At 40.9% G+C, this 55,208-nt stretch carries 71 protein-coding genes and 2 riboswitches (1 of these 73 cut by a window edge); of the genes, 19 read left to right on the top strand and 52 right to left on the bottom strand.

Annotated features, from left to right (window positions below):
* Positions 1-44 precede the first annotated feature (44 nt).
* The 21 genes from ACSVDJ_RS14675 to ACSVDJ_RS14775 all read right to left on the bottom strand — a co-directional run bounded on the left by ACSVDJ_RS14675 (position 45) and on the right by ACSVDJ_RS14775 (position 10,263).
* A complete protein-coding gene (locus ACSVDJ_RS14675; RefSeq protein WP_439166754.1) occupies positions 45-239 on the bottom strand; it encodes a hypothetical protein in 195 nt (64 codons plus the stop codon).
* A 68-nt stretch (positions 240-307) separates the two neighbouring features.
* The gene (locus tag ACSVDJ_RS14680; protein WP_439166756.1) at positions 308-481 is read right to left on the bottom strand and encodes a hypothetical protein; all 174 of its coding nucleotides are present in this window, start codon (positions 479-481) and stop codon (positions 308-310) included.
* A 41-nt stretch (positions 482-522) separates the two neighbouring features.
* Complete coding sequence (locus ACSVDJ_RS14685) at positions 523-681, bottom strand: hypothetical protein (protein ID WP_439166758.1); 159 nt, start codon at positions 679-681, stop codon at positions 523-525.
* A 49-nt stretch (positions 682-730) separates the two neighbouring features.
* On the bottom strand, positions 731-925 hold the full coding sequence (locus ACSVDJ_RS14690; protein ID WP_439166760.1) for a hypothetical protein: 195 nt from the start codon (positions 923-925) through the stop codon (positions 731-733).
* A gap of 37 nt (positions 926-962) precedes the next feature.
* Entirely contained in the window at positions 963-1,238 is a 276-nt protein-coding gene (locus tag ACSVDJ_RS14695) for a YosH family protein (RefSeq protein WP_439166762.1), read from the bottom strand.
* A gap of 447 nt (positions 1,239-1,685) precedes the next feature.
* Positions 1,686-2,075, bottom strand: a complete 390-nt coding sequence (locus tag ACSVDJ_RS14700) for a YopX family phage-derived protein (RefSeq protein WP_439166765.1) — start codon at positions 2,073-2,075, stop codon at positions 1,686-1,688.
* Between the two features lie 150 nt (positions 2,076-2,225).
* Positions 2,226-2,537, bottom strand: coding sequence for a sugar ABC transporter (locus ACSVDJ_RS14705; protein ID WP_439166767.1), 312 nt, complete (start codon positions 2,535-2,537; stop codon positions 2,226-2,228).
* 122 nt (positions 2,538-2,659) lie between these two features.
* The gene (locus ACSVDJ_RS14710; RefSeq protein ID WP_439166769.1) at positions 2,660-3,133 is read right to left on the bottom strand and encodes a RusA family crossover junction endodeoxyribonuclease; all 474 of its coding nucleotides are present in this window, start codon (positions 3,131-3,133) and stop codon (positions 2,660-2,662) included.
* Entirely contained in the window at positions 3,102-3,260 is a 159-nt protein-coding gene (locus ACSVDJ_RS14715) for a DUF6011 domain-containing protein (RefSeq protein ID WP_439166771.1), read from the bottom strand. Before ACSVDJ_RS14715 ends, ACSVDJ_RS14710 begins: the two co-directional genes overlap by 32 nt.
* Before the next feature lie 191 nt (positions 3,261-3,451).
* The gene (locus ACSVDJ_RS14720; RefSeq protein WP_439166773.1) at positions 3,452-3,736 is read right to left on the bottom strand and encodes a nucleoside triphosphate pyrophosphohydrolase family protein; all 285 of its coding nucleotides are present in this window, start codon (positions 3,734-3,736) and stop codon (positions 3,452-3,454) included.
* Positions 3,737-3,923: 187 nt separating this feature from the next.
* Positions 3,924-4,586 (bottom strand): ATP-binding protein, encoded by a 663-nt coding sequence (locus ACSVDJ_RS14725; RefSeq protein WP_439166775.1) that lies wholly within the window; start codon positions 4,584-4,586, stop codon positions 3,924-3,926.
* Positions 4,587-4,692: 106 nt separating this feature from the next.
* Positions 4,693-5,769, bottom strand: a complete 1,077-nt coding sequence (locus tag ACSVDJ_RS14730; protein WP_439166777.1) for a hypothetical protein — start codon at positions 5,767-5,769, stop codon at positions 4,693-4,695.
* Positions 5,770-5,956: 187 nt separating this feature from the next.
* On the bottom strand, positions 5,957-6,793 hold the full coding sequence (locus tag ACSVDJ_RS14735; RefSeq protein ID WP_518619180.1) for an exodeoxyribonuclease X C-terminal domain-containing protein: 837 nt from the start codon (positions 6,791-6,793) through the stop codon (positions 5,957-5,959).
* A 1-nt stretch (position 6,794) separates the two neighbouring features.
* Complete coding sequence (locus ACSVDJ_RS14740; protein ID WP_439166781.1) at positions 6,795-6,995, bottom strand: hypothetical protein; 201 nt, start codon at positions 6,993-6,995, stop codon at positions 6,795-6,797.
* Positions 6,996-7,136: 141 nt separating this feature from the next.
* Entirely contained in the window at positions 7,137-7,325 is a 189-nt protein-coding gene (locus tag ACSVDJ_RS14745; RefSeq protein WP_439166783.1) for a hypothetical protein, read from the bottom strand.
* 184 nt (positions 7,326-7,509) lie between these two features.
* Positions 7,510-7,662 (bottom strand): hypothetical protein, encoded by a 153-nt coding sequence (locus ACSVDJ_RS14750; RefSeq protein ID WP_439166785.1) that lies wholly within the window; start codon positions 7,660-7,662, stop codon positions 7,510-7,512.
* Positions 7,663-7,699: 37 nt separating this feature from the next.
* Positions 7,700-8,227, bottom strand: coding sequence for a hypothetical protein (locus ACSVDJ_RS14755; RefSeq protein WP_518619183.1), 528 nt, complete (start codon positions 8,225-8,227; stop codon positions 7,700-7,702).
* A 192-nt stretch (positions 8,228-8,419) separates the two neighbouring features.
* Positions 8,420-8,719 (bottom strand): group-specific protein, encoded by a 300-nt coding sequence (locus ACSVDJ_RS14760; RefSeq protein ID WP_439166789.1) that lies wholly within the window; start codon positions 8,717-8,719, stop codon positions 8,420-8,422.
* Positions 8,719-9,522, bottom strand: coding sequence for a phage antirepressor KilAC domain-containing protein (locus ACSVDJ_RS14765; protein ID WP_439166791.1), 804 nt, complete (start codon positions 9,520-9,522; stop codon positions 8,719-8,721). The genes ACSVDJ_RS14760 and ACSVDJ_RS14765 overlap by 1 nt, the downstream gene beginning before the upstream one ends.
* Before the next feature lie 193 nt (positions 9,523-9,715).
* Entirely contained in the window at positions 9,716-9,988 is a 273-nt protein-coding gene (locus tag ACSVDJ_RS14770; protein WP_439166794.1) for a helix-turn-helix transcriptional regulator, read from the bottom strand.
* A gap of 11 nt (positions 9,989-9,999) precedes the next feature.
* On the bottom strand, positions 10,000-10,263 hold the full coding sequence (locus ACSVDJ_RS14775) for a helix-turn-helix transcriptional regulator (protein ID WP_439166796.1): 264 nt from the start codon (positions 10,261-10,263) through the stop codon (positions 10,000-10,002).
* A gap of 133 nt (positions 10,264-10,396) precedes the next feature.
* On the opposite strand from ACSVDJ_RS14775, the gene ACSVDJ_RS14780 reads away from it, so the two are divergent.
* The 5 genes from ACSVDJ_RS14780 (at position 10,397) to ACSVDJ_RS14800 (ending at position 13,742) form a co-directional block, all read left to right on the top strand.
* Positions 10,397-10,852, top strand: a complete 456-nt coding sequence (locus ACSVDJ_RS14780) for a helix-turn-helix domain-containing protein (RefSeq protein WP_518619187.1) — start codon at positions 10,397-10,399, stop codon at positions 10,850-10,852.
* Positions 10,853-10,872: 20 nt separating this feature from the next.
* Positions 10,873-11,322 (top strand): ImmA/IrrE family metallo-endopeptidase, encoded by a 450-nt coding sequence (locus ACSVDJ_RS14785; protein WP_439166798.1) that lies wholly within the window; start codon positions 10,873-10,875, stop codon positions 11,320-11,322.
* A gap of 112 nt (positions 11,323-11,434) precedes the next feature.
* A complete protein-coding gene (locus ACSVDJ_RS14790; RefSeq protein ID WP_439166800.1) occupies positions 11,435-12,064 on the top strand; it encodes a DUF3862 domain-containing protein in 630 nt (209 codons plus the stop codon).
* Between the two features lie 21 nt (positions 12,065-12,085).
* Positions 12,086-12,412, top strand: a complete 327-nt coding sequence (locus ACSVDJ_RS14795) for a TM2 domain-containing protein (protein WP_439166802.1) — start codon at positions 12,086-12,088, stop codon at positions 12,410-12,412.
* A 127-nt stretch (positions 12,413-12,539) separates the two neighbouring features.
* Positions 12,540-13,742, top strand: a complete 1,203-nt coding sequence (locus tag ACSVDJ_RS14800) for a tyrosine-type recombinase/integrase (protein ID WP_439166804.1) — start codon at positions 12,540-12,542, stop codon at positions 13,740-13,742.
* 45 nt (positions 13,743-13,787) lie between these two features.
* On the opposite strand, the gene sufB is transcribed toward ACSVDJ_RS14800, so the two are convergent.
* The 5 genes from sufB to sufC are packed head-to-tail and all read right to left on the bottom strand — an operon-like array spanning position 13,788 to position 18,994.
* Positions 13,788-15,185, bottom strand: coding sequence for a Fe-S cluster assembly protein SufB (gene sufB, locus ACSVDJ_RS14805; RefSeq protein ID WP_439166806.1), 1,398 nt, complete (start codon positions 15,183-15,185; stop codon positions 13,788-13,790).
* Between the two features lie 27 nt (positions 15,186-15,212).
* The gene (gene sufU / locus ACSVDJ_RS14810; protein WP_439166808.1) at positions 15,213-15,647 is read right to left on the bottom strand and encodes a Fe-S cluster assembly sulfur transfer protein SufU; all 435 of its coding nucleotides are present in this window, start codon (positions 15,645-15,647) and stop codon (positions 15,213-15,215) included.
* Positions 15,637-16,866: a cysteine desulfurase gene (locus tag ACSVDJ_RS14815; protein WP_439166810.1), complete on the bottom strand. Its 1,230-nt coding sequence runs from the start codon at positions 16,864-16,866 to the stop codon at positions 15,637-15,639. Before ACSVDJ_RS14815 ends, sufU begins: the two co-directional genes overlap by 11 nt.
* Positions 16,866-18,176 (bottom strand): Fe-S cluster assembly protein SufD, encoded by a 1,311-nt coding sequence (gene sufD, locus ACSVDJ_RS14820; protein ID WP_439166812.1) that lies wholly within the window; start codon positions 18,174-18,176, stop codon positions 16,866-16,868. Before sufD ends, ACSVDJ_RS14815 begins: the two co-directional genes overlap by 1 nt.
* Positions 18,177-18,214: 38 nt before the next feature.
* Positions 18,215-18,994 (bottom strand): Fe-S cluster assembly ATPase SufC, encoded by a 780-nt coding sequence (gene sufC, locus ACSVDJ_RS14825; RefSeq protein WP_439166814.1) that lies wholly within the window; start codon positions 18,992-18,994, stop codon positions 18,215-18,217.
* Positions 18,995-19,343: 349 nt separating this feature from the next.
* Positions 19,344-19,525: riboswitch (cobalamin riboswitch) on the top strand.
* 170 nt (positions 19,526-19,695) lie between these two features.
* On the opposite strand from sufC, the gene ACSVDJ_RS14830 reads away from it, so the two are divergent.
* The 3 genes from ACSVDJ_RS14830 to ACSVDJ_RS14840 are packed head-to-tail and all read left to right on the top strand — an operon-like array spanning position 19,696 to position 23,359.
* On the top strand, positions 19,696-21,918 hold the full coding sequence (locus ACSVDJ_RS14830) for a ribonucleoside-diphosphate reductase subunit alpha (RefSeq protein ID WP_439166816.1): 2,223 nt from the start codon (positions 19,696-19,698) through the stop codon (positions 21,916-21,918).
* Positions 21,906-22,334 (top strand): flavodoxin, encoded by a 429-nt coding sequence (locus tag ACSVDJ_RS14835; protein WP_439166818.1) that lies wholly within the window; start codon positions 21,906-21,908, stop codon positions 22,332-22,334. Before ACSVDJ_RS14830 ends, ACSVDJ_RS14835 begins: the two co-directional genes overlap by 13 nt.
* Complete coding sequence (locus ACSVDJ_RS14840; protein WP_439166820.1) at positions 22,298-23,359, top strand: ribonucleotide-diphosphate reductase subunit beta; 1,062 nt, start codon at positions 22,298-22,300, stop codon at positions 23,357-23,359. The genes ACSVDJ_RS14835 and ACSVDJ_RS14840 overlap by 37 nt, the downstream gene beginning before the upstream one ends.
* A 170-nt stretch (positions 23,360-23,529) precedes the next feature.
* Here ACSVDJ_RS14840 and ACSVDJ_RS14845 read toward each other — a convergent pair whose 3' ends face one another.
* From ACSVDJ_RS14845 to ACSVDJ_RS14900, 12 genes are all read right to left on the bottom strand, one after another.
* Positions 23,530-23,727, bottom strand: coding sequence for a YuzK family famiily protein (locus ACSVDJ_RS14845; protein ID WP_518619199.1), 198 nt, complete (start codon positions 23,725-23,727; stop codon positions 23,530-23,532).
* Between the two features lie 411 nt (positions 23,728-24,138).
* Positions 24,139-24,975 carry a MetQ/NlpA family ABC transporter substrate-binding protein gene (locus ACSVDJ_RS14850; protein WP_439166824.1) on the bottom strand — a complete coding sequence of 279 codons (837 nt, stop codon included), beginning with the start codon at positions 24,973-24,975 and terminating at the stop codon, positions 24,139-24,141.
* Positions 24,976-24,990: 15 nt separating this feature from the next.
* Positions 24,991-25,659 (bottom strand): methionine ABC transporter permease, encoded by a 669-nt coding sequence (locus ACSVDJ_RS14855; protein WP_439166826.1) that lies wholly within the window; start codon positions 25,657-25,659, stop codon positions 24,991-24,993.
* The gene (locus ACSVDJ_RS14860) at positions 25,652-26,671 is read right to left on the bottom strand and encodes a methionine ABC transporter ATP-binding protein (protein WP_439166828.1); all 1,020 of its coding nucleotides are present in this window, start codon (positions 26,669-26,671) and stop codon (positions 25,652-25,654) included. Before ACSVDJ_RS14860 ends, ACSVDJ_RS14855 begins: the two co-directional genes overlap by 8 nt.
* 77 nt (positions 26,672-26,748) lie before the next feature.
* A riboswitch (SAM riboswitch) is annotated at positions 26,749-26,860 on the bottom strand.
* 131 nt (positions 26,861-26,991) lie between these two features.
* Positions 26,992-27,324 (bottom strand): hypothetical protein, encoded by a 333-nt coding sequence (locus ACSVDJ_RS14865; RefSeq protein ID WP_439166830.1) that lies wholly within the window; start codon positions 27,322-27,324, stop codon positions 26,992-26,994.
* A gap of 122 nt (positions 27,325-27,446) precedes the next feature.
* Positions 27,447-27,743 (bottom strand): thioredoxin family protein, encoded by a 297-nt coding sequence (locus ACSVDJ_RS14870; RefSeq protein WP_439166832.1) that lies wholly within the window; start codon positions 27,741-27,743, stop codon positions 27,447-27,449.
* A 2-nt stretch (positions 27,744-27,745) separates the two neighbouring features.
* Entirely contained in the window at positions 27,746-28,096 is a 351-nt protein-coding gene (locus ACSVDJ_RS14875; RefSeq protein ID WP_439166900.1) for a toprim domain-containing protein, read from the bottom strand.
* Positions 28,097-28,180: 84 nt separating this feature from the next.
* The gene (gene gcvH / locus ACSVDJ_RS14880) at positions 28,181-28,564 is read right to left on the bottom strand and encodes a glycine cleavage system protein GcvH (RefSeq protein WP_439166834.1); all 384 of its coding nucleotides are present in this window, start codon (positions 28,562-28,564) and stop codon (positions 28,181-28,183) included.
* A 71-nt stretch (positions 28,565-28,635) separates the two neighbouring features.
* Positions 28,636-28,998, bottom strand: coding sequence for an arsenate reductase family protein (locus ACSVDJ_RS14885; protein ID WP_439166903.1), 363 nt, complete (start codon positions 28,996-28,998; stop codon positions 28,636-28,638).
* A gap of 136 nt (positions 28,999-29,134) precedes the next feature.
* Complete coding sequence (locus tag ACSVDJ_RS14890; protein ID WP_439166836.1) at positions 29,135-30,922, bottom strand: acyl-CoA dehydrogenase FadE; 1,788 nt, start codon at positions 30,920-30,922, stop codon at positions 29,135-29,137.
* 24 nt (positions 30,923-30,946) lie between these two features.
* Positions 30,947-32,122, bottom strand: a complete 1,176-nt coding sequence (locus tag ACSVDJ_RS14895) for an acetyl-CoA C-acetyltransferase (protein WP_439166838.1) — start codon at positions 32,120-32,122, stop codon at positions 30,947-30,949.
* Positions 32,123-32,143: 21 nt separating this feature from the next.
* Positions 32,144-34,516, bottom strand: coding sequence for a 3-hydroxyacyl-CoA dehydrogenase/enoyl-CoA hydratase family protein (locus tag ACSVDJ_RS14900; protein WP_439166841.1), 2,373 nt, complete (start codon positions 34,514-34,516; stop codon positions 32,144-32,146).
* Between the two features lie 620 nt (positions 34,517-35,136).
* Here ACSVDJ_RS14900 and ACSVDJ_RS14905 point away from each other — a divergent pair.
* Positions 35,137-35,280 (top strand): hypothetical protein, encoded by a 144-nt coding sequence (locus ACSVDJ_RS14905; RefSeq protein WP_439166843.1) that lies wholly within the window; start codon positions 35,137-35,139, stop codon positions 35,278-35,280.
* A gap of 161 nt (positions 35,281-35,441) precedes the next feature.
* Here ACSVDJ_RS14905 and ACSVDJ_RS14910 read toward each other — a convergent pair whose 3' ends face one another.
* The 4 genes from ACSVDJ_RS14910 to ACSVDJ_RS14925 all read right to left on the bottom strand — a co-directional run bounded on the left by ACSVDJ_RS14910 (position 35,442) and on the right by ACSVDJ_RS14925 (position 39,365).
* A complete protein-coding gene (locus tag ACSVDJ_RS14910; RefSeq protein WP_439166845.1) occupies positions 35,442-36,158 on the bottom strand; it encodes a LutC/YkgG family protein in 717 nt (238 codons plus the stop codon).
* Positions 36,158-37,591 carry a LutB/LldF family L-lactate oxidation iron-sulfur protein gene (locus ACSVDJ_RS14915; protein WP_439166847.1) on the bottom strand — a complete coding sequence of 478 codons (1,434 nt, stop codon included), beginning with the start codon at positions 37,589-37,591 and terminating at the stop codon, positions 36,158-36,160. Before ACSVDJ_RS14915 ends, ACSVDJ_RS14910 begins: the two co-directional genes overlap by 1 nt.
* A 48-nt stretch (positions 37,592-37,639) precedes the next feature.
* Positions 37,640-38,356, bottom strand: coding sequence for a lactate utilization iron-sulfur protein LutA (gene lutA, locus ACSVDJ_RS14920; protein WP_439166849.1), 717 nt, complete (start codon positions 38,354-38,356; stop codon positions 37,640-37,642).
* A gap of 247 nt (positions 38,357-38,603) precedes the next feature.
* A complete protein-coding gene (locus ACSVDJ_RS14925; RefSeq protein WP_439166851.1) occupies positions 38,604-39,365 on the bottom strand; it encodes a FadR/GntR family transcriptional regulator in 762 nt (253 codons plus the stop codon).
* A gap of 265 nt (positions 39,366-39,630) precedes the next feature.
* On the opposite strand from ACSVDJ_RS14925, the gene ACSVDJ_RS14930 reads away from it, so the two are divergent.
* The 5 genes from ACSVDJ_RS14930 (at position 39,631) to ACSVDJ_RS14950 (ending at position 42,229) form a co-directional block, all read left to right on the top strand.
* Positions 39,631-41,301: an L-lactate permease gene (locus ACSVDJ_RS14930; RefSeq protein WP_439166853.1), complete on the top strand. Its 1,671-nt coding sequence runs from the start codon at positions 39,631-39,633 to the stop codon at positions 41,299-41,301.
* 184 nt (positions 41,302-41,485) lie between these two features.
* A complete protein-coding gene (locus ACSVDJ_RS14935) occupies positions 41,486-41,626 on the top strand; it encodes a hypothetical protein (RefSeq protein ID WP_439166855.1) in 141 nt (46 codons plus the stop codon).
* A gap of 10 nt (positions 41,627-41,636) precedes the next feature.
* Positions 41,637-41,777 carry a hypothetical protein gene (locus tag ACSVDJ_RS14940; protein ID WP_439166856.1) on the top strand — a complete coding sequence of 47 codons (141 nt, stop codon included), beginning with the start codon at positions 41,637-41,639 and terminating at the stop codon, positions 41,775-41,777.
* A gap of 10 nt (positions 41,778-41,787) precedes the next feature.
* A complete protein-coding gene (locus tag ACSVDJ_RS14945) occupies positions 41,788-41,928 on the top strand; it encodes a hypothetical protein (protein WP_439166858.1) in 141 nt (46 codons plus the stop codon).
* A gap of 10 nt (positions 41,929-41,938) precedes the next feature.
* On the top strand, positions 41,939-42,229 hold the full coding sequence (locus tag ACSVDJ_RS14950) for a hypothetical protein (protein ID WP_439166859.1): 291 nt from the start codon (positions 41,939-41,941) through the stop codon (positions 42,227-42,229).
* Between the two features lie 147 nt (positions 42,230-42,376).
* On the opposite strand, the gene ACSVDJ_RS14955 is transcribed toward ACSVDJ_RS14950, so the two are convergent.
* A complete protein-coding gene (locus ACSVDJ_RS14955) occupies positions 42,377-43,021 on the bottom strand; it encodes a TetR/AcrR family transcriptional regulator (protein WP_439166861.1) in 645 nt (214 codons plus the stop codon).
* A gap of 76 nt (positions 43,022-43,097) precedes the next feature.
* Here ACSVDJ_RS14955 and ACSVDJ_RS14960 point away from each other — a divergent pair, with 76 nt between their 5' ends.
* A complete protein-coding gene (locus ACSVDJ_RS14960) occupies positions 43,098-44,114 on the top strand; it encodes a helix-turn-helix domain-containing protein (protein ID WP_518619211.1) in 1,017 nt (338 codons plus the stop codon).
* A gap of 96 nt (positions 44,115-44,210) precedes the next feature.
* On the opposite strand, the gene ACSVDJ_RS14965 is transcribed toward ACSVDJ_RS14960, so the two are convergent.
* The 5 genes from ACSVDJ_RS14965 to ACSVDJ_RS14985 all read right to left on the bottom strand — a co-directional run bounded on the left by ACSVDJ_RS14965 (position 44,211) and on the right by ACSVDJ_RS14985 (position 50,260).
* The gene (locus ACSVDJ_RS14965) at positions 44,211-44,972 is read right to left on the bottom strand and encodes an ABC transporter ATP-binding protein (RefSeq protein WP_439166864.1); all 762 of its coding nucleotides are present in this window, start codon (positions 44,970-44,972) and stop codon (positions 44,211-44,213) included.
* Position 44,973: 1 nt separating this feature from the next.
* Entirely contained in the window at positions 44,974-46,062 is a 1,089-nt protein-coding gene (locus tag ACSVDJ_RS14970; RefSeq protein WP_439166866.1) for a FecCD family ABC transporter permease, read from the bottom strand.
* Between the two features lie 5 nt (positions 46,063-46,067).
* Positions 46,068-47,102, bottom strand: coding sequence for an ABC transporter substrate-binding protein (locus ACSVDJ_RS14975; protein ID WP_439166868.1), 1,035 nt, complete (start codon positions 47,100-47,102; stop codon positions 46,068-46,070).
* A 34-nt stretch (positions 47,103-47,136) separates the two neighbouring features.
* Positions 47,137-48,573: an MFS transporter gene (locus ACSVDJ_RS14980; protein ID WP_439166870.1), complete on the bottom strand. Its 1,437-nt coding sequence runs from the start codon at positions 48,571-48,573 to the stop codon at positions 47,137-47,139.
* A 547-nt stretch (positions 48,574-49,120) separates the two neighbouring features.
* Positions 49,121-50,260, bottom strand: coding sequence for a polysaccharide deacetylase family protein (locus ACSVDJ_RS14985; protein WP_439166872.1), 1,140 nt, complete (start codon positions 50,258-50,260; stop codon positions 49,121-49,123).
* 171 nt (positions 50,261-50,431) lie between these two features.
* On the opposite strand from ACSVDJ_RS14985, the gene ACSVDJ_RS14990 reads away from it, so the two are divergent.
* The 4 genes from ACSVDJ_RS14990 to ACSVDJ_RS15005 all read left to right on the top strand — a co-directional run bounded on the left by ACSVDJ_RS14990 (position 50,432) and on the right by ACSVDJ_RS15005 (position 51,529).
* Positions 50,432-50,647, top strand: coding sequence for a DUF1659 domain-containing protein (locus tag ACSVDJ_RS14990; RefSeq protein ID WP_439166874.1), 216 nt, complete (start codon positions 50,432-50,434; stop codon positions 50,645-50,647).
* Positions 50,648-50,661: 14 nt separating this feature from the next.
* Positions 50,662-50,880, top strand: a complete 219-nt coding sequence (locus tag ACSVDJ_RS14995; protein ID WP_439166875.1) for a DUF2922 domain-containing protein — start codon at positions 50,662-50,664, stop codon at positions 50,878-50,880.
* Positions 50,881-50,961: 81 nt separating this feature from the next.
* Entirely contained in the window at positions 50,962-51,102 is a 141-nt protein-coding gene (locus ACSVDJ_RS15000; RefSeq protein WP_439166876.1) for a YvrJ family protein, read from the top strand.
* Between the two features lie 235 nt (positions 51,103-51,337).
* Positions 51,338-51,529: a hypothetical protein gene (locus tag ACSVDJ_RS15005; RefSeq protein ID WP_439166878.1), complete on the top strand. Its 192-nt coding sequence runs from the start codon at positions 51,338-51,340 to the stop codon at positions 51,527-51,529.
* A gap of 12 nt (positions 51,530-51,541) precedes the next feature.
* Here the strand turns inward: ACSVDJ_RS15005 and ACSVDJ_RS15010 are convergent, their stop codons facing one another.
* From ACSVDJ_RS15010 to tnpB, 4 genes are all read right to left on the bottom strand, one after another.
* Positions 51,542-53,014, bottom strand: coding sequence for a potassium/proton antiporter (locus tag ACSVDJ_RS15010; protein WP_439166879.1), 1,473 nt, complete (start codon positions 53,012-53,014; stop codon positions 51,542-51,544).
* Positions 53,015-53,159: 145 nt separating this feature from the next.
* Positions 53,160-54,215, bottom strand: a complete 1,056-nt coding sequence (locus ACSVDJ_RS15015) for a hypothetical protein (protein ID WP_439166880.1) — start codon at positions 54,213-54,215, stop codon at positions 53,160-53,162.
* Positions 54,216-54,335: 120 nt separating this feature from the next.
* Complete coding sequence (locus ACSVDJ_RS15020) at positions 54,336-54,554, bottom strand: hypothetical protein (protein ID WP_439166881.1); 219 nt, start codon at positions 54,552-54,554, stop codon at positions 54,336-54,338.
* Between the two features lie 159 nt (positions 54,555-54,713).
* Positions 54,714-55,208, bottom strand: the 3' end of a protein-coding gene (tnpB, locus tag ACSVDJ_RS15025; RefSeq protein WP_439166882.1) for an IS200/IS605 family element RNA-guided endonuclease TnpB. Its footprint extends 606 nt past the window's final position; 495 of the gene's 1,101 nt are visible here — the last part of the coding sequence; its start codon lies beyond the right edge, outside the window — the gene reads right to left on this strand; its stop codon occupies positions 54,714-54,716.

Raw genomic sequence — 55,208 nt, forward strand, 5'->3', positions numbered from 1 at the left:
TCCCTCATTTCTACGTGCCGTATTTTCATCGAATTACATCTTAATTATTTAAAGACTTCAAAAGCATCATATTCTCCTGGATAAACTCTGTACGACCTTTTCAGTTTGTTGCTGTACAACTCAACATAACCGCCTTCACCGTTGTCCACTGATGCTGTTACCTGTACCTTCTCACCGTTGTCAAAAGCATCTTCACCGCAATATATTTTTTTCGCGTCTGTTATCAAAGCCTTAATCATTTGTTATTCCCCCTTTAATTTGCTATATAGTTTGCGTCTGGAACGCTGGTTCATCAACGTAATGCACACTACTTTTTATTTGCAAACCACAACATTCTTTCTAAATCCTGTTTAGGAATAGGCATTACAAAACTATCCTCACCATGCTTGAAAGCAACCCTTATCTCGCCTTTTTCGTTAGGGTGTATATCATAAGTGAAGTTGTTAATTAGCTTCAAATTTGTATAATCAATCTCATTCATTTTCCCATCCTCCTTCTGCCGCTTTATCAACGAAATGTCTATTAATCTTCTAATTTAAAGTCGCTTTCATTAAGAACATATGCTTCTACATAACAATCACAATTATGGCATGACCAGTCACCGCCATTAGGTAGTGCGTTAATAACATTTTCTCTAACTCTTTCACCACATCTTGGGCAGAAGTTAATTAGTAAATCCATATCTATATCCTCCTTTTGTCTATCTCGTTTTCATCAAGATACGCCCTAATTACTTAAAGACTTCAAAAGCATCATATTCTCCGGGATAAACTCTGTACGACCTTTTCAGCTTGTTGCTATACAACTCAACATAACCACCTTCGCCATTGTCCACTGACGCTGTTACCTGCACCTTCTCGCCATTGTCAAAAGCATCTTCACCGCAATATATTTTTTTCACGTCTGTTATCAAAGCCTTAATCACTTGTTATTCCTCCTTTAATTTGCTACGTTTTTTGCGTCTAAAGTAATGAGCCGTCCATCAATAGGATTTCAGTTTCATCTGATTCTAAAGTTTCTAAAGTTTCATCTAAGGTGATTAACTCGCCATCTTCACCTTTTGACCTAGCGAATTTCGCAACCGCATAATATTTTGGAACTAAGTTACATTCCTCTAATAACGATTCAAAATCATCTTCAACGCCAGCAACAACCTCTATATATTTCTTAACGGCTTCCTCTCCATGTTTAGCCTTTATTAGTGCGTAATAAGGATCAGCAAACTCAAAATATTTCATTTTTTATCCCTCCATTTTTTATTGCGTATTATGCGTCTAATACGTAGTATCATCAATAATCTTCTTGATATGGATCGCAATTCTTACATACTCTCAGACTATATGGCTTGTCCCTTTTATCTGGAGCTCCATAAAAATAACGATATTTATAACCTCGTAGAATGGGTTTCCCACAATCATCACAATCATAATTTTTTCGTGCGGTTTGAACTTTCCGTTTAATAATTAAACTCATTTCTTCATCTTCCTAACCTTTCTCCCAGCTACAAATGCTCCAACCACCACCGCACAGCTGGTTATGATCAGCACAAGCGATTCAACCGTTGTGATTACCGTCATCATTCTCCCTCCTCAATAGCTTCCATCAACATTTGGCAGCAAGGGCAAAGCTTCATCGGTATGATCTCCGCCCGAAGTTCTGATACATCACAGCCTTTGCAGACGTACTCAATCACCTTGGATCAACTCTGGGTTATCAAAACGATTGCCGATCACTTCATTTTCATTAACTTCGCTCCACAATAATTCAGAATGGTTAACCAAATTATCTATCACCCAGCAACCTTCTAATTGCCTAACTACACCTATAAACCCTCCGTGATCTACTGAACGCATATCGTTAAACTCTTGATAAACGATGTCTCCCTCGAAAATAGGCGCTTCTTTTTTACCCTTACCCCCCGTGAATTGCCCAACAGTTTCAGCATCAACCGAATGAATGATTTGATTTTCATCATAGATACAAGTGGCCCCTTGAGGTGTTGCTTGTATCAAAGAGCCGTACACCCATTCACCAGTGACTACTGAGCGGCCACGAAACTTAATCTCTCTACTCATTCCGCATCCTCCTTATCTCTCAATCTTCCAACCTTTCCGTAACCGAGCGTTGAGCTCGTGTCTCTGTAGCCATTCATATAACCAGACGGGCTGCCCTTCCTCTCGACGAAAGAGCAGGTAATAGCCCGGCTTGCGTTTGGTTTTCCGCATCTATATCACCTCGAATAGCGACATTTGCTCAAAGTTAGTTGGCTCTTCAACAAGTTCAACCAGCTGCTCCTCTATATCTTCAATCAGCTTGAAATCAGCAAACCAGTGTAAAGGGTAGCGCCCTTGGAACTCTTTCAACTCTTTGTCAGCATAAAAATTTGTGTTTTTTTGATTATCCGGCTTAATGTAATACTGTTTTAATTCCTTTCCTCTATAGCCTTTTCGTCTCCATATCAACTGAGCACTGTAAACCTTTCCTGCTTCGAGATCAGGGAGATCAAGCTTCGGCTCAGGAGGCCACTCATCGATCAACTGAAACCTTTTCTTGTGAAAGCACCCCATATGTGCCGACTGTCTCTGAAATCTGGAAACGTAATAATGATTGTTTCCATTAGGAAAGAGATACACCGTTTCAGGAAAGGACGATGCTAGCTCTAGATCGATGCAGGTTCCTTGTAACACTCTTCCTCGCCACCTTCCTTAGCTTTCAACTGTTTTATCACCACATTAATCCCTGGATATTCTCCGTACACCTTCTCGGCGATCACCTTGGCAACTTGGTTATCATCAGTCCAAGCAAACTTATTAAGAGAGTCGAAGACCCCTTTGACTAGATTGTCTGCATCAGGCTTTTTAACGTGATATTGACCGACCGCTTCCCGCTTCTTTTTCATACTCCAGCTTTCGGGGATCGGCATAATGAACAGAATATTTACTTGCAAGGCGCCAGCTGAGTAAAATTCACCGTTGATCTGCTGCTTAGTTAACCACTGGAGATGCGCTTTATACGCAAGATACCGTTTAGCGCTGTCTGATACATACTTCCCTCGTTTGGTCATCCTTACAGCGCCCATCGGCTCTACAGGAAAAAATAGATTAATCATTTTCAACACCTGCCAAGTAATCATCTATTGATGTCTGCCCTTCTGGCGGCTCGTTCTCAAGATCCTTTATCTTTGTTTCACACACCGGACCGATTCCTTTTGCGATACTTTCTTTGCTTTTGAGCGACCGGTTACATACTGGACAATTCATGTTTCATATCACCTTTCTTCGCGGCGGAAACTCCATCAACACTGCCACACCATAACCATGTTCTTTGACCTCACTAGCACGCTTCCACCCACGTTCTTCATGTGCTTCGATGTTTCGGACTAACTTGTACTCATTCAGCGCATAAACCAATTTCCGAAGCGTTACAGGTGTCTGCGCTTTCCATCCTTTTCTCATGATTTCTCACACTCGCTTCGTAATGTTCGATCAAGGTATTCAATAAATTGAACTGCTACAGCGGCAACCTGTACTGCTTCAGCTCTCATATTTTCATAGCCACCTTTTTTACGAGCATCTGCGCCATTATCGAAGATGGTTTCATTTACGGCTTCACACAACTCCCCAAACTCTTCACCAAGAATACTGATCCATGCAGCAGGATGATGATTTTGCTCTCCCCACTTTTCGTTTTGGCGTTTTCGTTCCTCCAAAACATTTATAAGAACCTCTGGAAGCATCAGCTTACGTCCTTTCTGTAGAGACGCTTAACTTCAGCAAATCGCTTCCGAAACTCTTCATGATTCTTTTCCCAGACCTCGCTTGGTAATGGTCCACAATTCGGGCACGCACTTTTAAAGTCTCCGAATCCAATATGTTCAGCAACCACATGGCTACCCTCGCATAACTTACACATTCTCTCTCCCCCTATTCGAGTAACAAACCTAGTAAGCTTTCATTTTCTTGCTTGGCGAGCTTACTGCGAATCTTTTCTTCCGGCATATGAACTGGATAAGTCATTTTTTCGATGCGGCTACTGATCCGACCCTGCGGATATTTGTCATCCAGCTCGTCAATGCTAAGGTTGCTTGTGAAGATCGTGATTTTCTGATGTTGCAGGCGGAAATCTAAAATGCGAGTAAAGGTTTCTTCCACCCAATCGGTTACTTTCTCGACACCGATATCATCAAGGATCAACACGTCCACTTTTTTAACAGAGTCGATAATATCTGATGATTTGACGGTTGATTCATCCGAGAACGTTTTTTTGATTTCTCCAATCAAATCAGCTGTTGAAGAGTAGTAAATACTCAGTGGACTCTCTCGTGAATCCTGTGTTTTTAGCAAAGCATTTAGAATACTCGCAGCCAGTCGTGTCTTTCCGCTCCCCTTGATCGAACTGTACAAGTAAAGCCCTTTGCCTTGCTCTTTCATCAAGTCGAACTTTTTCACGAAATTGCCAGCAATTCGCTTTGCTTTGGCTGCACGCAACCTCGACTCTTCCCGCTCATAAATGTTGATGTCGAACGACTGGATCGTTGTCTTCTTAAACTCATCTGGCATCTGAGCGGCTGAAAGCTTCCGTTCCAAAGCCTTAACCTCCCGACATTTACACTTTTCCATGAACTCACGATTTTTTTCGTGGTCCCTGATCCAGATAAGGCCAGTTCCATCACATTGGTGATAAGGGCATTCGTCAGAAATCGAACTCAGTGTCTCGTATCTCCCCGAGAAGACCTTTTTCTCTAGCGATTTGTTCGAGTCTTTCAGCTTCTGCGCTAGTGCTGGATTGTTCTGCTCCAACCGCTGTAGCAAGTTGTCCATCAATTGCATTTGGAACCGCTCCTTTCTTGTTTTTCAAGATCATTAACCCGCGTCTAGCTTCATGCTCCTTTGTATTTCGAAGGATGCCTAATGTATACTGCTCGCGTTTATCATCATGCTGCTCAACGTGCTTCCATAGCGCGTAATGAATTTGATTAACGCTGTATTTACTCATTTTCTCGATGTTCTTAACTAGTATGTTCGCTGAAATATTACAGGTCTGCCGAGTAAGTCGAATGCAGTCATAGTAAGCTACTAGTATTTTTTTAGAAGTACCCTCTGGCAAAGCGTTGGTTCGCAAAGCGAAATCAACAAAGATTTCAATATCGTCAACGGAAGTCAAATTCATGCTTTTCACGTTTGCTTCGGCGATATATTCTTTTAATGTTTTATTGATGTTACTAATGCTGTTTATAAATGCTGTTATAGTATGTGGAATCTCATGAGGTTTCTCTTGTGAGTTCTCATGCGGATTCTCTTGTGGATTTTGATTTTTAGACATGTCTTCCTCCTTACTCTCACAAGGGTTTGCCGCTTCTTCCTCATGTGGATTCTCTTGCGTTTCCTCATGTGGCTCCTCATGCGGATTCTCTTGTGGATTTTTCGACTCTTTTTTAGCTTTTTCTTTCTGGTAAGTTCCAAGCGATTGAAACTCTTTATAGTGACAGATGGTAATGAGTACGCCTCTCTTTTGAGGTAATGTTTCCATCTGGATGTAACCTAAAGTTTTCAGTCGATCTAAAGCTCCCTTGATCACGTCCCTAGACCATCCAGTTTCTTTCGCTAAGTTTGTTAGTACGATGATCGTTTGACCAACCTCGCAACGAGCTGATGCCGTATAATTAGCCTCCTCTATCAACATTTGATAGAGCATCTTATCTTTTAAACTCTTAAACTGCAGTCGGGGCTGGATAACGAACCCCGATGATGCTTGTATTGCTTTTTCCAACCCCGATCATCTCCTTACAACTTTCTTTCGCATAAGACATAGCCCTTTACAACCTTTAAAATTATTCGATCTGAATAGCTGGTACTCATATACCTTTTAATATTTTGTAAATACTCCGCGTTACTAGAAGCCTCATCTTTACACCAACCTGGAATCACAACTCGATAAGGAACATTTTTATTGAGCATCACATATCAAACGGAAGGTCATCATCTTTGATATGAATAGGATCACCTTCAAGCGGATTGTCGTATGGCTGCTTGGTTGATTCTTTCGGCTTATCTTCCGCTGTATTCCCTTTTGGTTCTTGTTGCCGGCTTTGTTGCGATGATTGTTCTACAGCGGCAAACATCGTTTCAATTGCCTTTTTGATCACCGCATCTGTTCGATCTTGGCCAACTAACCAGGTGAGATATGATTTATCAGAGCGGTATATCTCTCCAAGTGTCTTCCCTTTGAACTTTCCGAATGTTAACTTGATAGCTCCAGCATCATGTGAAGTCATTGTTTCTATCTGTTCTGTCTGCAAATAATCTTGTAAATCATCCTCCATCTCGCCACCGAAAATATCTGATAAACTTGCAATAGTTAACGTCGCGTCGATCTGAGCACGTTTCTTAGCCATCTTCAGACAAGTGTTTGCAACAGAGTAAGAGTCCTGATTCTTATACTTTTTTTCTCGAGTATTGCAATGGCCAAGACCTTCAGTAATTTTCATATCATTCTTGTAAATCCGGCAGCACACAGTAAAAGCAAAAAATCCCTTATCATAGTCCTGGATGCGCTCTGTCACTTCATATTCACTAGTAACACCAAAGAGCATTTGAATTTTTTCGGCCCCTGGCTTGAGCAACGTCGGTTTTGTTGTGCCAGGTATAACACCGAAATCACGGTTAGTTTTTAAAGTACTTTTGACAACTAATTGCAGTTGATTGATTTTGTCTAACGTGGCTTGCACTGCATGTACATCCATGGAATCAATTAGAGAAAGAGTCGTATTTTGATTGGTTGATAGTGGGTCCATCTCAACTCACCCCTTTCTGCAACACATACACATTGATTAATGCTTCATACTGATTAGCCAGACTCACAAGGTCCTCATGCGTGCCATTGTGAGCCACAACATGAGTCAGGCCGATGTAAGCCATGTCTAAGGCGTGTTTATTCTGTAAGCTTGGACTGATCCGCTTCGCATCACGAAAAGCAGTCTCTAAACGAATGTTCAATTTTCTTCACTCCCGATTTACCGCTACTGTAAAATGTGTTACAATAGCAGTAACCAATATTATTTCGAAACGTTTGACTCCTGCTGCCAACAGGGGTCTTTTATTTCGTGATAGAATGCCTCGTACACGATACTTCTCCTTTCACCAAAACAAATTTAAGTTACGAAAATAATCAAATGTACCGTCACGCCTCATATTTTTAATAGCGTTTAGAATAGAACTAGGGTTAGCCTCTAATTGAAGAGCCACTGGACCTATTCCATCGCATTCAGCATACTTAGCGATGTATTCCAGATCAGATACAGTTAAAAACCTAACTTTACCTGCCATAGTTTTCACCTTCTTCCTGATGGTTCAATGTCCATCTTCAGCAACCCAAGCAAGAAAACAGGGGGAAGAAAAACTCACTTAGGTTACTGAAGATAGGCACCGTAGTGCCCACCATAAAAATGTGGTATAATGAATTTGTTAAACGACTAATTAAATTTTTGACTTGCGGTGAGCTAATGTGGGGTTAGCTTGCCGCTTTTTCTTTTAGTGCGAAATATCTTTTCTGTGCTTCAAAATCCTGATTTAGTAACACATGAGCATTTTCTCTCAACTCTTTGCTTATTTCTCTAACCTCAGATACCTTCATCAACCTACTTGCTGATAAAACGAAATTCACGCCTGATTACCTCCCATCGCTTGTTCTATGAATTTGTTCATGCTTTCCACCCTCTCGCTCTAGCTTCAAAGAACTGCTCTTTTCGTATTTCTTCAAATTGAGTGACAGAGTGAATGATGACATGATCAGAAATAGCTTCTGTAATCCAGTTGCGATGCAATGTATCTTTACACAACCCCCAATTTTCTTCCATAGAGCCGATTACACACTCAGACGACTGTTGAACATCAAGAATTTCTTCTGAAAGGTTCAAAATGCTCCGTTCATCATGTTCGCTAAATGGACGCCCTGGTCTTCGATTACGACTTATATCCTTTAAAGCTTTAGCTGCTTCAATTGCTCTTTTAGCTTGACGGATAAAGTTATTTAACTGATCTGGAACAGATAACAATAACCTCGGGTCTGTTGGAGGAAGCGTCATCCCGTATATATGATTAATCTGCTTAAGCGCTGTTTGATCATTCACGATATTGCACCATTCAACAGCTAAATCGTAAGGGACTTGAGACGTCCCTTCTTCCATTCTTGTTAATCTATCTACAGTTATTCCCAACGCTTTAGCCATATATCGTTTTGTTCGTCGTTCCTCTTGACAAGATCGCTCCCTCGCAATTCGCAAGATATCCCCTATCGCAGACGGTGAATACAATCTAGTTTTTGAAAAAGTGTTCGCCACTTTGTTCGCCTCCATTTATTGAATTTTCAAAGGTACAATGAATCTATAAAACTAGTAATTTAAAGAATAAAAAATGGACTATTAACTAACTTCTTTAGATAAATTACTTTTGAATTTGTAACTATTTTCTTCGGCCCATTTGACTAAAAATGCTCGACATTCTTTCGCTGGAAAGTACCATTTGTTTCCTGTGTTAAATTTAGGGAAACGAGGATCATGAAAAAACATATCTTGTATGGTATTCCAGCTCATGTTTGTTTGACGTTTAAGCTCTTTTGTATCCCAGAATGTAACGTTGTGATCGATTTGATCTAAACGCTTTTTGATCTCTTCTAGATACAGTTTTTTTAACTCCTTTTGATCGACTTGGATTTGAATCATTACGACACCACCTTTTTTTCTTTTAGAAGGAGTTCAGCGATTTTTACTTGTCCCTTGCCAGTGATTAAAGTGGTTAATCGCTCGACGTCGCCTTCTGTTCGACTGACGATCGTTGGCCTTACTTCAAACCAACCTTGCTGAATATAAATTTGCTTAGGGTTGTTATGTTCTCGGCCACCTTTCATCAAATAGCCGTTGTCACGCAACCAATCAAACATTTTGTTACGACCGATTTTCAATCCATGTTGGTCGTACAGCATTTTCGCAAAAGCACCAACGCTAATTGCACCGTTTGAGTTTGAAACGATTTTCCCGAAAGTTGTATAAGGTTGATCCTGTTTTATTTGTTCTTCCAGCATTAACTTTTCGCGTCGGTTTCGCTCAATTGTTTTATGAGCTACCAACAAGGCTTTTGCCATAATAGAGGCATCATCGTCATGTTCATCTGTCATGATATATCCGCCATTTTTACGAATAGACGGTAATACTTCTGATGTGACCCAACGTTTAAATTTCTTGGCTGCTTCTTTGATTTCTAAATTGTTACCTTGTCTAGCCGCGCCAAAGATTAAGCTATATAAACCTGATTCGTTGATGTACTTTTTCTTTTGAGTACCACTGTTTGTAAGGGTGTCATGGACCATTACATCCTCAAGATCTACATGTGTGTTAATAGCAGCTCTTGGATTTGAAAAACTAAGTGAAGTTGCCGCTTCGCTTGCTCCAAACCACTCGACACCATTAACAATCATTACTGGTAGCTCACCAAACATTGAATGATTAAAGATTTGCAATTGATTCATGTGTATCGCCTCCTAACATCTATTATAAAATTTCACTTTTTCCAATTTTGACACTTACAACTTTTCATATTGTTTCAGTTTTGTTGGTGTTTCGAAAAAATGAATTAATATCTTTTCGTATCATTTCAATCTCTTTCAATATTTTTCGTTAAATTGGAAAAATCCCAAGAGGTATAGGTCAAGACCTATTTTTTTAGTAATTAGGAAACAATATTTCATAAGGTAAACTAAAAAGCTTTTGAAGTCCCAAGGAAACCTCTAAACTCGGTTTCTGCCTTCCATTTTCTAAATGAGATATAGTTGAAACGGAAACGGAAATTACATTAGCTACATCAGCCTGGCTCATACCACGTTTCTTACGTTCGAAAATAAGTCGATCAAGCTTTGCGCTTTTGACATTGCATAACTCTTGGCTGGATGTTTTGACTTTCTTTTTGGAACGTGACTTCCGCTTTTGAAGTGGCATGTGATCACCTCCTAGATGGCTTGTTTTGAGTCACTCTTTAATTTGCGACTTTTACCACAACACACTTCGTGAAGTTTATCTTCAAAAAAAATTTCTTGAACAGTTTTTTTATAATATTTAGCTATTCTAACCTTTATGTCATCACGAGGAACACGCTTTCCAGTTTCATACATAGCTAAAGCACTTTCGCTAACATCGATTTCAGTTGAAACTTCGGATCGTGTTTTATTACCTCTAAGGCTTACTAGCTTTTTTGCGATTAATTCTTTATTCATCTTCTTCACCACCTTTACATTTCGTGTTGCTATAACTAAATAATACACAACACATTTCGTGAAGTCAAGACGTTTCGTGAAGTTTATTTTAATACATCACATTTCGTGATATTATGAATTTAAGGTGATGCAAATGACAAGTTTTGGAGAAAGACTCAGATTACTTAGAAAAAAATATAAGCTGTCCCAAAAAGCTTTTGGCGCTAAATTAGGTTTAGCGGAAAGTACAATCAGTATGTATGAGAGAAACGAAAGACAACCCGACTATAACACGTTGGAACAAATAGCTCGGTTCTTTGAAGTATCTACTGATTACCTGTTAACAGGTAAAGAACAAAAAAATGATTACCCTACTTCTAGTTTTTCGAAGTTAACAGAAAAAGACGAAAAAGACATCGCAAAACGAATGGCGAAAATGAAGAGGGATTTAATAGAGGCGAGCCCTGACGGTGATGGATTAAACTACATGGGTGAACCAATGAGCCCAGAAGCAATTGAATCTTTATTAGAAGCTTTAGAGCATGCAGAACGCATAGCTACCCTTGCGAATAAGAAATATATCCCAAAAAAGTATAGAGATGAGGATTAAACTTTAAGGGAGAGAATTGCATGTCACGGATCAAACGCGAAGTCAAACAACTAACTAAGAAATATAAGACAAATAACCCTTATGAAATTGCCGCAGCCAAGAATATTTATGTCATTGAGCGGGATCTTCATGAAAGCATTTATGGTTTTTATAAATACATCCGAAAGAATAAGTTTATCTTTATCAACTCGAATATCCAGCAGACATTGAAACCTTTTACTTGCGCACATGAACTAGGACACTCTGAGATGCACCCTAGAGTAAACACCCCTTTTTTAAAAGCTAATACTTTATTTACTATTGATAAAATCGAAGTAGAAGCTAATAAGTTTGCAGTAGAGCTTCTGCTTCCAGATGAGGAACTATATCAATATCAGCATACTAACCTATCTATCCATGAAATTAGCGAACTGTATGGAATACCAAGAGACTTGGCTCATCTGAAAAGTTTGGGCCAAAAAATTTTTTAATCATATAGTGGTACTATTTTCATGATCTGTATGGATTACTCATAAAAGTAACTAGTTTATAGATGAGTTTTGCTCATTTATACATATATTTTCTTGTAGAGGAGAGTAAAAAATGAAAAAACATTGGATGTTTGGAAGTGCTCTATTAACAGCAGGTCTACTGCTTGGTGGATGCGGAAGTACAGAAAGTGACACTCCAGCAGAGCAACCAGGAGAAACGACAACAACTGAAACAGATGCAGCAAAAACAACAGAAGCTCCAAAAGAAGAAACTAACAAACTAACAAAAGAAAAGTTCGATCAGATCAAAGATGGTATGACCTACGAAGAAGTTGTTAAAATCGTTGGATCGGAAGGTAAATTAATGTCTGAAACGGGTGATCCCGGAACTGAATTCCACACTCAAATGTACGAATTCGAAACAGATGGGGCATTCACAGGTGCTAACATGACATTCCAAGGCGGAAAATTAATGAACAAAACACAAATTGGCCTTGGAGGAGATTCAGATGCAACGATTTCTTTAAAAGAGTTCGAGCAAATACAAAACGGTATGACTTATGAAGAAATAGCTAAAATCATCGGTGGCGAGGGCGAGAAGCAATCCGAAACAGGCGAAGCTGGAACTGATCTTCATACAGTCATCTATAGTTACAGTGGCGAAGGTGGAATTGGGGCAAACGCTAACTTTACGTTTCAAGGTGGAAAATTAATGAATAAAGCTCAGTTTGGACTTGAATAAAGAATTTAGGAGGATATTTATATGAGTAACAATATGTTGTTAAAAAGAGATTTAACAGCTGAACAGTTAGCAATTGTACACAGTGAGTTAGAGAAGAAAAAGAAAAGCAATATTGTTATGTATGTTTTGTGGTGGTTTACTGGAATAGTTGGAGGTCATAGATATTACTTAGGTGATATAGGATATGCTATCGGCATGACACTAACATTCGGTGGTTTGGGAATTTGGGCACTTTTTGATGTGTTCTTTATAGGAAAACGGTTAGAAAAGAAAACAGAACAATTAGAAACAGATATTATAAAAAGCGTTCTAGTCTATAACAAAAGAGCAGCCAAAACAATACAGTAAGTGTTTTAGCATTTATTTAATAAATTATATACTACTTTATTTTAACTTTGAAAAGCCCTCTTCTGGGCTTTTCTTTCACGATAAAAACGAACGTATATTCTATTGATTATGCTAAGGAGGGATAATAGTGGCTACCTTTAGACAGTTAAAAAGCGGAAGATGGCAAGCTCGTGTTTCGCAAGATGGGCACGAGTTTAGTATCGGAACATTTCGAACTAAAAAAGAAGCCATGTTAGAAGCTGGTAAGGTTGAAGAGAAAATATATTATGGCCATACTCTTGCTGATAAAAATAAGTTGTTTGGTGAAGTGGCCAAAGAATGGCTACATGTACAAAAGCGAGAAGATTTAAAAGAATCGACATTTATCCAGTATGACTCTGTTTTAAAAAATCATATTCTCCCTTATTTTGAACAGAAAAAAATATTCCGGATCAAAAGAATTGATATAAAACGATGGAGCAACATGTATGCTGAAATGGTAAATCCAGATGGATCAGAAAAATACTCTTATGGATCTCGTCTGCGTTACTTATCTATATTAAAAAGTATATTTCACTACGCAACGAATGATCTTGAAATTTTAGAGAAAGATCCTTCTATCAAATTAAGAGTACCAAGAAAAGATAAGGCTCGTGAAGAAGATATCATCAAATACTATTCATTAGATGAATTGAATCAGTTGCTGGATTATATGAAAGATTACAAACCTATGCGTTTTAAAGAATACAACTTTTACTATGTTTTATTTTATTTATTAAGTCGTACTGGATTAAGAATTAGTGAGTCTTTAGCTCTTACGTGGGATGATGTCATAGGTGACATATTGATAGTTAATAAACAAACAAGCAGAGATGACAATAATCGTGTGAATATCACTTCACCAAAAAACTTATCAAGTAACCGTAAAATAAAAATGGATGGTGATCTCGTTAAAGTCTTAAAGAAATTTAAGATCCGCCAAAAAGAAATGGAGTGGCAAGATCCTCGATTCAAAAAGAATGAAGACAATATTATTTTTCAAAATGGATTAGGTGAGTACCTTACACCATCTGTCATTAGAGAAATGCTCCAAAAATATTGTAAAGCTGCCGGAGTAGACTATAAAGGTTTACATGTCTTCAGACATACTCATGCGGTCATCCTTTTAGAAAGTGGAGCCAGTTTGAAATATGTATCTCAGCGGCTTGGACATCAAACCATAAAAACAACAGCCGATACGTATCTCGATATCACCGATAAAATAGAAGAAGACGAACTCAATAAGTTCGCCTCTTACACCCAAAAGAAATCTGAATCGGCACAAAATCGGCACGACTCCAATTCTATATAATAAAAACCGTGGTATAAACCCTATTATACCACGGTTTTTTCAACATTATCCGATTGATCCTTCCATTTCGAACTTAATCAAACGGTTCATTTCAACCGCGTATTCCATTGGAAGTTCTTTTGTGAATGGCTCGATGAAGCCCATGACGATCATTTCTGTTGCTTCTTCTTCAGAAACGCCGCGGCTCATCAAGTAGAATAGTTGCTCTTCAGATACTTTTGAAACTTTTGCTTCGTGCTCTAAAGAGATGTTGTCGTTTAAGATTTCGTTGTATGGAATCGTATCCGATGTGGATTGGTTATCCATAATTAACGTGTCGCACTCGATGTTGGAGCGAGCGCCTTCTGCTTTGCGTCCGAAGTGAACGATACCGCGGTACGTTACTTTTCCGCCTTGTTTGGCGATCGATTTAGATACGATCGTTGAAGATGTGTTCGGTGCAAGGTGAATCATTTTTGCTCCGGCATCTTGGTGTTGGCCTTTACCAGCGATCGCGATGGAAAGGGTTAAACCACGAGCACCTTCGCCTTTTAGAATAACGGCTGGGTATTTCATCGTTAATTTCGAGCCGATGTTTCCGTCGATCCATTCCATCGTTGCGTTTGCTTCACAAACAGCACGCTTCGTTACTAGGTTGTAAACGTTGTTCGCCCAGTTTTGGATCGTTGTGTAACGGCAGTAGGCATCTTTGTTAATGTAGATTTCTACAACCGCACTGTGAAGGGAGTTCGTTGTGTAGACAGGTGCTGTACAGCCTTCTACGTAGTGTACGCTTGCGCCTTCGTCGACGATGATTAGCGTACGCTCGAACTGACCCATGTTTTCAGAGTTGATGCGGAAGTACGCTTGTAATGGCGTATCTACTTTCACACCTGGTGGTACGTAGATGAATGATCCACCTGACCATACCGCTGAGTTTAACGCTGCGAATTTATTGTCTGTTGGAGGGATGACTTTTGCCCAGTATTTACGGAAGATGTCTTCGTTTTCTTTTAACGCTGAATCCGTATCTTTGAAGACGATACCTAAATCTTCTAAGTCTTCCTTCATGTTGTGGTAAACAACCTCTGATTCATACTGTGCAGATACACCCGCAAGATATTTTTGTTCCGCTTCTGGGATACCAAGCTTGTCAAATGTTTGTTTGATTTCTTCTGGTACTTCATCCCAAGAACGCTCGGATTTCTCTGATGGCTTCACGTAGTAAGTGATTTCATCAAAGCTTAATGCCGAAAGGTCGCCGCCCCATTGTGGCATCGCCATTTCGTAAAAATGATCGAGTGATTTTAAGCGGAAGTCTAACATCCATTGTGGTTCGTCTTTTAATTTAGAGATTTCTTCCACGATTTCACGTGTTAATCCACGCTCTGAACGGTAAACAGATACGTCTTTATCTTTAAAACCGTATTTGTAATCCCCGATTTCTGGCATTTTCTTTGCCATGTTATATTCCTCCTGTCGTCATTATGATTATTCGTTCTCGTTCAATCCTTTTTCCATCGCTTTCCACGCTAACGTCGCACATTTAATACGAGCCGGGAACTTGGAAACGCCCTGTAAAGCTTCGATATCGCCAAGATCGATGTCATCTGGATAGTCATTGCCTTGCATCATATCGGAAAAGATTTGTGAAAGCTTTAAAGCTGTGTCAATATCTTTTCCTTTGACTGCTTGCGTCATCATCGAAGCGGAAGCCATGGAGATCGAACACCCTTCTCCATCGAACTTCGCCGCTGTTACTTTGCCGTCTTCTACATTCAATGTTAAATGAATGCGATCGCCACAAGTCGGATTATTCATATCGATCGTTAAGCTGCCGTCTTCAATCTGACCTTTGTTGCGCGGATTTTTATAATGATCCATAATCACTTGGCGGTACAGCTGATCTAAATTATTAAAAGACATCGCTGAAATACTCCTTTGTTTTGAGAAGCCCTGCAACAAGCTTATCAATATCTTCCTCTGTGTTATACAGGTAGAAGCTTGCTCTTGCTGTAGCGGAAACATCTAGCCATTTCATTAGTGGCTGTGCACAATGATGGCCTGCACGAACAGCAATTCCTTCTGCATCTAACACCGTTGCCACATCATGAGGATGAACGTCGTCTAAGTTGAACGTGACAAGTCCTGCACGTTGTTCACCAGACATTGGTCCGTAAATTTGCATCCCAGGAATGGTGCTCATTTTCTCAAGTGCATAGGCCGCTAAGCGATGCTCATAGCGCTCGATTTCATCCAGTCCAATTTCTTGGAGAAAATCAATCGCCGCGCCAAGACCGATTGCCCCAGCGATGATCGGAGTTCCGCCTTCAAATTTCCACGGAAGCTCTTTCCACGTTGATTCTTGTAAACCAACGAAGTCGATCATTTCGCCGCCGAATTCCACAGGCTCCATGTGATCAAGTAATTGCTTTTTACCGTACAACACGCCAATACCAGTCGGTGCACACATTTTATGACCAGAGAAAGCAAGGAAATCACAGTCGAGATCCTGTACATCAATCTTCATATGTGGCGCCGATTGAGCACCATCTACGACCATGACCGCCCCGTGCTGATGAGCGATTTCGGCAATTTCCTTCACTGGGTTGATCGTACCAAGGACGTTCGATACCATCATGACAGATACAATCTTTGTCTTATCGGTAATCGTTGCCTTCGCATCTTCTACTAAGATCGTTCCATCGGCTTGAAGCGGAATATATTTTAGCGTCGCACCTTTTTCCTTTGCTAGCTGCTGCCAAGGAATGATGTTGCTGTGGTGCTCCATGTATGTGATGACGATTTCGTCGCCTTCTTTTACGTTTGCACGTCCGTAGCTCGCCGCCACCGTATTGATCGATGTCGTCGTGCCACGGGTAAAAATAATTTCCTCACGCGCCGCCGCGTTAATGAATTTACGCACTTTGTCGCGCGCTCCTTCATACGAGTCCGTTGCACGTGTACCGAGTGTATGCACACCGCGGTGAACGTTCGAGTTATCCTCACGATAATATTTATTCAATGCCTCAATCACTTGCACTGGCTTTTGTGAAGTGGCCGAACTGTCTAAATAAACGAGCGGATATCCATTGACTTCTTGGTCAAGAATCGGAAAGTATTTTTTAATTTCCTTCGCGTTCATTAGCGAACTTTCCTTTCAATCACTTCAGTCAATTGCTGTTTAACTCCTTCGATCGGAAGTTTATCAACAACTGGCGCTAAAAATCCGTGAATGATTAAACGTTCTGCTTCTTGACGAGAAATTCCGCGGCTCATTAAGTAATACAATTGCATCGGATCTACGCGTCCCACTGATGCTGCGTGACCTGCTGTTACATCATCTTCATCAATCAGAAGAATTGGGTTCGCGTCTCCACGTGCTTTTTCACTAAGCATTAATACGCGTGATTCTTGCTCTGCGTTTGATTTAGAAGCGCCATGCTCGATTTTTCCGATACCGTTGAAAATCGATTTCGCTTCGTCTTTCATAACGCCATGTTTTAAAATATAGCCTTCTGTGTTTTTGCCGAAGTGAACGACTTTCGTTGTGAAGTTTTGTGATTGCTTGCCGCGACCGACAACAACTGTTTTCGTATCAGCAAATGAACCCGCACCGATTAAGTTCGTGACGTTTTCTGATACCGTATCACCATCGTTCATTAGACCAAGTGCCCAATCAATGCGAGCATCGCGGTCAGTTACTCCACGACGGTTCACATATGTTGTTACACCGCTATTTAAATGATCTACCGCTCCGTACACCACTTTCGCATTTGGCCCAGCGATCACTTCTGTCACGATATTCGCAACAGCATTTTCTGTTTCCACTGTGGATATATAGTTTTCCACGTAAGTGACAACACTGTTATCTTCTGCCACGACTAATACGTGGTTGAAAAGCGCCGCATCCGCATGGTCATGCACATATACCGCTTGAATCGGTTCTTTCACTTCAACATTTTTCGGAACGTATAGGAAAGTTCCTCCGTTCATTAATGCTGCGTGTAAAGCCGTTAATTTATGCTCATCGACTTTGACCGCTTCTGTCATGAAGTATTTTTCTACAAGCTCGCTATGCTCTTTCACCGCTGTATGAATATCGGTAAAGATGACACCTTGCGCCTTTAATTCTTCCGATACAGATAAGAAAGCAGCCGTTTGGTTGCGTTGAATGTAAAGGTTTTTGTCTGCTTGCTCGATATCAATTAATGATTTCACTTCTTCAGGAAGCTCTTCTAAAGAAGCAAACCCTTCACTTGTCACTTCATGAGCCGCAAATTGCGTGAAGTTCCATTTATCGATTTTTGTTTTTTCCGCTACTGGTAACGGTAGTACATCTATTTTATCAAGAGCCGCTAAACGCAAGTCAGTTAGCCACTGAGCGTCGCCTTTTTGCGCTGAAAATGAGCGAACGTACTCTTGATCTACTGGTAAATTTGTTTCTACAGTCATGTTCATCCTCCTAGTGATCAGCTTTCGTAAAATGGCTCTTATTGATTCACTGTTTCGTCTTCGATTCCAAGCTCTTGCTTAATCCAGTCATATCCTTCTGCTTCTAAGCGTTGTGCAAGCTCAGGTCCACCTGATTTCACGATACGACCTTGCATCATAACATGTACTTTATCAGGAGTGATGTAGTTCAAAAGACGTTGATAGTGAGTGATCATTAGGCATCCGAACTCATTGCTACGCATGTCATTAATTCCTTTAGAAACGACTTTTAATGCATCGATATCTAAACCAGAATCGATTTCATCAAGGATCGCAATTTTTGGCTCGATCATCATTAATTGCAAAATTTCGTTACGCTTTTTCTCTCCACCAGAGAAGCCTTCGTTTAAGTAACGTTGCGCCATATCTTGATCCATTTCAAGGAAGTCCATTTTTTCGTCCATTTTACGGATGAATTTCATTAAAGAAATTTCATCACCCTCTTCACGGCGGCTATTGATCGCAGAACGTAAGAAGTCGGCATTTGTTACACCTGTAATTTCGCTTGGATATTGCATCGCAAGAAATAGGCCGGCACGAGCGCGCTCGTCTACTTCCATTTCTAATACGTCTTCACCGTCAAGTTCAATGCTACCTTTTGTCACTTCATATTTCGGATGACCCATGATTGCGGAAGATAATGTTGATTTACCTGTTCCGTTTGGTCCCATAATCGCGTGGAATTCTCCACCTTTTATCTCAAGGTTTACACCCTTTAAAATCTCTTTACCCTCAATTGCTACGTGTAAATCTTTCATTACTAATGTAGAAGCTGTCATATCTATACCTCCGTCGTTATTGAAAATGTTATTGAATTATTGTCATTCTCAATTTATTCTCATTACAATCTTATAACAAATTAAAAGTATATTCAACCAATCTAAAAGAATTGCTGAGATATTTGATTATACCAAAAATTTTACTGCATCATATAATATTCTCTCCTAAAAATACCTAAAAAATAACTAACAGGAATCCACTGTTTTTGTTTGTCAATATGTTGACCACTCATCTTACTTATGTAAAATAAAAGAAGGAAAAAAATCAGTTTGTACACCTATAAATAAAATTGCCTATTTACGATTTAGACACAACATGTTAGGGTAGTATGAGTACAAAAACACAATATATAGTATAACGATGTCGTGGTACCGTAACGGTTTAATAGGGAATCCAACAAATGGAGCTGTCCCCGCAACTGTACGCGCTGACGACCGTCTTGAAGAACCACTGTAGCACTTTTTGCTGCGGGAAGGCAGGCGGAAGGAGGAAGCGTAAGCCAGTAGACCTGCCACTCATCGTCAAGCGACACGTTCTTCGGGGATTGAGAAGTTGGAAGCGAGTGAATTGACCACATGCAAGTATAGCATATTCTTTCGCTTGTTTCCTAGATTAAATTCAATCATTCAGACGAACCCCGATGTGGATCGTCTTTTTATTTTGCAGTTAAGAAGAACAAGCGAGAGAGAGGTTTAAGTATATGACAATTGTAAGTGAAAAATTAAATGAGGAAGCAATCTTAGCATCACTGAAAAAGGAGTTTGGAACAGAGCAAATAGCACTGTTAGAAAAAGCGAGCGAAAAATGGCGTGAACGTCATCCAGATGAAACCGTAAAGGCGTGGACGACGGCGATGATTTTAGAAGCATTAAGTTGCATAGATGAAGCCGCTCCTCATTGGACATATATCGCAGCTCGTCTCTATTTGCACGAAGTATACGACACACAACAAGCTCTTCGTGGTATGGCACCGTATTCAAATTTTGATCAACATGTGGAGAAATTGGTGGAGCAAGGTCTTTATACGCCAATGCTCATCGAAAAATATGAACGATCCGAACTACAAGAGATCGGTCAATTGATCGTGCCAGAACGTGATCAACTCTTTACATATATCGGGTTGAAAACGTTGATGGATCGCTATGTCGCAGTCGATTTCAATAATCAACCAGTAGAATTACCACAGGAACGTTGGCTCGTGATCGCGATGACGTTGATGCAAGATGAGCAAGTACAACGAGTGGAAAAAATTGCAGAAGCGTATTGGGCGATGAGTCAGCTTTATATGACAGTGGCAACACCAACACTTGCCAACGCTGGGAAGCCACATGGACAACTATCCAGCTGCTTTATTGATACGGTTGATGATTCTTTACAAGGAATTTATAACAGCAACACCGATGTTGCCAACTTGTCGAAGTACGGTGGCGGTATCGGTGTATACATGGGGAAAGTACGTGCTAGAGGCTCTTCCATTCGTGGATTTAAAGGGGCATCAAGTGGTGTTCTTCCGTGGATTAAACAATTGAATAATACAGCGGTCAGTGTCGACCAACTCGGTCAGCGTCAAGGAGCGATTGCGGTTTATTTAGATGTTTGGCATCAAGATATTCTTACCTTCCTCGATTTAAAGTTAAACAACGGAGACGAGCGTTTGCGAGCTCATGATATTTTTACAGGGGTCTGCTTGCCAGATTTATTTATGGAACAAGTAGAACAACGAGGAGATTGGCATTTATTTGACCCACATGAAGTGCGTACGGTGATGGGTTACTCGCTTGAAGATTTTTACGATGAAACGCGTGGCAATGGTTCTTTCCGTGAAAAATATGAAGAATGTGTCCAACATCCATCTTTAACGAGAAAAACAGTGCCAGCGATCGAAGTGATGAAACGGATTATGAAGAGCCAGTTAGAAACAGGAACACCGTTTATGTTTTATCGGGATGAAGCAAACCGCGCAAACCCGAATAAACATGAAGGTATGATTTATTCTAGCAATCTTTGTACGGAAATTATGCAAAATATGAGCCCAACTGCCTTTGAGTCAGTGACATTAGAAAATGATCTCGTCGTGACACGTTCAAAACCGGGCGATTTTGTCGTGTGTAATTTGTCATCTGTCAACCTTGGACGGGCAGTTCCAGCGGGTGTATTAGAACGTCTCATTCCGATTCAAGTTCGAATGCTTGATAACGTAATTGATTTAAACAAAATTCCAGTTGTTCAAGCAGAGCGTACGAATCGTCGCTATCGCGGTATTGGGCTTGGAACGTTCGGATGGCATCATTTGCTTGCATTAGAGAACATTCAATGGGAATCAGAAGAAGCGGTAAATTATGCCGATAAACTTTATGAAAAAGTAGCATTTTTAACGATTAAATCTTCCATGGAGTTAGCGAAAGAAAAAGAGGCCTATCCATTGTTTGAAGGATCAGATTGGCACACAGGTTACTATTTTGAACAAAAAGGCTATCAATCCGAGCAATGGCTTGCATTGAAAAAAGAAGTGGCTACAAACGGTATGCGCAACGGCTACGTCATGGCGGTTGCACCAAATAGCTCCACATCAGTTATTGCAGGCTCAACAGCTTCTATTGATCCGATTTTTAAACCTTTTTATCACGAAGAGAAAAAAGATTATAAATTACCAGTTGTTGCACCAGATTTAAATCATCGAACGTATGATGTTTACCGACACTCTGCTTACATTGTCGATCAGCGTTGGTCAATTAAACAAAATGCAGCACGCCAACACCATATCGATCAAGCTGTGTCGTTTAACCTTTACGTACCGAACAATATTCGTGCTTCCGTGTTACTCGACCTCCATATTCAAGTATGGAAATCTAACATAAAAACAACATACTATATGCGTTCGACAGCGTCTGATATAGAGGAGTGCGAGTGGTGTCATTCTTAATTGCCTATGCATCATGGAGTGGCAATACCGAGGAAGTGGCGGAATTGATTGCGGAACAATTACAAAATCAGCAGTTTGATGTCACGCTCTATCAAATCGGAACCGACCCCGTTCCAAATGTCCGGGCATTCGATGCCTTATTTCTCGGTTCGTTTACATGGGATCGGGGTTCGACGCCAGATAGCGTCAAAGATTTCGTTGCAGAAGTCGGTTATAAACCGCAACATGTCTACGTTTTTGGCACAGGGGATACACAATTCGGTGGCGATGAATTGTTTTGTCATGCAGCGGTAAAGCTTGCTCGCTTTTATGAATCCCGTTATGAGCCGTTAAAAATTGAACAAAGTCCTCGTGGGCAACAAGAGAAGAAAGTATTGGAATGGACGAAAGGAGTGACTCAACATTGGAAAAATTAAAACGGGTGAAAGTTTTACATCCAGCAAGTCCGAATAAGGCAACAGCTCTTTTTGGTGGTGAAGCGAGCGGAATTTTAAATTGGAACGACCTCGCTTACCCTCAGTTTTATACGTTGCGTCAACGGATTCGTTCGCTTTTTTGGACAGCAAACGAAGTCGATATGACACAAGATGTAAAGCAATTTTCAACTTTATCACAAACGGAACAAGACGCGTATTTAAAAATTATCGGGTTACTCGCAACATTAGATGGACCTCAAACCGTCATCGCAATGAAAATTGCTGATTTCGCAACAGATCCATCGATAAAGTCGATAATGGCGACGATCGCTGACCAAGAAAGTGAGCATAATCATAGTTATGCGTACGTCCTGTCGTCTGTTACGACGCTCGATAAACAATTAGCGTCGTTTGAAATGGGACGTCAAGATGAAGTATTGAAGAAGCGTAATGAACGAATTGTCGATGTTTACAATGAGTTTGCCGCCAATCCGACGATGGAGACGGTTTTAAAAGCGATGGTCTATACGACATTGTTAGAAGGGCTATTCTTTTACAGTGGGTTTGCGTTCTTTTACAATTTAGCACGCCATCAAAAAATGGTCGGTACGTCGACGATGATTTCTTACATTAATCGAGATGAATTACAACACGGGAAAGCGATTAGCGATATTTTTAGAGCGACGCTTGCTGAAAATCCAGCTTATAATACCGAGCAATTTACGGAGTGGATTTACGATCAATTCCGTCATTCTGTCGAACAAGAAATTATATGGAGTCGTTATGTACTCGGTAATATCGATGGTATTGACCTCGAAGAAATGGATGGTTATATAAAATACCGTGCGAATAAAATGCTTAGAATGCTCGGATTAAGTGAGATTTATGATGAATTCACAGAAAATCCAATGAAGTGGATTCGCGCGTATGTCGACAATTTTGATGATACAAAAACGGATTTCTTTGAACAAACATCTCGTCAATATGTGAAAACAAGTGATTTAAACGGTTTTGATGATTTGTAAAAATGAAAGGAGCCTCCAGAAAGTCAGTTTTCACTGATTTTCTGGAGGCTTCTTTAACTTTACGAGCGGCTTCTTTAACCTTACAAGCGATTTCTTCGACTTTCTTGGACACCCCTTTTAATTTTGAAGCACGAAAAAAACCAGCAGTAATGCACTGGTTTTTCTCATTATTATGATAAATGATTGATAAATCGACGGCTAACAGCTGCTACCATGCGCCGACTATTGACATAGTCTTCTTCGCGCTGGCGTTCCACATTCATCCTCACTTCATGATTTTGACTGTACACCTCGTATCCGACTCCATGTGCTCCATGCATCGCCTTCTCCATACCTTCTGTGTACGTTAAATTCAGTGAGTTAAACAAATTAATAGGGAATCATTCCTTTCCTTTTTTTAACTTGCACTATCTATGTTAACAATCATTGGCTTTTTCCACAAAAAGCATATAGCCTGCTCTCATCGCCTCTCACTAGCTCTCCACTACTGACATCCGGATCACTCCCCTTATTCTTAAAATTCTTACTATATCCTTTCATATCCTCCCGCTAATGTTGCTAGCTTATCGCCCTTTTAATATGTGATGAGCACGAGCGGTTTATACGAGATTTTTAAGCAGACAAAGAGCCGATCGGGCGTGATTGGCCTATAATTGGGCGCTTTCCTCTTATTATTGGGCGCGATTCGAACAAAATTGGGCGGCAACAACCAATCATCGGGCGCAGAGCCCACAAAAAAAGCTTGCCGCTCCATAATCAAGCGACAAGCTTCTTTCTATTTATTCGTTTACTGGCACGATCGCGCCTTTCCATTCGTTCATAATAAAGTCTTGAATTTCTTGTGAATGTAACGCGTCGATCAACGCTTTAATTTTTTCATTCTCTTCATCTCCGCTGCGCACAGCTACGATGTTCACGTATGGAGAATCGTTTGATTCAATAACAATCGGATCTTTCAACGGATCTAACCCTGAATCAATCGCGAAGTTAGAATTAATTACTACGATGTCACCTTCTCCATTATTAAATGCTTGTGGAAGGAAAGCAGGTTCATAGTTATATTCAAATTGTAAGTCCTTTTTATTTTCGCTAACGTCTTCAAGTGTCGCATCCGTTTTATTAATACCATCTTTCAGCTTAATGAGACCTTCTTTTTCTAACAGGCTTAACACACGACCATGGTCAGCTACAGAGCTGCTCATTAACACTTTTGCCCCTTTAGATAGTTCATCTAAGCTTTTATATTTTTTCGAGTACACACCGATTGGCTCGATATGAATACCACCTGCGTTTTCAAACTTGTAACCATGCTCTTTCTTTTGTAACTCTAAAAACGGAATATGCTGATAGTAGTTCGCATCTAATTCGCCTTCATCTAACGCTTTGTTTGGCAATATATAGTCATTGAATGTTTCAATTTCTAGCTCATAGCCTTTTGCTTCTAATAACGGCTTAGCTTCTTCTAAAATGATCGCATGCGGAACGTTAGATGCCCCAACAACCAATTTCTTGTTTTCTTCTGATTTACCTTCTTCTTTTTTCTCTTCTGAACCGCCGCATGCTGCGAGGGCTAATACCACCAATGATGTAAGTAAAGCAAATAACCACTTTTTCATTCTATTTCCTCCTCATTATCTTTTATCTAATTTCTTAGTGAACAAGTCACCAATGAATTGAATCGCAAATACGATGAGTACAATAATGACGGTTGCCACGAACGTCACGTCGCTTTGACTGCGTTGGAAGCCGTCTAAAAAGGCTAAGTTTCCAAGCCCACCAGCCCCAATGGCACCTGCCATCGCTGTGTAGCCAACTAAGACGATCGCCGTGACCGTAATACCAGAAACTAAGGCTGGCATCGACTCTGGCAACAACACTTTAAAAATAATGGTGCTCGTTTTCGCCCCCATCGAGCGGGCCGCTTCAATGACCCCTTTATCAATCTCTCTTAGCCCAATCTCAACAATCCGAGCATAAAACGGGGATGCCCCAATAATTAAAGCAGGTAATGCTGCATCTTCACCAATCATCGTCCCAACAAGCACTTTCGTAAACGGAATTAATAAAATGATTAAAATAATAAACGGAATCGACCGAAACACGTTCACGTACGTAGCAACAATCACATGCACCGCTTTATTTTCTAATATTTGACCCTTCGATGTTAAAAATAAGAGTAAACCTAGTAAAATACCAAGAATAAAAGTCGCAACAACTGAAATTCCCGTCATATAAAGCGTTTCACCAGTTGCTCCCCAAATTTTATCCCACTTCACATTTGGTAACCATTGCTCAAGCATGGGTGATCACCTCCGAACTCACTTGATGTTGATCTAAGTAGGCAACTGCTCGGCTCACTTCTTCTTCCGCACCCGTTAAGTGAACAAAGAGCGAGCCATAAGCGCCCTCTTGCGTTTGCGACACGTTTCCTTGAACGATATTAACAGATATTTGAAAATTGCGAATTAACTCGGTAATAATCGGCTGTTCAGCGGATTCGCCAATAAAGCTCAACTTAATCACTTTCCCTTTTTGTTCAAGTAAATGCGCAATCGTCTCTCTCGACTCCTCTGTCCCCGTCACTTGCTGAACAAATCGCTTCGTAATCGGCTGCTTCGGATGCTTAAACACATCGAGCACCTGTCCTAATTCCACGACATTTCCTGCTTCCATCACAGCCACGCGATGACAAATTTTGCGGATAACATGCATTTCGTGAGTAATTAACACTATCGTTAACCCGAGTCGCTCATTAATATCTACTAGCAAGTCCAAAATCGAATCCGTCGTTTGCGGATCAAGTGCGGACGTCGCTTCATCGCATAAAAGCACTTTCGGATTGTTCGCTAATGCTCTCGCAATCCCGACACGCTGTTTCTGACCACCGCTTAGCTGAGAAGGATAAGCCTCTTCACGACCTTCCAGCCCAACTAGCTGAATCAGTTCATCGACGCGCTCTTTTCGTTTTTCTTTCGGAACACCAGCAATTTCAAGTGGAAAGGCGATATTTTCCCGAACCGTTCTCGACCAAAGCAAGTTAAAATGCTGAAAAATCATGCTAATCTCTTGGCGTGCTTGTCTCAGTTCCGCTCCTCGAATATTTGATACTTTACGACCAGCGACAACGACCGACCCTTCAGAAGGAGATTCAAGCCCATTCAGCATGCGGATTAGCGTACTCTTTCCCGCTCCACTGTAACCGATGATGCCAAAGATTTCTCCTTGATCTATGTTTAAATTAATGTCATCTACCGCTGTCACTGTGCCACTCTTCGTTGCAAAAATCTTTTTCACATTTGCAATTGAAATCATATGGCTTCACTCTCCCTTTAAAATAAAAAACCTTTCTGCCGCAATGAGCAGAAAGGGATAAGTTGTTAAGGTCCTTTCTCTCATCTACCAAAGCAATCGCTTTGTGTGAATTGGCACCTTTTCAACAAATCATTGTTGAAGGTTGCCGGGCTTCGTCGGGCACAATCCCTCCACCTCTCTTGATAAGAGTTTCGCTATTCAATTAATTGTTGAGACTGATTGTATCATCTTAGTTTGAAAATTGTCAATAAGAAAAATATTTTTTATTATCTCGTGCGGATGGCTCCAGTCCATACGCCGTTGAACAGCGCCTTCCGCTTTTAATCATACGCCCGACAAAGCCAGAGGAGGGATTCGAACCAGAGTTGCAGTCGATAAAGGCCTGATAGGTCCACTTTGCCCATGCGATGGTACAGAAAAAGGCGTTGTTCTCCCGCCAAACAGTGAGCCATGTTGCCTTTTTTGGCACTCACTTTTAACTGCCACGGCTGAAAGTCTTCGTTGGAAAAAGCAATGCCTTCTTTGCTAATCGTCAACAACCAATGTTCATGTTCATCTTCTAACAGCACACCAACAGGTTCAACTGGTAGCATTGAATGGAGATGCGCTCTTTCTTGACATGCCTCTTGAATCATCGAAAGTTGCTTATGCAATCCGCCCGCCTCCTCTAATTGCTTTATGATTACTTATTTCAAAAAAAAGGGCGGAAAATCCTTTAAGAATTGCTCGACAATATCTTCGCCAAAAAACCTGCCAAAACGATGGCAGGTTGTCGTTAATACTGATTTAATTTTTCATAAATATGCGGAACAGACTGAAACGCATAAATCTTTTCCATCAGCTGACCTTTATGAAAAATAAGTAAGCACGGAACACTTTCAATGCTATAGGTTTCGGCAAAATCCTCGTAATAATTTAAATTGATCCGAGCCCATTCGTAAGCTGTTCCTACTTTTTCTACGACATCGAGCATTTTCGAAGCGAGCTGGCACGTCCCACACATGGGAGCGTAGGCGTAAATCGCTACTTTCGGCTGTTGCTCGATCATCGCTAACAATTGTTCTGGCTGCATGTTTATCCACCTTTTTGCAAAAACTTACTGTGCACATCGATGTTGGCACTTAATAGGATCGTAGCTAAATGTCGATAAGGAGCAGTCGCCACTTCTTTATACACTCGATCAATATATAAATGATGAGCTTCTGGCAGCTCGCGAATAAATAGCTTTCGCAGCTTTTCCCCTGCTTTGTCGGCATCTACTAAAATATACACATCTCGACCATCAAGCTCATCGATCATTTCATCTAACTTGCTCACACCAATCGTACCATTTGTGCAAATGATTTCAACTGGCTCTTTCACGATTTCTTGTACTCTTCTTTTATCAGAAGTGCCTTCAACAACAATCGTTTTCTCCACAAACATCGTCATCACCCTTCGCCTCGATGATCAGTCTGTCTATTTTTAAAGAAAAGCACCTCCATCACGTGGAAGTGCTCTCGTTCGTCATTAGTCTTCTTTCACCATTTCCTCATATTGCTCAGCCGTCATTAAGCCGTCTACTTGAGAAGCATCGGATACTTCAACAACGACCATCCAAGCTTTTTCATAAGGAGATTCATTCACTAGCTCTGGGCTGTCGTCTAAATCTTCGTTCACTTCAACGACTTTTCCGCTAATAGGTGCGTATAATTCGGAAACTGTTTTAACAGATTCTACGCTACCGAACGGCTCGTTTGCTTTAATTTCATCCCCTACAGATGGAAGCTCAACAAATACGATATCGCCTAGTTCAGACTGTGCAAACTCAGTGATGCCGATGCGAACTTGTTCTCCTTCTGTTTTTATCCACTCATGCTCTTTAGAATAACGTAATTCCTTTGGTGCGTTCATACCTATCCCTCCATTACGTGATTTCAATTAAACTTTACCTATTTTACAAGAACAAAGCAAGAAACTTCTTTCTATTGTTTTGCCCAGTTCATTTCAAAATTGTCTTCCTTGAAACCGACAGTCACTTTCTGTCCATCTGTCGTGAGTGGACGTTTCATTAACATGCCGTCAGAAGCTAAAAGGGTCAGCAATTCGTCTTCCGTAGCCGTTTTGACTTTGTCTTTTAACCCAAGCTCGCGATACTTCTGACCGCTCGTGTTAAAAAACTTCTTCAATTCTAAGCCGCTTTTTTCATATAAATCTTTTAATTCCTCTTTAGAAGGAGGCTGTTCTACAATATGTACTGCTTGAAATTCGATGTTGCGCTCTTCTAACCATTTTTTCGCATTGCGGCACGTTCCGCATTTCGGATACCAATAAAATGTCAACGTCATTCCTTCGTCGACCTCCATTCTAAATAACTTATACCCTTTATAACAAATAACTTCGCTGTTTGCCACATAAAACCCTCTTTTGTAGGTTCGAACGTCAAACGAAACACACCCGCCACTTGAGCGGGTGCTAGCTAAATTAAATGACGTATTTTTCAGCGCTAATTAATTTTTCAGCCGCTTCACGTTTTTTCGTGATGATATTGACTGGTGTGTAGCGTGTTAATTTGCGTAAAACCGATAGCATCATCCGGAGGTTGTCGCCTTCTTCTACAGCGACCAATGTTTCTTTCGCGTGTGCTTCGATTTCATCGAACGCTTCTTGGCAGAAAATTTGCGTGTACAATAATTTTTGTTTGCTCTTCTCTTCTCCTACATTGGCGATCGCTTTTTCTGTGCGCAGAACTGCTGATTCCATCGCATAGACTAAATTAACGATATCCGCTAAATTAGACAACACTTCTTGTTCCTTTTCCAATGCCTTACCATATTTTTGAACCGCTAAACCAGCGGCTACTAGACCGAGTTTCTTGGCGTTTTTCACTAAATATTTTTCTTGTGCGAGTGGCTCTGCCCCCACTTCTTCTGGCATCAGCATCATTAATTCACCTTGTAATTGTTGTGCTTTTTCCAGCAGCGGAAGTTCACCTTTGAACGCTTTTTTGACATAAGTGCCTGGCACGATTAAGCGATTGATCTCATTCGTTCCTTCAAATATGCGGTTAATGCGGGAATCGCGGTACATTCTAGCGATTTCGTACTCTTCCATGAAGCCGTAGCCCCCGTGAATTTGCACGCCTTCATCGACCATATAATCAAGCACCTCTGAGCCGAAGAATTTTCCTAATGAACATTCAATCGCGTATTCAGCAATCGATTGGGAAATCGCCATTCCATCTTTTTGCTCTTCTTCTGACAGCTGGCTCATGCGGTCTTCGAAATAACCAACCGTGCGGTAAATCGCACTTTCAGAAGCATAGAGTTTCGCACCCATCGTGGCAAACTTCTCTTTCGTTAAGTTAAAAGCCGAGATTGGTGTGTTGAACTGCTTGCGCTCATTTGCATATTTCAACGTAATTTCAAGCGCACGCTTTGAGCTTCCGACTGTACCGACACCGAGCTTGTAACGGCCGATATTTAAGATGTTAAACGCGATCACATGGCCGCGACCGACTTCGCCAAGCAAGTTTTCTTTCGGCACTTCGGCATCTTGTAAAATTAATGTCCGCGTTGACGAGCTTTTAATCCCCATTTTGTCTTCTTCTGCCCCTGTGGATACGCCTGGGAATTCTTTCTCGACGATAAAAGCAGAAAATTTATCGCCATCAATTTTCGCGTACACAACGAATACATCGGCAAATCCTGCGTTTGTGATCCATTGCTTTTCACCATTTAACACATAATGCGTGCCGGCTTCATTTAGTTTCGCCGTTGTTTTCGCTCCTAGTGCATCCGACCCCGATCCCGGCTCTGTTAAGGCGTACGCCGCGATTTTTTCCCCTGTGCTCAATGTTGGCAAATACTTTTGCTTTTGCTCTTCGTTTCCGAATAAGACGATCGGCAACGAACCGATTCCAACATGAGCACCGTGTGTGATTGAGAAGCCGCCTGCTACCGCCAATTTCTCCGCGATCAAAGCCGAACTGACTTTATCTAAGTTTAAGCCGCCGTACTCCTCTGGCACATCGGCGCTTAACAGACCGAGCTCACCCGCTTCGTGAAGCAATTTCACCGAGCGCTCAAATTCATGTTTTTCTAAATAAGGGACTTGTGGCATGACACTATTCATCACAAACTCTTCTGTTGTTTTGGCGATCATTTTTTGCTCATCAGAAAAGTCCTCCGGCGTAAATACGCGATCATATGAAATGTCCTCAATTAAAAATGCTCCACCTTTAACAGCTTGCTTTTCCGTTTGATTCGTCATATTTTTCTCCCCCTGTTTCGTTAATTATAAAAGCTCAAATACCCCAGCAGCTCCCATGCCTCCACCGATACACATCGTCACCATTCCAAATTGCTCATTGCGTCGCTTCATCTCATGGATTAAAGATAATGTTAACTTTGCCCCTGTACAGCCTAGTGGATGACCGAGTGCAATCGCTCCCCCGTTGACATTGACCTTTTCTTCATCTAAACCAAGTTCACGAATGACTTGAATCGATTGAGAAGCAAAGGCTTCATTCAACTCGATTAATCCAATGTCGGCTACTTCTAATCCAGCGAGCTTCAACGCTTTCGGAATCGCCACAACCGGCCCAACTCCCATAATTTCCGGAGGGACGCCACCTACTGCGAACGAGCGGAATTTGGCGATCGGTTGTAATCCAAGTGATTCAGCTTTTTCACGTTCCATCACCATCACGGCTGCCGCACCGTCACTCGTTTGTGAGGCGTTCCCTGCTGTAACCGTACCCGTTGTAGAAAAAGCAGGGCGCAGCTTCGCTAACGTGTCCATGTTTGTTCCTAGACGTACCCCTTCGTCCTGTGAAAACTTGATCTGCTTCTCTACCAATTTATTGTCTGCTCCGACATGGCGAAGCGTCACATCCACCGGGACAATTTCATCAACAAATTTCCCTTCCGCGATCGCTTTCGCCGCACGTTCATGACTGCGAACCGCAAACGCATCCTGCTCTTCGCGAGAAATGCCGTATTTTTTAGCAACCTCTTCAGCTGTGTGGCCCATGCTCATATAATATTCAGGCGCATTTTCCGCAAGCCAAATATTCGGACGAACGACATGGCCCATCATCGGTACCATACTCATCGACTCGGCTCCACCAGCAATGATCGTCTCTGCTTGCCCCGTCATAATTCTCTCTGCCGCAAAGGCGATGGACTGTAAACCAGACGAGCAGTAACGGTTGATCGTAATCGCTGGTACGGTGTAAGGAAGCCCCGCAAGCGCACCGATATTTCGCGCCATATTCATTCCTTGCTCCGCTTCCGGCATCGCACAGCCGATAATAACATCGTCAATTTCTCCCTCGTAATTTCCTGCCCGTTTTAACGTTTCTTTCACCGCAATCGCCCCGAGATCGTCTGGACGAACAGTTGCTAACGATCCCTTTTTCGCACGACCGACTGGAGTTCTTGCACCCGCTACAATGACCGCTTCCTTCATACTCTTTCTCCCCCTTGCAAATTAATTACGTAATGGCTTCCCTTTCACGAGCATATGCTGCATTCGCTGTTGTGTTTTCGGCTCTTTACATAAGCTTAAAAAGGCCTCGCGTTCTAAATCTAATAAGTATTGTTCATCCACTTCTGTACCGAATGGAAGCTTCCCACCTGCAATCACATAAGCAAGCTTTTGGGCGATTTTTAAGTCATGCTCAGAAATATAGCCGGACTTTAACATCGATTGCGCACCTAACAGCAGCATCGCATAGCCGGACTCCCCAACGACCGGGATTTTCTTTCTTTTCGGTGCAGTGTAGCCACTCTCATATAAATACAGCGCCGCTTGTTTCGCATCGTGTAAAAGATGATCTGGATTGACGCTCACGCCATCTGCTTTCATTAAGAAATTATTCTCACGAGCCTCTTCACCCGATGTCGACACTTTCGCCATCGCAATCGTTTCAAACACTTTGTTGGCGACATTTTGCAAATCTACTTGCACCCCGTTCGCCATTTGCTCTAAATGGCGGATGTACAGCTCTTTGTTACCACCACCGCCTGGGATCAGACCGACACCTACTTCAACGAGCCCCATATACGTTTCCGTACTTGCTTGAACGTGAGCCGCTGGCAAGCAAACCTCTGCTCCACCGCCAAGCGTCATTGCGAATGGTGCGGCAACTACTGGCTTCGAGCTGTATTTCATTTTCATCATCGCTTGCTGGAAGCCTTTCACAACCATTTCTACATCCCATAAGTTGTCATCTTGTACTTCCATTAAAATCATCGCCAAGTTCGCACCGACACAGAAGTTCTTGCCTTGGTTCCCGATCACAAGCCCTTTGTAGTTCTTCTCGACTTCATCAACGGCATAGTTAATCATTTGGACAATGTCCATGCCGATTGCATTGCTTTTAGAGTGGAATTCAAGTAAGGCGATATCATCACCAATATCAATAAGACTTGCGCCACTATTGCTTTTAATCACGTTTCCTTGCTTCTTCAATTTTTTCAAATCGATTATTTTCGAATTGACCGGGACCGATGTATATTCCCCTTTATGGTAAAAACCATCTTCTTTATAAAACGAAGTATGACCGCTTGCGAGCATTTCTTTCACCCAAGCAGGCACATTTAACCCTTCTGCTTCCATCTTCTCGACCGACTTCTCGACACCGATCGCATCCCACATTTCAAACGGTCCTTGACTCCAGCCAAAGCCCCATTTCATCGCCTGATCAATCGCTAAAATATCGTCAGCAATTTCGCCTGTCAATTCAGCGGAATAGGTCAGTACAGGCGCGATAATCTTCCATAAAAATTGGCCAGCCTTATCATCAGCGTAAATAAGCGCTTTCAATTTGGCTCCGGTGCCTTTTTGCTGCTTTGCCATTTCAATCGAAGCGGCCGTTAACTTCTTTTGCTCACTATATTCCATCGTTTCTGGATGTAATTCTAAAATCGTCTTGCCTTCTTTTTTGAAAAAGCCTTGCCCGCTTTTCGCGCCAATCCAGCCGTTGTCGCGCATATTTTTTATGAATTCCGGCACTTCAAATACTTGCTTTTCTTCCCCTTCTACTTGCTCATACACATTGTTGGCAACGTGAATAAACGTGTCGAGGCCAACAACATCCAACGTTCGGAAAGTGGCACTTTTCGGGCGACCAATTAACGGACCAGTAATCGAATCCACTTCCCCTGGTGTGAAACCTGTCACAAGCATTTCCTGCGCCGTTTTCAACAAGCCATATGTGCCAATGCGGTTCGCGATAAAGTTTGGCGTATCCTTCGCCAGCACCACACCTTTACCGAGCGTGTCTTCTCCAAATGTTTTCATATATTCAAGCACGTCAGGATCAGTGTCCTTCGTCGGAATTACTTCTAGTAGCTTTAAATAACGAGGTGGATTAAAGAAATGTGTTCCTAAAAAATGTTTGCGAAAATCTTCCGAGCGGCCTTCTGCCATCGCTTCAATCGAAATACCGGATGTATTAGAGCTGATGATACTGCCCGGTTTGCGATACTTCTCAATCGTTTCAAATACTTGTTTTTTGACATCAAGATTTTCAACAACGACTTCAATAATCCAATCGACTTCTTGCAATTGCTCTAAGTCATCTTCTAAGTTCCCTGCAGTAATCAGTGAGAGATTCTTTTTAGATGTAAGCGGAGCCGGCTTTTGCTTTAATAGCTTCTTCAGCGCTCCTGCTGAAAAACGATTGCGCACTTGACGATCGTTCAATGTTAACCCCTTTGCTTCCTCTTCCTTCGACAATTCGCGAGGAACAATATCTAACAAAATCGATGGTATGCCAATATTCGCTAAATGTGCCGCAATCCCTGAACCCATCACACCTGACCCAAGAACAGCTGCTTTTTGAATGTGCTGAACCAACTTCATTTCCCCCTTCACACCCTTTTGAATGAATGCTCATTCATTTATTAATAACTCTAATATAACCCAATTAACAAAATGGCGCAATACAAAAGACAAAAAACTATAAATTTTCTAACTATTATATTCATCTATACCACATTTGGACCCGTTCAAAACGTCATAAAGTGAAACTTCAATCAGTGGGGGGTTTTCTTTATCCCCCACTGATTGTTAGTTGAACCAATCGGGCTTTTACGGGCTGTTGATCTCCCACCTAGATGACTGCGCTCTTTCTGCCATGTTGAGGTGGGAGTCTTACAGCCCGTTAATGCGGGAAAAATTCAGCGATCATGATATAATGAACATACAATCGATTGAAATGAAGGTGAAATGTAATGAAAAAAATCAGCTGGATCTTAACAGCCATCGGGATCGTACTTATGCTCGCCGGTCTGCTCTATCCATTAGAAATGATCACTAAAGCAACATTCCAAAAAACACTACTAAGCGGCGCACTCATCATGTTCGTCGGCTCAATGATTAGATCGTACGCCATATTGAAAGATAAATAGAAAAGCGGAAGGCGCTGTTTAGCGACGTATGGACTGGAGTGATCCGATCGAGATAAAAGAAACACGATGAACGTCAGTGAATCGATGTTGACTTATCGCAAGGAGGATCATGGAAGTCCACTAGTCGCTAGCGCCTGCAGCTGGACAAGAAAAGCGGAGCCGACTGTTCAGACACGACAAGCAAATGTTCTGGCACTGGAAAGGCGATGAGCCTTGTAAGTGACAGGTTATTTGACTCGAGTGTCTAGGAGGCGGAGCTGGATCATGAAAAACACAAAACGGACTCATCTTATTAGACGAGTCCGTTTTTCTATTGATAATTGGCGAATCATCAATATATCGAAAAAATGATTAATAAAAGAGGCGAATCTTTATTTATCATTAACGATAATATAAGCAGCTTTCACTGGGCCGTGTACACCAACAACAAGGTTCATTTCGATGTCGGCAGAGTTACTTGGACCCGTGATGTAGTTCACGCATGATGGCGCTAACTCACCAGCTTGTACTTTACGGCTGATTGCTTGTGCCGCTTGGGTAATACGTGGCACGATCGTACTTTTTGGCACAATCGCAATATATTTATGGGGTAGAAGGCTCACTGAGCGACCTTTGTCTTTGCTGCTCAGTAACACAACTGTACCTGATTCAGCTAAAGTCATATCGCTAAATGTAATACCGATATTCGCTTTTTCTGCGTTATCGATATTTTCTTGCCCTAACTCTGGATTCCAGACGTTCACTTCTTTACTTTCTTTCGGCCACGTTTCTTGAATTAAGTTTGATAAACCGAATTCTGCAAAACGTTCGTCATTCCATAAAGAAATTGGTCCACCGCCATAGGCATCTACTTTCTCAGACAATGTTTTCACAAGGTCAGCAGATGATGTTTCGATAAAGTCTGTGTGAATGTTTTTGCACTGCTCACGCAATACGTCAACAAGCTCATCTTGTGTCGCATCTTTCAACACTTCATGCTGAGGTTGAAATGCCCATTGTGGACGCTCCACTTTTTCTTTTCTTTCTCTTCCAAGATTTGAGGCGATGTTGGCTAAAAATGAGTCACGGTTATGAATCGTTCCTGCCATTATTTGTCGCCTCCTTTCTCTTTTTGATGTTCTTTAAACCAGTCGCGCAGGCGTTGTTTGTCTGGCGCTGGGAATTCACGAAGCTCCGTCCAAGCTTTCAGTGGACCAGGGCCTTTAGAAATACGATCATTTTTCGTAAATGGTTTCATCACTGTTGACGCCATTTTTGATCCCATTCCATACAATGGATTAGAAGACGTTCCTAGTCCAAATGCTTTCATCGCTAGCTTTTCAGAAATTGGCGCACGTCCTTCTTTCTCCACGATCACTTGGCGATGCTTATGAAGTAAGTCATGTAACGGAATTTTCACCGGACAAGCTTCAGAACAAGCAGCACATAACGTAGACGCATATGGAAGCTCCTTGAAATCATCATAGCCACCAAGTAATGGAGAAAGTACCGCACCGATCGGGCCTGAATAGATTGAGCCATACGAATGACCACCGATGTGACGGTAAACTGGACATACGTTAATACAAGCAGCACAACGGATACATTGAAGAACCGATTGGAATTCTGTTCCCAAGATTTTCGAACGACCGTTATCGATAACGACTAAATGGAACTCTTCTGGTCCATCTACATCGCCTTCTTCACGAGGGCCTGATAACGCTGTAACGTAACTTGTTAATTTTTGTCCAACCGCACTACGCGTTAATAAGCTAACAAGCACTTCAAATTCTTCATGAGTTGGAACGATACGCTCCATTCCCATAACCGTAATTTGTGTTTTCGGAATCGTCGTGACGAGACGAGCATTTCCTTCATTCGTTACGAAGCTGATCGAACCAGATTCAGCGATGGCGAAGTTACAGCCTGTTACACCGATATCTGCCTTCAAAAAGTCATCACGTAACATTTTACGAGCATGCAACGCAAGCTCTTCTGGTTTAGACGTCTCGTGATAATCTAATTTCTCTGTGAACACATCACGAATTTGCTCTTTATTTTTATGAAGAGCAGGCGTTACGAGATGGGATGGTGGATCATGATCATCGACTTGTAAGATGTACTCACCAAGGTCGGTCTCAATGACTTCACAGCCCATAGCTTCAAGTGCGCCATTCATACCGATCTCTTCTGTCACCATTGATTTTGCTTTTAAAATTTTCTTCGCATTTTTCTGCTTCGCAACGTTTGTAATGTATTCATTCGCTTGCTCAGGTGTTTCTGCAAAAAACACATGACCACCGCGTTTTGAAATATTCTCACTTAATTGGTGTAAATAATAATCTAAGTTCTCAAGCACGTGTTGACGAATTTCTTCCCCATGAGAGCGCCAGTCTTCCCAATTACCAAGCTCTTCTGCTGCATCTATACGACGAGTTCGCAAACGTTCTTGCGCGCCCGCCACAGCTCCTCTCATGAACGTGTCAGTCATTTTTTCCTTGACGCGTCCTTTAAAGTCTTCCGCTCCAAACTTCATTGCCATCGAACGTCACCTCTTTCTTTTGATTTTTTTGTATGGTTTGCTGATAAATCAACGGCTATTCAATACTTCGGCAATATGCATCACGCGAATAGGTTTCCCTTTACGTTCCATGCGTCCACCGATATTCATTAGGCAACCACAATCAGCTCCGATTAAATAGTCAGCTTCTACTTCTTCCGCACAAGCTACTTTTTCATCGACCATTTGCTCAGAGATTTGTCCCATTTTCACGGAGAATGTCCCACCAAAACCGCAACAGTTATGCGCATTTGGCAATGGAATAAATTCTAAGCCTTCTACATTTTTCAAAAGAGTCATCGGTGCATCTTTTACACCTAGAAGACGAGTCATATGACAAGACGTATGATACGTAGCTTTTCCAGGCAATTTAGCGCCTAAGCTTTCCACTTTTAATACATCAACAATAAATTGAGTGAACTCATACGATTTTTCTGCTAATTTTTTCGCACGCGGCTCCCAAACAGCATCTCCTTTAAACACATGTGGATACTCTTTGAACATGGTAATGCATGAACCAGACGGCGATACGACATATTCTGAGTTCTCAAAGGTTTCGATCATTTTCTTCATCGCACCTTTAGACTCTTCTACATAGCCACTGTTGAAAGCTGGTTGTCCACAACATACTTGACGCTCTGGAAACTCCACCTCACAACCTAAACGCTCTAAAATCTCAACTGTCGCCTTTCCCACATCCGTCTGAAACATATCTACAAGACACGTAGCAAACAAAGCAACTTTCATGTTGAACACCTCTTTTTTAAAAGTGACAGGCACTTCCCGATTTTTGTCGAAAAGAATTACCTATCCAAAGAACTGGTCATCTGATGACCTTATTAACCAATAAAATGTATCATACTACAATAAAAGCGTTTTTTGAAGTTTTTTTCAAATGCCGAAATATTTTTTTTATTCATAACCATCACTCATATTAAAAAAATAGAATAATTGGTAGTTAACTCCAGTTAACTACCCTATTCTATCTACTAATTTATCTTACCTTTTCGATTCCCTCTATATACTCTCTCAAAATATTTCCTATGTTATGAATATGATTTTGCATTTCTAGTCGCGCTTTTTCCGGATTTCCTTCTTCAATCGCTCGAAAAATGGCTTCGTGCTCCAGATTCAACTGCTCAAATGTTGCCATTTCTGAATAAAGACAAATACGGCGCGCTTCCTTCATTGACTCTGACACTAAATCCGATACATGATTCATTAAGCTAAGCAAAAGCGGGTTCCCCGTGGCTTCGGCGATCGCTAAATGGAAGGCAAGATCCGCTTCATCACCTAATTCCATCGGGTTAGAATGATGCTTCATTTCCTCAAGCGCCCAACGAATTTTTAATAAATCCTCTTCTGTACGTTTTTCAGCTGCACTGAAAGCAACACTCACTTCAAGAAGTTGCCGAACCTCCATTAAGTGAAACATATCTTCTTTATTCATTAATAAAGCGTTTTGAATTGGATACGCAATACCTGATGGAGAGAAATCTTTCACATAAGTTCCTTCTCCTTGACGCATTTCAATTAACCCCATAGCTCGTAAAGATGTTAACGCTTCTCGAATAGCTGAACGGCCTACATGAAAGTTTTCTGCTAATTGTTGAACCGAGTCTAACTTATCGCCTGGCTTCAACGTTCCAGAACGGATCGAATCCAAAAGAGCTTCTGCAACTTCTTCATATATTTTCTTCGGTTTAATTTTTTTATACTCCACCGGTTTCACCTCTAACTGTCCTAATACAATCATTATAAACGAAAATTTCAATTTTGCTGTCCTAATACAATTATTATAAACGAAAATTTTCACTTTGCTTGAGAAATTTGTTTTCATCGCCCAATCTATATCAATATCATTTTTAATTTTCACAAATTAGTAACATTTATATTGTCTTTTTCGACAACAACTCCTATAATAAATAAACAGATGGATGATCATTTCATTAGATCATCAGATGACCTACACTTCGTTTAATCTGACTATTCAAAAAAGAAAAACTGTTAGGAGGCTTTTTATGCAGTATCAACAACATTTCACTCCTATTGCAGACAGCCTGGGCTTATCTGCACTTGTGGCTTTAATTCCTATTATTTTCTTCTTCTGGGCACTGGCTGTTAAAAGAATGAAGGGATATAAAGCTGGTCTAATTACGTTAGCCCTTTCTCTTGTTCTTTCTGCAATCGCTTACAAAATGCCGGTTGGATTGTCTTTATTATCTGCCAGCCAAGGAGCTGTGTACGGATTACTACCAATCGGTTGGATCATTATTACTTCCGTCTTTTTGTACAAATTGACAGTTAAAACAGGACAATTCGACATCATTCGTGATTCTGTTTTAAGTATTACAGAGGATCGACGTTTACAAGCCTTGCTTGTCGCCTTCTCTTTCGGTGCTTTCCTTGAAGGAGCCGCCGGATTTGGGGCACCTGTTGCCATTTCAGCTGCTTTATTAGTTGGGCTTGGCTTCAACCCGCTATATGCCGCTGGGCTTTGCTTAATTGCCAATACCGCTCCCGTTGCCTTTGGTGCAGTCGGAATTCCGATTATCGCCGTAGAAGGACCAACAGGCATTCCAGCGATGGAAGTATCAAAAATGGTTGGACGACAATTACCGTTCTTATCCTTATTTATTCCGCTTTACTTAGTTGTTATAATGGCTGGATTTAAGCGAGCAAAAGAAGTGATGCCGGCTATTTTAGTATCTGGTGTTTCCTTTGCGGTTACTCAATATTTAAGTTCCAATTTCTTAGGCCCAGAGTTGCCGGATATTTTATCCGCACTTGTCTCTTTATTCGCTCTCGCTATTTTCTTGAAATTCTGGAAACCGAAAACAATTTATCGTTTTGCTCACGAGGAACAAAATGCACAGCATCAGGAAGTGCCGAAACATTCAGCTGGAGCTATTTTCAAAGCATGGTCACCGTTCCTTATTCTAACAGCTTTCATTTCTGTTTGGGGAATTCCATCGATTAAAGCGGCATTAACAGGCCATTATGAAGGATCAAACAGCGTATTATTGGCGATCAATTCCATTGGTCACAAATTAACCTTTGCACCAGAAGTTCCATTTTTGCACAACCAAATCTTCAATGGAGATGGCGAAGCTCTTTCTGCCATTTACAAATTGGAATTTCTCGGCGCAGCAGGTACAGCTATTTTAATCGCAGCGATTGTTAGTAAATATATTGTGAAAATCTCTTGGTCGGAATGGGTAAAAACATTGGGAGAAACAATGAATGAATTAAAGTTCCCAATTTTAACGATCGCAAGCGTTGTCGCCTTCGCTTACGTAACTAACGCATCAGGTATGACAACGACTCTTGGATTAGTCGTCGCAAAAACTGGCTACTTATTCCCGTTTTTCTCGCCATTCCTCGGCTGGCTCGGCGTATTCATCACAGGTTCCGATACATCAGCCAACCTATTATTCGGTAACTTACAAAAAGTAACCGCCGAATCGGTCGGAATGGACCCATTACTTGCCGTAGCGGCGAACTCGTCGGGTGGAGTAACCGGAAAAATGATTTCTCCACAATCGATCGCCGTTGCAGCTGGAGCTGTCGGACTAGACGGAAAAGAATCCGACCTATTCCGCTTCACCGTCAAACACAGCTTCATCCTAGTCATCATCGTCGGCATCCTCACCTTCCTCCAATCCAACGTACTAAGTTGGATGGTACCATAGAAAAGCGGAGCCGACTGTTTAGACACGACAAGCAAATGTTCTGGCGCTGGAAAGACGATAGTCTTGTAAGCGACAGGTTATTTGACTCGAGTGTCTAGGAGGCGGAGCTGGACAGTAGAAATGCGGAAGGCGCTGCTCAGCGACGTATGGACTGGAACGAGCCGATCGAGATAAAGGAAACACGATGAACGTTAGTGAATCGATGTTGACTTATCGCAAGGAGGATCGTGGAAGTCCACTAGTCGCTAGCGCCTGTAGCTGGACAGTAGAAAAGCGGAAGGCGCTGTTCAGCGACGTATGGACTGGAACGAGCCGATCGAGATAAAGGAAACACGATGAACGTTAGTCAATCGATGTTGACTTATCGCAAGGAGGATCGTGGAAGTACACTAGTCGCTAGCGCCTGTAGCTGGACAGTAGAAATGCGGAAGGCGCTGCTCAGCGACGTATGGACTGGAACGAGCCGATCGAGATAAAGGAAACACGATGAACGTTAGTGAATCGATGTTGACTTATCGCAAGGAGGATCGTGGAAGTACACTAGTCGCTAGCGCCTGGAGCTGGACAGTAGAAATGCGGAAGGCGCTGCTCAGCGACGTATGGACTGGAACGAGCCGATCGAGATAAAGGAAACACGATGAACGTTAGTGAATCGATGTTGACTTATCGCAAGGAGGATCGTGGAAGTACACTAGTCGCTAGCGCCTGGAGCTGGATCACGAAATGCAGAAGGCGCTGCTCAGCGACGTATGGACTGGAGCGAGCCGATCGAGATAAAGGAAACACGATGAACGTTAGTGAATCGATGTTGACTTATCGCAAGGAGGATCGTGGAAGTCCACTAGTCGCTAGCGCCTGGAGCTGGACAGTAGAAATGCGGAAGGCGCTGTTCAGCGACGTATGGACTGGAGCGAGCCGCACGAGATAAAGGAAACACACAAAATGAAAGCACTTTAGCCATGATCCGCTAAAGTGCTTCTTTAAATTTATACAACAAAATTAAAATTGACAGGTTGTCAGTCATTTAATATAATAAACACAGCTTAATTGATAACGGCTATCATTTAAGCTGTGTTTATAGAATTTTTTCAGCTACAACTTTACGCATCGTAGTTAAATCGAGTTGATTTTCCTTCAATCCGAATAAATGTTCAAAAGTAGATTGTAACGCTGCAATACGAGCAATCTTCTCCTCTTTTGTCCAACTAAATAAGGATGAATCAACCCAATGGTGAATGGTAGATAGGAAAAATTCTGCAACGAGTGTGGGGTTTTCGACTTTGAAAATCCCTTCTTGATTACCTTGCAAAATCATTTCAGTAACGATTGGTGAGAATTGACATATTGTTTGTACATACACGATTTGACGCAGCAGCGAGTTATGGTCATTGCGTAGATAGCTAAAGATGTCAACATGGTTAAGCGGATCGTCTAATTCATAAATGAAAATCCATGCTAATTTTTCATAAGCATTTAAATCTGGGCGTAGCAACACATCACGAAAATGTTTATGTAAAATCTGTAATTGTCGATCAACTAATTTTTGGGCCAATATTTCTTTTGAAGCAAAGTGATAATAAAGTGTTCCTTGAGCGATTCCTAAACTTTTCGTTATATCTGTTGTTGATGTTTTATCATAGCCTTTTTCGCTGAATAATTTTTCAGCCATATCTAATATTTCGTTGCGGCGCTCTGTTGTACTTTTTGTGATTCTTGCCAAGCGCATCACCCCCATTTCTTTATTTAAACACTCGGTATAAAGGTAGTCAAACGGTTGAAAGGAATTGATAGATAAAGTGACTTTAAACGTTACTGAGATTCATGATTTATTTGATCAATTTACGGAAATGGTGGAAGGGCACGTTCAGCAAAGAAACTGGGAGCAACAACTCACCATTCCTTCTCATATTGGCAAGGGAAATCTTATTAGAATTAAGATTCGTCCTGGTATGGAGATTATGCTAACAGATGTCACATTCAAGCAGGATATGAAACTTCACATTCAGGAATCTTGCCAATTATTTGAATTGAGTTACTGTGTTAACGGAGAAATTTATTGTGATTGGAGTGGAAAAAACAGCCTAACAATCGCTCAAACAGGAAATGTTCTTTTTTTGGAAGACGTTCGAGTCTATGAGGAAAAAAAAGCAGACATTCGAAATCAGCTTCTTGAAATCAGGTTTACTCCTGCTGAACTGCTACGCTACGCTGAGGATGTGACGGAGAAACGTAAAATGGAAAAATGGCTGAATCATCACCGTGGAAATATCGATCAATATCCGAACACGCCTGCCATCCAAAGATGTGTTTCTGAAATGATTCATTGTAAACATTTTGGAACTATGAAACGTTTGTATTTAGAAAGTAAGGCTCTAGAATTTTTAGCACTATTTGGAGAGTCAGATGGATATGGTCATGTTGGAGGAAATATGATGCTTCGTCGCAGTGATATTTTCAAACTAGAACTTGCTCATGAATTAGTACAGGAGCATTTTGAACACCCTCTATCTATTCGTGCATTGTCCAAGCGTATTGAAATGAATGAATTTAAGCTAAAAAAAGGATTTCGTGAATTGTTTGGCATGACGATCTTTGAACTTGTGCGGCAAAAAAGAATGGAAAAAGCACTTTGGTATTTAGAAGTAGGGCGTTTAAACGTTGGTGAAACCGCAGCGTCTGTTGGCTATAGCAATGCCAGCAATTTCACAACTGCTTTTCGTAAGCATTATGGTTGTAATCCTAGCGATCTTATTAAACAGATAAGTCAATCGGATGTAGAGGATACCAAGCTAAAAAACCGCTTCACACCATAAAATTATATAGAACGGTAAAATGGCTTGACAATTATATGTCAAGCCATTGTTATATACAGTGTAGATTATCAAATTCAAGGAACACTCTTTTTGTACTTATGTTATATAAGTAATTGCCCTATCCCCCGTAATTGGATTTGAATAAACCTCACAATCTATTTCATAGACCATTTCAATAAGCTCCTTAGTCAATATTTCCTCGGGCTTTCCTGATGCCATAATTTGACCTTGTTTAATTACATAAAGAATATCGCAATACATGGCGGCCATTGTAAGATCATGCAAAGCCGCAAGAACACCTATGTTTAACGATTTGACAACCTTTAAAATCTGAAGTTGATATTTAATATCTAGATGATTTGTTGGCTCATCAAGAATTAAAAATTGAGGTTGCTGCGCTATCGCTCTTGCAAGTATCACACGTTGTTTCTCTCCACCTGATAATGTCAAATAGCTTCTCTCCGCATACTCAGACAAGTTAACTTTTTTCAGCGCATCCGCGACAATCTGATAATCCTCTCTGTTATCGGATTCCATCAGATGTTTATGTGGCGTTCTCCCCATCATTACCATCTCATGAACGGTAAAATCAAAACTTAATTCATTAAATTGCCCTACTACCCCCATCTCCTTTGAAATCATACGCATGGGTGAGTTGAGAACATCCTTCTGTCCTAAAAAGACAAAACCCTTTTGCGGTTTAATGACTTTATAAATACTTTTCAATAACGTTGATTTCCCACATCCGTTAGGTCCAATAAGTCCCACAAACTGGCCATTTTCCACATGAAGACTAATATCTTTTACAATGTCTACTCCCGATAGTGTTACTGATATATGTTCTGCCGATAGATGCAATTTATTTCCCCCCGAATCCATAACTTTTTTTGATTAACATGTACATAAAGACTGGTGCACCCAAAAGCGACGTAACAATTCCAAGGGGCAATTCTCCATTATGAATGATTGTTCGTGCAAATACATCCGCCCATATCATGAATAATGAACCAAACAGAAGTGCAACAGGAACAAGTCGCTTATGATTGGACCCGACAACACTGCGCACTATATGGGGAACAATAAGTCCCACAAACCCGATAATTCCACAAGTTGAGACAAGAACACCAGTGACAATCGAGGCAATGATCATATACAATCGTCTATAATAATTTAGATTAATTCCTAACGTAACCGCTGTTTCCTCCCCCATCAGCATCGTATTAAGAATTCGAAATTGGAACAGAAAAAATACCCCTGCCAAAAGAACCACCGCTGTTATAAATGGAAGTGTCTCCCATTCAGCAGAAGACAGGCTCCCCATTGTCCAGAAAGAAATTGAGCGAATCCCCTCTGCGTTTTTAGCAAAATAAATAATAAAGTTTGAAAATGCACTACATAACGCATTAATGACAGTTCCAGCTAAAATTAGTTTCACTGAGGAGGTTTTACCGCCGATGCTAGCCAAACCCAAAACAAGAACAGCTGCGCATAAAGCTCCGATAAATGCCCATGTGGCAACGCCAAGCTCTCCTAAGATGCCCCCTACCCCAAAGCCAAGCATAATGGAGAACGTTGCACCCAATGAAGCGCCAGAAGATATTCCAAGTATAAATGGGTCAGCCAATGGATTTTGAACTGATGCCTGCATGATCGTTCCACATAGCGCCAAACCTGCACCTGTTACCATAGCCAATAACACTCGTGGAAAGCGAATTTGCCATATCACATCTAAAAACATGCCATCTGCATCTTCGGTGACATAGCTAGTATGTAATCCTGTGATATGTTCCACCAAAATCCAAAAAGATTGATTATAGGGTATGGATACTTGTCCGATAGAAACCGAAACAACGACGGAGATAATAAGAGCAATGAGTAATATAACAATAATTATTGAGGACAGATAACGTTTATCTGTCCATCTTTCCATACTTCTTTGTGTGGTCATTATGTCTATTCTCCTTTAAACAATTCAGGATGAATATATTGGGCAACATCCTTATACAAATCTGTAAGCCCAAGACTTCCACGAACAGCTGTCGTATAATCGACAACCTTTACATCTCCATTTTTAATTGCCTTCGCATTTTTCAGCTTTGGATTGTTCAAGTATTGATTAATCAACGCTTCACTATCCGATTCTTGGAATCCAGTAATAATAATTTTATCGGGATTTACAGATAGAATCGATTCCTCGGACATCTCTACATATGTTTCCTTAGACACTTGGATATACTCTCCTCCTGCACCTTCAATCATTTCGTCAATAAGAGCAAGTGATGGACCATAATAATAAGTCGTTTCTCCACTAGTTCCAAGCAACAGAACTTTAGGTTTGTCCTTTGCAAGCGCAGCTTTCGTCTCAATTTTGTTGATCTGTTCTTTTTGCTTCTCTACAAAAGCATCCGTCTTATCTTGGATGTTCAGTACATTTCCTAGATTCGTAATATCTTCAAAAAAGCTATCAATCGTGCGACCAGTTGTATAGTTGATTCCAGCAAGTACTGGTATGCCTCTCTCGTTCCAAAAAGAAATATCACCAAGCCGTTCTTTTTGGAAGGCAGAGGACATCGAGATAATTAAATCCGGCTGCAACTCCAAAATAGCCTCTTTTGACGGCCACATATCCGTAATAATAGGTAGTGTTTTAATTTGTTCTTCATACTCTGAAAAAGTTTTGTCCAAATAAGCTAGCCCAACGATCCGTTCCTCTTCTCCGAAAGCAAGCATCCACTCTGCAAAACCTTGCCCGATGACCACAATGCGCTTCGGTTCTTTTTCAATCGTTTGTTGTATTTCCTTCCCTGTATCGTCAGAAATCGTTAAATTCAACGGGTAATGGCTATCTCCAATCGCGTTACTTTGAGTTTCCTTGGTAAGACTCTGACTTGGCTCTTTCTGTTCAACTGTCCTTTCCGAGCAAGCAGATAGCATTAATAAACAAAGCGTGCCAATCAGAAACATCGAGATGTATTTTTTTATAAACATATATTATTCCTCCTAGTTTTATACAATTTAATTTCTATTTGTTTTGTCGGATAAATAAATAAACAAGACAAACATAAGCAGATAAAGAGAGTCCTCCACAGAGCATTAAAGAGGCGGAAAATGCGTCTACATAGTTGGATATGGTCGCATCTGTCAAGGAGTGTCCTAATACAACAGTGAATACAATACTACTTAATGCTACTCCTAATGAATTGGCCAAATACATTACCGTATTAAACAAGCCTGAACCTGTCCCTGCTTCTTCCGCTGGAATGGTACTTAACACAACTCGAGTAAGTGGCGTTGTAACTAGTCCGAGCCCCAACCCGTACACTAGCAGAGTCAAAATATATGGCAGATGCAACAGATGTCTGGGATCAATATGCAATAACAAAATAAGTAAAAAACAGCAACTTGCTGTAATTAACGCACCTATTTTCAACACAACCATTCCCCATTTGTCCACCACTCGAGATGAAAGTAGAGAAGTTAGGAAGAACCCGACACCTAGAGGCAGAAAAACAAAACTGGTCGCTTGGGCATCGAAATGCAAGCCAAACTGTAAATAATATGTCAAGATGAAAAAGAGGGAGAACATGCTAAGATAAATAAAAACAACTGAAAGCAATCCCACTCCAAATAAACGTTGTTTAAAAATCATCAAATTGACAAGTGGTCCATCATCTTGTTTTTGTTTATGAATTTCCACGACAATAAATGCAAGCAGGAACACTAACGATAAAATCAAACATGCCCATATCCAATATGACCATCCCTGTTTCTGTCCCTCTGATAATGGATAAACTAGCAGAAACAATCCGCTAATAAGGAAGGCTGTACCAGTCCAATCAATTCTCTGTGCGCGGTTACCATGCGATTCCTGGATCAGAGGAAAACATAGTAGAACAAGAATACCGAAGGGGATATTGAAAAAAAATACAGTTCTCCACCCTAAGGAAAATACATTCCAATTAACTAGAATGCCTCCCAATGTAAGCCCAAATGCAAATCCGAACCCTAGTAAAGCACCGTAAATACTGAAGACAAGACCTTTTTCACGCGATAGAAAATTTATTTGCATCATGGAAAGCACTTGAGGTTGTATTAACGCTGCTGTAATTCCTTGCACAATCCGAATGACAATTAGGATTGTCGAACTGGTTGTAAAACCTCCTAACATAGACATCAGCGTGAATCCGCTCACCCCAATAAGCAGAATCCGCTTCCTGCCATAAATATCACCAAGTTTTCCACTTATAACTAGTGTTACGGCTAAACTGAGCGAAAAACAGGTCATAATTAGTTGAGCATCTGTAAAACTTGCGTTTAAACTACTTTGTATGAATGGCAATGCGACCTGAATCATATAGGTATTCAAAGAAATTAGCAGTATCGGAAGAAGAATGACCGCCAGCGCATACCAGCGTCGCGGGTCAATCTGCTGCTCCAACTTTTCACCTGTTGTCGCCATAGTACCCCCTCTTTCATTCCTTGCTTGACGATAAGTTCCAATTTAATTTATAGAAATCTGTCTATATGATATAAAGCTTCTAACCTCCGTCTGAATCACTCCTCTGTCCATATCCTTTTCCGACATGTGGCTTCATCGGAATTTTAATTGATAATTATTATCAACAAATTCAATTATCAATGATGTCTTTTTTTTTCTCTACCTGTAGCGGGAGATTCTCCTTTTATAGAAGGAGCAAAAATTTAAGAAAACAACGATAAATCCTTCTCCTATCTTTTTTTGAAAAAATTCTCCAATTTCAGTTGACAGTATGGAACAAATCGTTTAATATGATAATTGTAGTTAGTAATGATAATCATTATCATTAGTTATCTCATCTTACACAGTATGCACGAAGACGGTACGGCCTCCCACCCGTACCGTCCCCCCTCTTTTATTTATAAGACAATGAAAAGTGACAGGCACCTTATCAGCTTCTCACCTCTAGCTGATAAGATCTTGAAGCTAAAAAAAGCTACTTGTTAAAGGTAGCTTTTTTCTATTCTCATTATAGTCTTCTATCTTTCCAAAAGTTTTGCATCACATGAGTAGCTGGGTCATATGCTCGCAATTCATATCCTTCTTTTTTCAAATACTTGAGGATGTCTGGCAAAATAGCGGCTGTCGCTTTCTTCTCATGCAGGAGAATCACGACATGCTGATCGCCTCTTTTCTTTTGTTGCTGCACACCGGCTTTTACATTTTGTAAAATTCGATACTTTGTACTTGGACTATACTTCCAATCTAAACTATCTATATCCCAATCCCATAAACGATACCCTTTTTTCACCATCGCATCACGATAAGATGGCTTTAAATATGGCTTGCTTCCATATGGAGCACGAACCAACATAGATGATTGTCCGGTTACTCGTTTAACCGTTTGTTGCGTTTGATTCATTTCCCCCATAAAGCTTTGTGGCGATCGATACAGTCGGTTCGCTTGATGCGTGACACTATGCAAACCGAGGTAATGCCCTTCTCTAACTGCTCTTTTTGCGAAAGTAGCATATTTACGAACATTTGGCTCGATATAAAAGAATGTTGCTTTTACGTTATGGGCGGCTAATGTATTTAAAATACTTGCCGAATAAACATTTGGTCCATCGTCAAACGTCACATAGGCAATCGGTTTCTTTGATGGCGGATTCGGCTTGTTTCGATCAAGGAACGATTGATTCGCTTGAATAAATTCTTCATTCGATAATTTCGCCCCTTGAGACGAATAAATACGTACCGTTTTAGAAGCACTTAAATAGTCTACTTTTAACCCAAAATGTTCGGCAACCCAGCGAATCCCAATATATATTTCATTATTTTTCGTATATAGAATGGCCGGTGTTGTCTTCTTTCCATTGAAAGAAGCTTCCTTTGTTGCTTTATTAAATTTTAATTGCTTCCCATGCTTCTCTAATGTATATGTACCATCTGCTTGATTAAACGATTGCTCCACATATAAATACCGATGAAGCTTTGACATTGATGCGACCGCCTGACCATTAACAATAAAGGATTCCCCTTTCGCAAAAGGAAGCATCTTATCATGAAGCCCAAGATAGATCCCTTTTTCCTGCGTTGTTCCCGAAACCGTTCCAGCAAACGCAAACATAAGAACACAAAAAAAGATTGCTGCAGCCCATTTCCTCATTCCCTTTACCTCCCCACAAAAACTGGTAATATATTATTTTCCTTTATTATACACCCAATATTACTTATATGTTACAAAAATAACAAAATAGTAACAAAGTCTATTTTTTTCATATAAGGTGTCCTTTTCACTCCTTTTTTTCTATATAGAGGGTGAAAGGAGGTGATCAATATGGCACAAGCAACGCTAACGAAATCCACTTTACGCCTAACGTTTAATCATGGAGTTGATGCAAAGGGTCAGCCGGTTCTGAAGTCAAAAACATTTTCAAACATTGATGAATTGGCGAGCGCGGACAACTTACAAGCAGCCGCTCAAGCAATTGCCGCTTTAGTGGACAAACCAATGGTCACAATCGCCCGCAACGATTTATCGGAAATTAACTAATAGGAGGAGAAAAAATGGCAAAGACACTACAACTACAATTCACTACTGACCTTGGAAAAACAGCTTCTTTAACACTCGACTATCCGAAAGAACCAGTCGATCCTGTGCTAGTGAAACAATCCATGGAGGCGATCATCGCTACTGGAGTATTTAGCTCCACAAGCGGAAAATTCGTCGCAATGAAAGAAGCAAACTTAATCGACCGCACCGTCTCAAGTGTCGTTATCGAGTAACCACTAACAGTCTATGCACAAATTAAAAAAGTGGGAAAGTCAGCTCGTCTGGCTTTCCCACTATATGTGAGGAGGATCAAAATGGAGCAATTGCTACCCTTTATTCAAGATGTCGGCTTTCCAATCGTGGTCACCTTCTATCTTTTGTATCGAATGGAAGCAAAGCTAGATGCGGTCATCCAATCGATTCAAACATTGCCTGAAAAGATGAGAGAAGGATGAAAGAAAAGAGCGTGCCACTTGGCGCGCTCTTTTTGATTGGGAATAGCAAGATTGAATGACCTTATTTCTTACATTTAATATCTACAGGAGATAACCATCCATTACAACTTTCATTTCTGTAAATATTTTATAATCATTCAATTTGCGTTCCATAAATGGTTATGATAACCTAATAAACAGACGTTCTTTTTGCGAAGAATGTTACTATAAAAATATGGAAAAGGGGAGTATGATCATGGCTAAAAAAATAAAGAAAAGCAAGATCGAAGAAGTAGTAACAAAGAAAGATAAGAAAAAGGCGGACAAAAAGAAACTTGAGAAGAAATTAGCTAAAAAAGTAGCGAAGAAAAAAGCTGAGAAGAAAGCCGACAAAAAGAAAGTAGCTAAAAAGAAAGATAATAAGAAAAATAGCAAGAAAGCTGCCTAACGAGGAAAACCTCTAGAGAAGTTCTTCTTCCCTAGAGGTTTTAGTGGTCATAATGATGTTCTTCACTTCATTTTTCTGAGCCTTTGCTACTAAAATATATAATACATCCTCTGGCAGTAGCTTTGTTCCGCCGTATGGAGTGATTAATTGTTCCCCGCGAATGACAGCTGTGATTAAGGTTTTTGGGGGAAGGTTGAGTTGTTGAATTTCTTGATGAGTGACAATGGAATCTTCAGAAATTTGAATTTCAATGATTTCGCTGTTTGTTCTTCCGATAGAGACGAGCTCTAAGCTATGTGGTGGTTGAAGTTTCTTGCCTTTTCCCTCCACTCTAAGGAATGCAGCAATAGGTGAAATCGTCGCCCCTTGTACGAGTGCCGAGGAAAGAACAACGAAAAAGGTCACATTGAACATTAACTGACCATTCTCTAAGCCCTCTACTAAAGGATAGGTGGCTAAAATAATAGGTACAGCTCCTTTTAACCCGGCCCATGAGATAAATAATTTCTCGTTAACATTTAATCGACTCTTGATGAGACTAACAAACACTCCAATCGGACGAGCAACAAGCATTAATAGAACAGAAAGCGCAATCCCTTGCCAAGCAACCTCTAACAACTCCCCAGGGAATACGAGTAACCCCAACAAAACAAACATCAGAATTTGCATCATCCAAGCAAATCCTTCATTAAAACCTACGATGGAACGACGATACGTTAAATCCGCATTTCCAAGAATCACGGCCATAACATAAACCGCTAAAAAACCACTCGCATTCATGATTGTCACCGTGCTAAATGTAAATATCGCAAGGGCAACAGAAAGCACCGGATATAAACCAGATGAGTCCAAATTAATATGATTAATAACCCATACAGACATTTTTCCAAGCAACACGCCCATCAACAATCCCATTCCCATTTGCCAAATAAAGAGAGCGAGAAGATGGAAAGGCTCAAATGACGGCGCTAGTATCAGTTGAATAAGGGTGATGGTTAGAAAAACAGCCATAGGATCATTCGTGCCTGATTCCGCTTCTAAAATCGAAGTTAGTTTTGTTTGAATATTTTTATTGCCTAGAACACCGAAAACAGCGGCTGCATCCGTTGAACCGACGATCGCACCGAACAACATCCCTTCTAGCCAACTAATTCCTAAAATATACTTTGCTGCCGTCCCAATTACTATCGTAGTAACTAGTACTCCAAACGTTGCCAGAGACACAGCCGGTTTGTACACCGTCTTTATATTCGTCCATTTTGTTTGCAATCCCCCTTCAAACAAAATGACAATTAAGGCCACTGTCCCCAATAACTGCGTCAACCAAGCATTATCAAAGAAAATAAAACGATTGAGCACCATCCCTACCATGATAAAGAATACGAGTGACGGTAACCCTAATCTTGTCGAAAACTTCGCCGTAAACACACCGATAAATAACAACACCGCAAAAATCAAAATAATATTTTCAATATAAAATCCCATCCGTTCCCCCCTTTTTTGTCTTACTATCATTATATACTAAACAAAAAGAAAAGACTGATCTGACCCAATATAATCTTCTACTGCATATTTAGACATAAAAACACCCCATAAATGTTAGTTTCGTGTCTAACATTTATGGGGCAGTTCACTCTGCTAACTCATGTCTCGCTGCTGCCAAAAATTCCTCTGGCTGATCGAGCTTTAAATATACTTTATCTACTTGCTTGCTAAAGCCATATAAATATTTCACCGTGAGCGGCTCTTGTAACTCAATGACAATTTGCGGCTCAGGCTTTTCAAAATCAACATACATTCCATGAAAAGCCGTTTTATCTTTTGGATGATATTCTCCCGGTTCTAGTCGACGAATCGAGTGAATGGCTTCTATCGGTACCGTGATTCGTTTCATCAACCCAATTGGAATCATGATTTCATCTGAATCGACCGTGATCCGATTAAGTCGAATCGCTTGAATCTCGCCGATAAAAAAGAGCACACCATACATATTGATCACTAACAAAATCCAAGAAACGATCGGACTGACTGAATGAAGCAACCAATGCAGACCTACCGACTCAAGCACAATCGCATGGATCATCATCACATAAAAAGCAATCACACTCGTGTTTTGATGTGCGGTAAAATGTTGGGCCGATGTCGGCGCTTTTTGCTTCCAACTGCCGAGTGCGTGTTTCAGCATCATCCATTCCGACACCACGATTTGTGCCAACCGATTTCCAGAAAATTTTTCGTCCGCTTGCTGCAAAACAGCCATCGCAGGTGTCAAACGTCGATCTTGCTGTTGCACCTCTGCTCGAACGCTTCTAATAAATTTCACCACTTGAACTATCAGCCAAATCTCCACTCCAAACAGCGTCACTTCACCAGCTACCAACACCCAGCCAATCCATTCCATTCCGTCGAATCGCTCAGCTGGAATCATCAATTTAGCTGTCAAATATCCAAGAAGCGCTACACCAATGATCGGAGCAACCGACCGTTTTTTACGAAGAATGAGGAAGTAAGTTAGCAAAGGAAGGACAATCACAAAGTCGACTAGCGATCCAATCGTCATTCCTTGTACATCCTCACTAGGAACGGTTAATAAATGATGGGCCGAATAATTGCCAAGTATGATCACTCCTGCTAAGAGAAAAAAACACATCCATTTTGGCTTTAACGTCTCTACTCGTTGCATCATAACACCCGCCTTTTACGATGTATGTATTCGTTTTCAGTGTAACATAATGGCTATACCGTTTATTTAGAAAATAAGGAGATTTATAGAAGTTTGTTCATACAAAATACATCCCATCTTTCTTCACCGATGCGCTTCAAACAGTCGAATCGACGATAAAAGTGAGATCACCCATGCCACCATCGCTAATCCGAAAAAAGTGAATAAAAATAATGGATGCATATCCCACAAAATAAATACGTTTGGAAGCACACTTGGATAAAAGACACTTAACATAAATAATAATAAAATAATCGGCCCACTCAAAGCGATCGCTGCATAGTAGCCCCAACGATAATACAACGGTTGAACCCTCCCCCACTTAACACTCTTACGAGTTGTTTGAAGTGGGGGATTCTGTTTCCTGCGAACACCAGTGTATCCACCAGTTATTGAGCAGGCTTTCCTCCGCAGTTCCTGCGGTTAGGTCGTCCAAGCGGCTTACGCCTCCGACAGTCTATTTCAATTTATTAGCCTTAATGCTTCCTTTTTAAGATTTGTAGCTGCATTGATATCCCGGTCATGGTCTGTGCCGCAAGAAGGACAAGTCCATTGACGTAAGGCGAGACTTTTCACTTCTTTATGCTGATGACCACAAAAAGAACATAGTTGAGAACTCGCAAATGTTTTGGATACGACAACGATTTGCTTTCCATACCATTTCGCCTTATATTCAAGCATTTCTCGAAATTGCGACCACGATGCTTCGCTAATGGCTTTCGATAGCTTTTCGTTTTTTAGCATATTTGACACTTGCAAATCTTCTATGCCTACAATGTCGTGGTTTTTGACAATATAGGTAGAGATTTTGTCTAAATAGTCTTTTCTTGCGTTGGTGATTTTTTCATGAATACGAGCTACTTTAACTCTGGCCTTGTTCCAATTAGAACCGCCTTTTGTTCGTCTACTCATGATCTGCTGGGCTTTAGCTAGTTTTTGCTCCAATGCGCGGAAGAA

The sequence above is a fragment of the Bacillus sp. Hm123 genome, from assembly GCF_051842975.2.
Taxonomy (GTDB): Bacteria; Bacillota; Bacilli; order Bacillales; family Domibacillaceae; genus Bacillus_CE.

Coding starts and splice junctions, on each gene's coding strand:
- ACSVDJ_RS14675 (WP_439166754.1), bottom strand. CDS start 239: ATGATTAAGGCTTTGATAACAGACGCGAAAAAAATATATTGCGGTGAA.
- ACSVDJ_RS14680 (WP_439166756.1), bottom strand. CDS start 481: ATGAATGAGATTGATTATACAAATTTGAAGCTAATTAACAACTTCACT.
- ACSVDJ_RS14685 (WP_439166758.1), bottom strand. CDS start 681: ATGGATTTACTAATTAACTTCTGCCCAAGATGTGGTGAAAGAGTTAGA.
- ACSVDJ_RS14695 (WP_439166762.1), bottom strand. CDS start 1,238: ATGAAATATTTTGAGTTTGCTGATCCTTATTACGCACTAATAAAGGCT.
- ACSVDJ_RS14700 (WP_439166765.1), bottom strand. CDS start 2,075: ATGAGTAGAGAGATTAAGTTTCGTGGCCGCTCAGTAGTCACTGGTGAA.
- ACSVDJ_RS14710 (WP_439166769.1), bottom strand. CDS start 3,133: ATGATTACTTGGCAGGTGTTGAAAATGATTAATCTATTTTTTCCTGTA.
- ACSVDJ_RS14715 (WP_439166771.1), bottom strand. CDS start 3,260: ATGAATTGTCCAGTATGTAACCGGTCGCTCAAAAGCAAAGAAAGTATC.
- ACSVDJ_RS14720 (WP_439166773.1), bottom strand. CDS start 3,736: ATGCTTCCAGAGGTTCTTATAAATGTTTTGGAGGAACGAAAACGCCAA.
- ACSVDJ_RS14735 (WP_518619180.1), bottom strand. CDS start 6,793: ATGGACCCACTATCAACCAATCAAAATACGACTCTTTCTCTAATTGAT.
- ACSVDJ_RS14745 (WP_439166783.1), bottom strand. CDS start 7,325: ATGGCAGGTAAAGTTAGGTTTTTAACTGTATCTGATCTGGAATACATC.
- ACSVDJ_RS14755 (WP_518619183.1), bottom strand. CDS start 8,227: ATGGCTAAAGCGTTGGGAATAACTGTAGATAGATTAACAAGAATGGAA.
- ACSVDJ_RS14760 (WP_439166789.1), bottom strand. CDS start 8,719: ATGATTCAAATCCAAGTCGATCAAAAGGAGTTAAAAAAACTGTATCTA.
- ACSVDJ_RS14765 (WP_439166791.1), bottom strand. CDS start 9,522: ATGAATCAATTGCAAATCTTTAATCATTCAATGTTTGGTGAGCTACCA.
- ACSVDJ_RS14770 (WP_439166794.1), bottom strand. CDS start 9,988: ATGCCACTTCAAAAGCGGAAGTCACGTTCCAAAAAGAAAGTCAAAACA.
- ACSVDJ_RS14775 (WP_439166796.1), bottom strand. CDS start 10,263: ATGAATAAAGAATTAATCGCAAAAAAGCTAGTAAGCCTTAGAGGTAAT.
- ACSVDJ_RS14780 (WP_518619187.1), top strand. CDS start 10,397: ATGACAAGTTTTGGAGAAAGACTCAGATTACTTAGAAAAAAATATAAG.
- ACSVDJ_RS14785 (WP_439166798.1), top strand. CDS start 10,873: ATGTCACGGATCAAACGCGAAGTCAAACAACTAACTAAGAAATATAAG.
- ACSVDJ_RS14790 (WP_439166800.1), top strand. CDS start 11,435: ATGAAAAAACATTGGATGTTTGGAAGTGCTCTATTAACAGCAGGTCTA.
- ACSVDJ_RS14795 (WP_439166802.1), top strand. CDS start 12,086: ATGAGTAACAATATGTTGTTAAAAAGAGATTTAACAGCTGAACAGTTA.
- sufB (WP_439166806.1), bottom strand. CDS start 15,185: ATGGCAAAGAAAATGCCAGAAATCGGGGATTACAAATACGGTTTTAAA.
- sufU (WP_439166808.1), bottom strand. CDS start 15,647: ATGTCTTTTAATAATTTAGATCAGCTGTACCGCCAAGTGATTATGGAT.
- ACSVDJ_RS14815 (WP_439166810.1), bottom strand. CDS start 16,866: ATGAACGCGAAGGAAATTAAAAAATACTTTCCGATTCTTGACCAAGAA.
- sufD (WP_439166812.1), bottom strand. CDS start 18,176: ATGACTGTAGAAACAAATTTACCAGTAGATCAAGAGTACGTTCGCTCA.
- sufC (WP_439166814.1), bottom strand. CDS start 18,994: ATGACAGCTTCTACATTAGTAATGAAAGATTTACACGTAGCAATTGAG.
- ACSVDJ_RS14830 (WP_439166816.1), top strand. CDS start 19,696: ATGACAATTGTAAGTGAAAAATTAAATGAGGAAGCAATCTTAGCATCA.
- ACSVDJ_RS14840 (WP_439166820.1), top strand. CDS start 22,298: ATGGACGAAAGGAGTGACTCAACATTGGAAAAATTAAAACGGGTGAAA.
- ACSVDJ_RS14850 (WP_439166824.1), bottom strand. CDS start 24,975: ATGAAAAAGTGGTTATTTGCTTTACTTACATCATTGGTGGTATTAGCC.
- ACSVDJ_RS14855 (WP_439166826.1), bottom strand. CDS start 25,659: ATGCTTGAGCAATGGTTACCAAATGTGAAGTGGGATAAAATTTGGGGA.
- ACSVDJ_RS14860 (WP_439166828.1), bottom strand. CDS start 26,671: ATGATTTCAATTGCAAATGTGAAAAAGATTTTTGCAACGAAGAGTGGC.
- ACSVDJ_RS14870 (WP_439166832.1), bottom strand. CDS start 27,743: ATGCAGCCAGAACAATTGTTAGCGATGATCGAGCAACAGCCGAAAGTA.
- ACSVDJ_RS14875 (WP_439166900.1), bottom strand. CDS start 28,096: ATGTTTGTGGAGAAAACGATTGTTGTTGAAGGCACTTCTGATAAAAGA.
- gcvH (WP_439166834.1), bottom strand. CDS start 28,564: ATGAACGCACCAAAGGAATTACGTTATTCTAAAGAGCATGAGTGGATA.
- ACSVDJ_RS14885 (WP_439166903.1), bottom strand. CDS start 28,998: ATGACGTTGACATTTTATTGGTATCCGAAATGCGGAACGTGCCGCAAT.
- ACSVDJ_RS14890 (WP_439166836.1), bottom strand. CDS start 30,922: ATGACGAATCAAACGGAAAAGCAAGCTGTTAAAGGTGGAGCATTTTTA.
- ACSVDJ_RS14895 (WP_439166838.1), bottom strand. CDS start 32,122: ATGAAGGAAGCGGTCATTGTAGCGGGTGCAAGAACTCCAGTCGGTCGT.
- ACSVDJ_RS14905 (WP_439166843.1), top strand. CDS start 35,137: ATGAACGTCAGTGAATCGATGTTGACTTATCGCAAGGAGGATCATGGA.
- ACSVDJ_RS14910 (WP_439166845.1), bottom strand. CDS start 36,158: ATGGCAGGAACGATTCATAACCGTGACTCATTTTTAGCCAACATCGCC.
- ACSVDJ_RS14915 (WP_439166847.1), bottom strand. CDS start 37,591: ATGGCAATGAAGTTTGGAGCGGAAGACTTTAAAGGACGCGTCAAGGAA.
- lutA (WP_439166849.1), bottom strand. CDS start 38,356: ATGAAAGTTGCTTTGTTTGCTACGTGTCTTGTAGATATGTTTCAGACG.
- ACSVDJ_RS14925 (WP_439166851.1), bottom strand. CDS start 39,365: ATGATTGTATTAGGACAGTTAGAGGTGAAACCGGTGGAGTATAAAAAA.
- ACSVDJ_RS14930 (WP_439166853.1), top strand. CDS start 39,631: ATGCAGTATCAACAACATTTCACTCCTATTGCAGACAGCCTGGGCTTA.
- ACSVDJ_RS14935 (WP_439166855.1), top strand. CDS start 41,486: ATGAACGTTAGTGAATCGATGTTGACTTATCGCAAGGAGGATCGTGGA.
- ACSVDJ_RS14940 (WP_439166856.1), top strand. CDS start 41,637: ATGAACGTTAGTCAATCGATGTTGACTTATCGCAAGGAGGATCGTGGA.
- ACSVDJ_RS14945 (WP_439166858.1), top strand. CDS start 41,788: ATGAACGTTAGTGAATCGATGTTGACTTATCGCAAGGAGGATCGTGGA.
- ACSVDJ_RS14950 (WP_439166859.1), top strand. CDS start 41,939: ATGAACGTTAGTGAATCGATGTTGACTTATCGCAAGGAGGATCGTGGA.
- ACSVDJ_RS14970 (WP_439166866.1), bottom strand. CDS start 46,062: ATGACCACACAAAGAAGTATGGAAAGATGGACAGATAAACGTTATCTG.
- ACSVDJ_RS14975 (WP_439166868.1), bottom strand. CDS start 47,102: ATGTTTATAAAAAAATACATCTCGATGTTTCTGATTGGCACGCTTTGT.
- ACSVDJ_RS14980 (WP_439166870.1), bottom strand. CDS start 48,573: ATGGCGACAACAGGTGAAAAGTTGGAGCAGCAGATTGACCCGCGACGC.
- ACSVDJ_RS14985 (WP_439166872.1), bottom strand. CDS start 50,260: ATGAGGAAATGGGCTGCAGCAATCTTTTTTTGTGTTCTTATGTTTGCG.
- ACSVDJ_RS14990 (WP_439166874.1), top strand. CDS start 50,432: ATGGCACAAGCAACGCTAACGAAATCCACTTTACGCCTAACGTTTAAT.
- ACSVDJ_RS14995 (WP_439166875.1), top strand. CDS start 50,662: ATGGCAAAGACACTACAACTACAATTCACTACTGACCTTGGAAAAACA.
- ACSVDJ_RS15000 (WP_439166876.1), top strand. CDS start 50,962: ATGGAGCAATTGCTACCCTTTATTCAAGATGTCGGCTTTCCAATCGTG.
- ACSVDJ_RS15005 (WP_439166878.1), top strand. CDS start 51,338: ATGGCTAAAAAAATAAAGAAAAGCAAGATCGAAGAAGTAGTAACAAAG.
- ACSVDJ_RS15010 (WP_439166879.1), bottom strand. CDS start 53,014: ATGGGATTTTATATTGAAAATATTATTTTGATTTTTGCGGTGTTGTTA.
- ACSVDJ_RS15015 (WP_439166880.1), bottom strand. CDS start 54,215: ATGATGCAACGAGTAGAGACGTTAAAGCCAAAATGGATGTGTTTTTTT.